Origin of the sequence: Kitasatospora sp. NPDC056273 (assembly GCF_042268845.1) — a bacterium.
In the GTDB taxonomy this organism is placed as follows: Bacteria; Actinomycetota; Actinomycetes; order Streptomycetales; family Streptomycetaceae; genus Kitasatospora.
Genome location: NZ_JBHJSJ010000012.1, coordinates 103317 through 160987, shown reverse-complemented (window position 1 = coordinate 160987; position 57671 = coordinate 103317). Strand labels below are relative to the sequence as shown.

General features: G+C 74.5%; 25 protein-coding genes and 1 pseudogene (1 of these 26 only partly in view). 18 read left to right on the top strand and 8 right to left on the bottom strand.

Annotated elements, in window-relative coordinates; all coding sequences use genetic code 11:
* Positions 1-644, top strand: the 3' portion of a protein-coding gene (locus ACFCY1_RS13810; RefSeq protein WP_375874670.1) for an SDR family NAD(P)-dependent oxidoreductase. It extends 133 nt beyond the left edge of the window; only the last 644 of its 777 coding nucleotides appear in the window; its start codon lies beyond the left edge, outside the window; its stop codon occupies positions 642-644.
* A 91-nt stretch (positions 645-735) separates the two neighbouring features.
* Positions 736-1890, top strand: coding sequence for a pyridoxal phosphate-dependent aminotransferase (locus ACFCY1_RS13805; RefSeq protein ID WP_375874669.1), 1155 nt, complete (start codon positions 736-738; stop codon positions 1888-1890).
* Between the two features lie 312 nt (positions 1891-2202).
* On the opposite strand, the gene ACFCY1_RS13800 is transcribed toward ACFCY1_RS13805, so the two are convergent.
* Positions 2203-4056 (bottom strand): RICIN domain-containing protein, encoded by a 1854-nt coding sequence (locus ACFCY1_RS13800; RefSeq protein ID WP_375874668.1) that lies wholly within the window; start codon positions 4054-4056, stop codon positions 2203-2205.
* A 258-nt stretch (positions 4057-4314) separates the two neighbouring features.
* On the opposite strand from ACFCY1_RS13800, the gene ACFCY1_RS13795 reads away from it, so the two are divergent.
* From ACFCY1_RS13795 to ACFCY1_RS13775, 5 genes are all read left to right on the top strand, one after another.
* A complete protein-coding gene (locus tag ACFCY1_RS13795) occupies positions 4315-4770 on the top strand; it encodes a hypothetical protein (protein WP_375874667.1) in 456 nt (151 codons plus the stop codon).
* Positions 4771-5010: 240 nt separating this feature from the next.
* On the top strand, positions 5011-5466 hold the full coding sequence (locus ACFCY1_RS13790; RefSeq protein ID WP_049651159.1) for a hypothetical protein: 456 nt from the start codon (positions 5011-5013) through the stop codon (positions 5464-5466).
* Positions 5467-5644: 178 nt separating this feature from the next.
* Positions 5645-5833 carry a hypothetical protein gene (locus tag ACFCY1_RS13785; RefSeq protein WP_375874666.1) on the top strand — a complete coding sequence of 63 codons (189 nt, stop codon included), beginning with the start codon at positions 5645-5647 and terminating at the stop codon, positions 5831-5833.
* Entirely contained in the window at positions 5830-8430 is a 2601-nt protein-coding gene (locus tag ACFCY1_RS13780; RefSeq protein ID WP_375874665.1) for an ABC transporter permease, read from the top strand. Before ACFCY1_RS13785 ends, ACFCY1_RS13780 begins: the two co-directional genes overlap by 4 nt.
* Positions 8431-8725: 295 nt before the next feature.
* Positions 8726-9877 (top strand): cytochrome P450, encoded by a 1152-nt coding sequence (locus ACFCY1_RS13775; RefSeq protein ID WP_375874664.1) that lies wholly within the window; start codon positions 8726-8728, stop codon positions 9875-9877.
* A 168-nt stretch (positions 9878-10045) separates the two neighbouring features.
* Here the strand turns inward: ACFCY1_RS13775 and ACFCY1_RS13770 are convergent, their stop codons facing one another.
* Entirely contained in the window at positions 10046-11230 is a 1185-nt protein-coding gene (locus tag ACFCY1_RS13770) for a macrolide family glycosyltransferase (protein WP_375874663.1), read from the bottom strand.
* Positions 11231-11671: 441 nt separating this feature from the next.
* Between ACFCY1_RS13770 and ACFCY1_RS13765 the strand changes: the two genes are divergently transcribed.
* Positions 11672-12706 carry a 3-oxoacyl-ACP synthase III family protein gene (locus ACFCY1_RS13765; protein ID WP_375874662.1) on the top strand — a complete coding sequence of 345 codons (1035 nt, stop codon included), beginning with the start codon at positions 11672-11674 and terminating at the stop codon, positions 12704-12706.
* 18 nt (positions 12707-12724) lie between these two features.
* Here the strand turns inward: ACFCY1_RS13765 and ACFCY1_RS13760 are convergent, their stop codons facing one another.
* The gene (locus ACFCY1_RS13760) at positions 12725-14008 is read right to left on the bottom strand and encodes an amidohydrolase family protein (RefSeq protein ID WP_375874661.1); all 1284 of its coding nucleotides are present in this window, start codon (positions 14006-14008) and stop codon (positions 12725-12727) included.
* 236 nt (positions 14009-14244) lie between these two features.
* Here ACFCY1_RS13760 and ACFCY1_RS13755 point away from each other — a divergent pair, with 236 nt between their 5' ends.
* Positions 14245-15309, top strand: a complete 1065-nt coding sequence (locus ACFCY1_RS13755; protein WP_375874660.1) for an alpha/beta fold hydrolase — start codon at positions 14245-14247, stop codon at positions 15307-15309.
* Here the strand turns inward: ACFCY1_RS13755 and ACFCY1_RS13750 are convergent.
* The 5 genes from ACFCY1_RS13750 to ACFCY1_RS13730 are packed head-to-tail and all read right to left on the bottom strand — an operon-like array spanning position 15299 to position 21819.
* The gene (locus ACFCY1_RS13750; protein ID WP_375874659.1) at positions 15299-16603 is read right to left on the bottom strand and encodes an NAD(P)/FAD-dependent oxidoreductase; all 1305 of its coding nucleotides are present in this window, start codon (positions 16601-16603) and stop codon (positions 15299-15301) included. The two genes, ACFCY1_RS13755 and ACFCY1_RS13750, sit on opposite strands and share 11 nt — an antisense overlap.
* Positions 16600-17391: an ABC transporter ATP-binding protein gene (locus ACFCY1_RS13745; protein WP_074005906.1), complete on the bottom strand. Its 792-nt coding sequence runs from the start codon at positions 17389-17391 to the stop codon at positions 16600-16602. Before ACFCY1_RS13745 ends, ACFCY1_RS13750 begins: the two co-directional genes overlap by 4 nt.
* A complete protein-coding gene (locus ACFCY1_RS13740) occupies positions 17388-19253 on the bottom strand; it encodes a dipeptide/oligopeptide/nickel ABC transporter permease/ATP-binding protein (RefSeq protein WP_375874658.1) in 1866 nt (621 codons plus the stop codon). The genes ACFCY1_RS13745 and ACFCY1_RS13740 overlap by 4 nt, the downstream gene beginning before the upstream one ends.
* A 2-nt stretch (positions 19254-19255) precedes the next feature.
* Positions 19256-20224 carry an ABC transporter permease gene (locus ACFCY1_RS13735; protein ID WP_375874657.1) on the bottom strand — a complete coding sequence of 323 codons (969 nt, stop codon included), beginning with the start codon at positions 20222-20224 and terminating at the stop codon, positions 19256-19258.
* An 11-nt stretch (positions 20225-20235) separates the two neighbouring features.
* Entirely contained in the window at positions 20236-21819 is a 1584-nt protein-coding gene (locus tag ACFCY1_RS13730; RefSeq protein WP_375874656.1) for an ABC transporter substrate-binding protein, read from the bottom strand.
* A gap of 225 nt (positions 21820-22044) precedes the next feature.
* Between ACFCY1_RS13730 and ACFCY1_RS13725 the strand changes: the two genes are divergently transcribed.
* The 9 genes and pseudogenes from ACFCY1_RS13725 to ACFCY1_RS13685 all read left to right on the top strand — a co-directional run.
* Positions 22045-23739 carry a DUF885 family protein gene (locus tag ACFCY1_RS13725; protein ID WP_375874655.1) on the top strand — a complete coding sequence of 565 codons (1695 nt, stop codon included), beginning with the start codon at positions 22045-22047 and terminating at the stop codon, positions 23737-23739.
* Positions 23740-24049: 310 nt separating this feature from the next.
* On the top strand, positions 24050-24385 hold the full coding sequence (locus ACFCY1_RS13720) for a DUF5132 domain-containing protein (protein ID WP_049651148.1): 336 nt from the start codon (positions 24050-24052) through the stop codon (positions 24383-24385).
* Positions 24386-24575: 190 nt separating this feature from the next.
* Positions 24576-26873, top strand: a complete 2298-nt coding sequence (locus ACFCY1_RS13715; protein ID WP_375874654.1) for an ATP-binding cassette domain-containing protein — start codon at positions 24576-24578, stop codon at positions 26871-26873.
* A 209-nt stretch (positions 26874-27082) separates the two neighbouring features.
* Positions 27083-51016 carry a non-ribosomal peptide synthase/polyketide synthase gene (locus ACFCY1_RS13710; protein ID WP_375874653.1) on the top strand — a complete coding sequence of 7978 codons (23934 nt, stop codon included), beginning with the start codon at positions 27083-27085 and terminating at the stop codon, positions 51014-51016.
* Between the two features lie 3 nt (positions 51017-51019).
* Positions 51020-51235: an MbtH family protein gene (locus ACFCY1_RS13705; RefSeq protein WP_117486204.1), complete on the top strand. Its 216-nt coding sequence runs from the start codon at positions 51020-51022 to the stop codon at positions 51233-51235.
* Positions 51236-51246: 11 nt separating this feature from the next.
* The gene (locus ACFCY1_RS13700) at positions 51247-52512 is read left to right on the top strand and encodes a cytochrome P450 (RefSeq protein ID WP_375874652.1); all 1266 of its coding nucleotides are present in this window, start codon (positions 51247-51249) and stop codon (positions 52510-52512) included.
* 49 nt (positions 52513-52561) lie between these two features.
* Positions 52562-53311: an SRPBCC domain-containing protein gene (locus ACFCY1_RS13695; protein ID WP_375874651.1), complete on the top strand. Its 750-nt coding sequence runs from the start codon at positions 52562-52564 to the stop codon at positions 53309-53311.
* 8 nt (positions 53312-53319) lie between these two features.
* A complete protein-coding gene (locus ACFCY1_RS13690) occupies positions 53320-53520 on the top strand; it encodes a hypothetical protein (protein WP_049649157.1) in 201 nt (66 codons plus the stop codon).
* 389 nt (positions 53521-53909) lie between these two features.
* A pseudogene (locus ACFCY1_RS13685) lies at positions 53910-57671 on the top strand (hypothetical protein); the annotation flags it as partial.

Below are 57671 nucleotides of genomic sequence, written 5' to 3'. Positions count from 1 at the left end.
GGCGCAGCAGCGAAGCAGCAGACGCGGTCGCCGGCAAACTGGCCGTCGACGGAGGATCCGCCGTCGGTGTCGGGCTGGACGTGACGCGGGAGGCAGAGGTCGAGGACGTCCTCTCCCGTGCGGTGCGCGAACACGGCGGACTCGACATCGTCGTCAACAACGCCGGCATCATCGACAGGTTCCCGGTCGAGGACTACCCGGCCGAGACCTGGCAGCGCGTCATCGACACCAACCTGACCGGCGCGTTCCTCGTGTCACGCGCCGCCGGGAGGGCCATGCTCCGGCAGGGCAGCGGAAAGATCGTCAACATCGCATCGGTCCTGGCCCAGAGCGGTGGCCGCAACGTCGTCGCCTACGCGGCGAGCAAGGGCGCGCTGGTACAGCTCACCCGGTCCTGTGCGGCGGAGTGGGCCGGGCGGGGCGTCCACGTGAACGCGATCGCCGCCGGCTACTTCGAGACGGACCTGACCGCCGGTCTGCGCACGGACGCGCAGCGCAGTGCGGGCCTGCTCACCCGGGTACCCGCCGGCCGTTGGGGCAGGCCCGAGGAGCTCGTCGGGACCGTGCTGTACCTGGCCTCGGAGGCGTCCAGCTACGTCCACGGAGCCGTCATCGAGGCGGACGGCGGATGGACCGCCGCATGAACAGTCACCGCATGAACAGTCAGCGCATGAACACCCACCGGGTGAACACCCACCGATCCCACGACCGGCCCGAACACGGGAGGAGGCACCGATGAAGCCGCACGCGCGGAGGCTCGACGGGTTCCGGCAGTCGACCATCAGGGCCATGACCGAGCGGTGCGTCGCCGTCGGCGGCATCAACCTCGGCCAGGGCCTGTCCCGCACGCCGCCTTCGGACGACCTGCTCGACCACGCGACCGCACACTTCGCGTCCGCCGACCACTCCTACAGCCCCGCCCACGGAGACGCCGTCCTCCGGCAGGCCGTCGCGCGGAAGCTGACGGAGTACAACGGAGTCCACGTCGACCCGGAGCACGGGGTGGTGGCCACCATCGGCGCCACCGGCGCGTACAACGCGGCGGTACTGGCCCACCTCGACCCGGGAGACGGCCTGCTCCTGCCCGAACCCTTCTACGGCTACCACCGCACCGTGGCGGAGATCCACGGGGTCGTTCCCCAGCCGGTCAGGACGGACGCCCCCGGGTTCCGGATCGACAGGGCGGCCCTGGAGGCGGCCACGACGGACCGCACCAGGGCGATCGTGCTGTGCACACCCGGCAATCCGTCGGGCCACCGGATGCCACCGGACGAGATCGAGGAGGTGGCGCGCTTCGCAGCGGACCGGGACCTGCTGGTGATCACCGACGAGATCTACGAGCACCTCTACTACGGGGACGAACCGCACCGCTCGCCGGCCTCGTTCGACCTGCTGCGCGACCGCACGATCACGGTCTCCGGCCTCTCCAAGACCTACAGCATCCCCGGATGGCGGCTCGGCTACGCCGCCGGACCCCCGGAGTTGATCGCGCCGTTGCGCATCGCCGCCGACGCGCTCTCGGTGTGCGCCCCCACCCCGCTGCAGCAGATCGCGGCACGGGCGTTCACCCTGCCGGACTCCTTCTACGCGCGGACGCGCCAGGACTACCGCCGCAAGCGCGACCGGATCGCCGCGGCGTTCCGTGACGCGGGCCTCGCGACCAACGACCCGGAAGGCGCCTACTACCTCCTGGTGGACGGGACTCCGCTGGGCGGCGACAGCGGCGAGGTCGCGGAGACGATCCTGAGTGCCGCCGGCATCGCCACCATCCCGGCCGACGCGTTCCATCTCGGGCCGGCCCCTTATCCCTACGTCCGCGCGTGCTTCGCCCTGACCGACGCCGACATCCTCCGCGTGGAGGAGCACCTCTCCGAGGTGAAGTGGCCCTGACCGGCGCGGTCTAGCAGGCCGGCCGCGGTGAGGCACCGGCGCCCGCCCGCCTCGCCGGCGGCCGGCCGACAGTCGCGAGCAGCACGGCCCAACCGGCCCGCCCGCGGCCGGGATTGGCGTACCTCTCCGCCCGCAGTACCGCGGACCCCGGCGTCCGGGCGGTACGCGACCGCTCTCCGGCGACCCCCTCCCTGTGGGCGGCCTGCCTCCACGCCGGCGCATGGCGAGCGCCCGTCGCGCCACGGCATCCGGGCCAGCCCGCGACACCCTGCTCGTGCCGGGAAGTCCCGTTCCCGGCCTCTGGAACGAGCTTCAGCGGCGTGAGCCGTAGCCCCAGTGGTGGTCCGGGTAGTCGCCGCACGGGTACTGCATCAGCGGGGCCTGCGGGGCGTTGCTGCCGTGGGAGACGGCGAGGCACTGGCGGCTGTTGCCGTTGACGAAGCGGATGCCGTGCGGCCACTTCTCGATCTTCCAGGCCTGCCCGGGGTTGTTCCGGCATGCCGACTGGACGACCTGGGCGGTGGCCTCGGTGCTGGAGTCCTGGACGGAGAGACAGAGGGCGCTGTTGTAGCTGACGATCCGGTAGTAGGTGTCGCCGTCGGCGTCCGTGTAGGCCTGCTGGGTCTGCCAGAAGTGGTCGGGGAAGTCCCCGCAGGGATACTGCTGGACCTGCGCGCCCTCCTCCCGGCTCCCGCCGGGCGTGGCGATGCACTGCAGGCTGTTGTTGTTCCTGATCGCCACCGATCCCGTCGGCGGGACGAGCGGGGTGCCGCCGAGGCGCCCCGGTGCCGGGAACGCGGACGCGGATGCGGACGCGGCGGCGGTGGGCGCCGGGGGCGGCGCGGGTCGGTCGCCCCCGGTCGAGGCCGGAGGGCCGGTGGCTTCCGACAGGGCACGGGGCGGCTCGCCGGGAACCGCCGGACCGGGCTGTGCCGCTGCGCTCCGAACCCCCGCCGCCGGAGCCGGCCCGCCGTCCGGTGGGGGTGCGGTCGACGCGGTGGCCGGACCGTCGCCGGGGGGCCGCGCCGACGGGCTGCCCGCCGGTGGGGCGGACGGTTCGGCGCTCGTGCCGGGCGTCGGCGCGGCGTCGGTACCGACCGCCAGGGGGAGCGCGCCGGAGGAGGCGGGCGCGGGGCTCAGCTGTACGCCCACCAGCACGCCCGCCAGGACCAGGGCACCGGCCAGGACCGCCGCCGCGCCGACGGCCGCGCCCGTCCTGACGGCCCGACGCCCCGGTGCCCCGGCGGGCTCGGTGGGGTAGAGCGGGTCGTCGAACGCCGGGCCCGGCGGGAAGAGGCCGGTCGGGCGATTGTCCGTGACCGGGACCAGCTCACCGCGGACAACCACGGCGGCGGTCGTCGCCGGGGCCATCCGGGCCACCTCCAGGTACCGGCCGGCCAGGGCCGTGCGTACCGCGAGGAGGTCCGTGTGCAGGCGCCGGAGCACGGGCAGGTGCGCCGGCACCCCGTCGGCCACCGCGGGCTCCGTACCCGGCTGTCGGCCACCGTCGGCCCCGGCCGGTGACTGCTCCTGGTCGACCAGGAGCCCCATGGCGCGTTGCTCCTGCTCCGCGGTCCGCCGTGCGTCGTACGCGCTCTCCCGGATGCGGCGCACCTCGTCCAGGCAGCGCGTCGCCTCCAGTAGCCGGGCCCGCCGCTGCCCCGCATCGCCCCCGCCGGGCGGCAGCGGCGCGACGGGGGCCGGCCCGTCCGCTCCGGCGGCGCCCAGTTCACCCCGTAGCTCGGCCACGATGGCGATCAGCACGCGGATCAGTTCCTCTGCCTCCGCCACGCCGGCCTCGGCCTGCCGTTGCGCCTGCCTGGCCAGATCCAGTGCCTGCCGCGCGTCCGACCGCCCTGCCGCGGGCGACGGGAGTCCCCTGGCCGCCAGCCCGGCCCGTTCGTGCAGCTGACCGGCCCGGGCCAGGAGCACCGCCTGGGCCCGAGGGTCCGTCACGCGGTCGTGGATCAGCTGCCGGAGCAGGTGCCACGGGATGTCCTTCTCCGCGGAGCGGTACTCGCTCCAGCTGGTCCTGCCGGCCGGGTACCGGCGCGCGAGTTCGCGGACGGTGAGCCCGGAGGTCACCTCCCGCACCAGCCCGGCCAGGTCGTTCGCCTGCTCGGTCTCGCCCTTGAACCGCCCCTGTGGGCGTCCGGCGCTCCCCATTCCCTGCCCCCTGCCGTGTCCGTGGTCAATCCGGGTTGTCCGCTGTTCACCTGGGCCGCGGCCGAGTCTTGTAGATGGACAATCAAATACGCCCGCACTGTGGGAACTCCACCGGGTCTTCGGACAACTTGTCGCGGCCTGCGACGGGAAGCCCAGGCCGGGACTTCCGGTGCCGGCGCCGGGGCCGCGCTGGGCCCGCGGCGGCGGTCACCCCGGGGCCCCGGCCCTCGGCAACCATCGCACTCGAAGGAGCTCTCGATGATCAGGAAGCGTCTCGCAACGGTCCTCGCGGCCACGGTCCTCGCCGGAGGCTTCGTCGGCCTCTCCGCCGGCGCGGCCCACGCCTACCCCCGGGTCAACAAGTGCGGGAGCGCGTACGACTTCAAGTGGAGCTGGGACATCACCGACAACTCCAGCGCGGCTCCGGTGGTCGGCTTCATCGACATCTACTACAACAGCGGGAACGGGTACAACTGTGCGATCGCCCGCGGGCGCGACGCGGCCGTCACCGGCCAGCACGAGATCTACGTCGCGATACGGCGCTCCGGAACGGACGGCTGGATCGACGACGGCGCCGGCAGCAACTACACCCAGTACGCGGGCCCGGTCTACGTGTACGCCAAGGGGTCCTGCATCGACTTCGTCGGTGGGCTGAAGTACAACGAGTTCACGGGGCAAGGGGCCTCCAGCTACAAAGCCCAGCACTGCGGCTGAACCCCTCCGGGCGGCAGGGCCCGTTCGAGCGGGCCGGCCGCCCCCTGACGGGGCGCCGGGGAGTCGGTACCACGGACCCCGAGCGCCGCGACCGGGCGGCCGACCGACGACAACGGGGGCGGTCGGCCGCCCGACGACCACCCGGCGGCGACGCGATCCAGCAACGCACCACCCGCCGCCGGAAGTTCCGCGCGGATCGCGGCAGCGGTCCGCGAACCCCGGCACTCGAAGGAGTTCTCGATGATCAGGAAGCGTCTCGCGACGGTCCTCGCGGCCACCGTCCTCGCCGGAGGCTTCGTCGGCCTCTCCGCCGGCGCGGCCCACGCCTCCGCCCGGGTCAACAAGTGCGGGAGCGCGTACGACTTCAAGCGGAGCTGGGAGATCAACGACATCCACAACGTGGCCGCGGTGGTCGGCTTCATCGACATCTACTACAACAGCGGAAACGGGTACAACTGCGCGATCGCCCGCGGGAACGACGCGGTCGTCAGCGGCCAGCACGAGATCTTCGTCGAGATACGGCGCTCCCGCGACAGCACCTGGATCAAGGACGGTGTCGGCAGCAACTACACCCAGTACGCGGGCCCGGTCTACGCGTACGCCAAGGGGGCCTGCATCGACTTCATCGGGGGGCTGAAGTACATCGAGTTCTCCGGCACCGGTGACACCGGCTACAGCTTCGAGCACTGCGGCTGAGCCGTGGCCGGGCGGCAAGGCCCGCTGGAGCCGGTCCGGCCCGCCCGAGGCCCGCGCGCGTGGGGTGGGGTTATCCCCACCCCACGCACGCCGGTCGCCACCATGGTTCGTACCCACCCGCCGTTCCTAGCCTGGACCCCGTCGCTGACGGACACGATCCACGAGGGATGGCAGCACCATGGCAGCCCGCCACCACCGCCCGGAGTACGAACCGCCCGAGCCTCACGCCCCCGCCCGCCCCGCGATCGGACCGCGCGCGGTGCGGCGCGGCCACGGGCGCGGCGTCGGGACGGTGCACGCGGTGCGCGGGGTCGACCTCGCGCCGGGCCGCGGCAGCTCCACCGCCCCGTCGGGGGCGGCGGCATGAGCAACGGACTCGCGCGCGCCTCCGTGCGCTTCCGGCCGCCTTCCTTCGCGGGGACCTTCGTCGCCCTGCTGTTCGGCGCGGCCGTCATCATGGGCTGCGGCACCCTGTTGCAGAGCGGCATCACCGCGAGCGTGCCCCCGGTGCGCTACGCGCAGGCGCCGGTCGTCGTCGCGGCCGGTCCGGACATCGGGATCGTCCGCAAGGTCAACAAGAAGGAGAAGGCCGTCGACCGGCCGGTGCCCGACCGGCCCCGGGTGGACGCGGCCCTGGCCCAGCGCATCGCCGCCCTGCCCGGTGTCGCGGCGGCCCGTCCCGACACCGCCTTCCCGATCCAACCGGGTCCGGCCGCACCCGGCCTGACCGGGCGCGGGTACGCGGCGCTCGGCATCGCCGGCGGCGCGGACACCCTGGTCGAGGGCCGCGCCCCCGGCCCGGACGAGGTGGTCCTGGACGCCGCCACCGCACGGGACGCCCGGCTGGCACCCGGCGCGAGCCTCACCCTGGTCGCGCCCGGCGGCAGCGGCACCTACCGGATCTCCGGCCTGGCCGCGCCGCAGAACGCCGGCCCGACGGCCTGGTTCGCCGACGCGGTGGCCGGGCAGCTCTCCGGTCACCCCGGCCGGGTGGACGCCATCGCCGTCCAGCCGAGCGAGGGCGTCGGCGCCAAGGACCTCGCCCGCCGGCTCCGCGAGGCCCTGCGCGACACCGCCGGCCCGCAGGCCTCCGGGGCGTCGCCCACCGGGATCAGGGTGGTCACCGGCGAGGACCGCGGCTCCGTCGAACAGCCTGGGCTCGGGCAGAGCCGGACGCTGCTGATCGCGATCGGCGGATCCTTCGGCGGCACCGCCACCATGACGGCCGTCTTCGTGGTGGTGTCCACCGTCGCCCTGGCCGTCGGTCAGCGGGCCCGCGAGTTCGCCCTGCTGCGCGCCGTCGGCGCGACCCCCCGCCAGATCCGCCGCACGGTCGCCACCGAGGCGATGCTGGTGGCACCCCTCGCCGGCCTGCTCGGCCTCGTCCCGGGCGTGGCGCTGGCCCGCTGGTGGTTCGACGGACTGGTCTCCCGCGGCGCCGTCCCCGAGGGCGTCGAACTGGACGTCGGAGCGGTCCCCGCGCTCGTCGCCGTCGCCACCTGCTCGCTGGCCGCGCTGGCCGCCGGCTACCTCGCCGCGCACCGTCCCTCCCGCCTGCGCCCCGGCCAGGCGCTCGGAGAGGCCTCGGTGCCGGCCGGCCGGGCGGGCGTGGTGCGGGCCCTCCTCGGTCTGGCGGCGGTCGTGGGCGGCGTCGTGCTGGCCGCCGTCGCCGCCGGCCTGAGCGGTGAGAACGCCGCCAACACCGCGCTCGGCGTGGTCATGTGCTTCCTGGTGGCCACCGCCCTGCTCGGCCCCTGGGTGGCCCGGGTCGCCGCCGGGGTGCTCGGCCTGCCGCTGCGGGCGGGCGCGGGCGGCACCGCCGGATCGCTGGCCGCCGACAACGCCCGGGCCGACGCCCGCCGGCTGACCTCCGCGATCACGCCCATCGTGATGGTCAGCGCCTTCTGCGGCACCATGCTGTTCATCCAGAGCAGCGTCGGGCACGCCACCGGCGAACAGCTGCGTGCCGGGGTCGTCGCCGACCACGTGCTCGGCTCCACCGGTCGCGGCCTGCCCGCCGCCACCGCCGAACGGGCCGCCGAGGTGCCCGGCGTCGAAGCCGCCGTGGGCGTGCTGCGCACCGGAGCCGTCTACCGCTCCGACGGGAAGCTCCGCTCCGCCAACGCCCTCGGCGTGTCCGGCGATGCGGCGAGGCTGCCCCGGGTCCTCGACCTGGGCGTGCGCAGCGGCTCGCTCGCCGACCTCGCCCGGGGCACGGACACCGTCGCCCTCGACGCGGCCCTCGCCGACAGGCTCGGCCACAGCGTCGGCGACCGCGCCTCCTTCTGGCTCGGCGACGGCACCCAGACACAGCTGACGGTCGTCGCCACCTACGAACGCGGCCTCGGCTTCGGGCAGTTGATCCTGCCCCGGGCCGCCGTCGCCGCACACGCCGCCGTCGCCTACGACAGCCAGGTGCTCGTCGCGGACGCACCCGGAGCCGACCGCGCGGACGTCGCCGCCCGGCTGGCGAAGCTCCCCGCCGAGGCCTCCACCACCGGGGCCGCCACGGTCGTCGGGCTCACGGTGGCCGACCGCGCCGGGTACGTCGCGCAGACCGACCGCAGGCGCGAGGCCGGCGACTGGGCGAACTCCGTGATGGCGGCCGTCCTCGGCGGCTTCGCCGCGATCACCGCCGCCAACACCCTGGTGATGACCGTCCTGGACCGCGGCCGCGAGGTGGCCCTGCTCCGCCTCACCGGCGCCACCCGCCGCCAGATACGCGGCATGATGCGCTGGGAGGCCCTGCTGGTGGCCGCGACCGGGCTGCTGCTCGGAAGCCTGATCGCCTGGATCACCCTGGTCCCGATCGCCCGGGGCCTCGCCGACGCCCCGCCGTACGTCCCGCCCGGCACCGCCCTGCCGCTGGCCGCCGCGGCCGTGGCCCTCTGCCTCGCCGCGACGGCCCTGCCGACCCGCGCCCTGCTGCGCTCCCGCCCGCTCGCGGCGAGCGGCCGGCGGTAGTCGGACAGGAGTAGGGGAACCGTCGGACCGGGGGCGGGACGCCCGGCCGTCTGCCGCCGGACGGGTGAACCCTGAGCGGGCCGGTTGGCGCCCCGGCTGCCGCTTCGCCACCATGACGTCCGCGAGCCACCGTGCCCGTCCGTCCGACGCCGACGGCGCGCGGTGACCCGCCCGAGAGCCGCCGGTGCCTGCCGACCGCACCGCAGCCATCCGACGATCCCAGGGGGAACCGTTGCCCCAGACCGAGAACCTCACAATCACTGTCCCCGGAGCACGGCTGGTCCCGATGCACCGCATGGAGCTGCCGTCCGTGGGGCCGCCGCGCCGTGAGCAGCTGCCGAACGGCACTCCGATCTGGCTGGTCACGCGCTACGACGACGTCCGCCGGGCCCTCGTGGACGCCCGGTTCAAGCGGTCGCTGCTGTTCGCCCCGGACGCGCCGCCGCTGAGTGACACGCCCAATCTGGGCAGCGACCGGGACTCGATGTTCCACAAGGACGGGATCGAGCACCACCGGATGCGCCGCGTCTTCCAACGGGCGTTCACCCCCGGCGCGATCGAGCGGTCGCGTCCGTGGGTGACCTCCGTGGTCGACCGGCTGCTGGACGACCTCGTGCGGCTCGGCGCCCCGGCCGATCTGGTCACCGGGTACACCAGGCCGCTGCCGAGCGAGGTGATCGCCAGGATGATGGACCTCCCCGGCGAGGACCTCGGACGCGTCCGGGACTGGACCGAGCTCGCCTTCGCCACCGCCGACCGCGACCCCGCCGAAGTCATCCGCGCGATGCGGGAGTTCACCGCGTACGTGGCCGGGCTGCTCGCCGGCCGCCGACGCGCACCCGGCGACGACCTGGTCAGCGCCATCGTCCGGGCCGCGGACCGCGAGGGTGAGGTGTCCGAGCGCCAACTGGTCAACCTCGTGTGCGGGTTGATGGTGGCCGGACACGAGACCAGCATGACCACGCTGGCCAACGCGGTGCTCTACCTGCTCGCCGAACGCCCCGACGCCTGGAGCCGCATCGGCTCGGACGAGGCGGCGGCCGCCCTGGCGGCGGAGCGGCTGCTGCACACCATCCCCCTGGGCGCCAACAGGGAACGCCCCGGAAGCCTCCTTCGTACCGCCGAGGAGGTCGAGCTGGGCGGCGTGACCATCGGCGCCGGCGACATCGTCGCGGCCGACCGCACCACCGCCAGCCGGGACCCCGGCGTTTTCCCACCCGATTCCCTCAGCCGGCTGTTCGACCCGCTGGAAGCCGGCACCCTGGCCTTCGGCGCCGGTCCCCACTTCTGCCCCGGCGCGTGGCTGGCCCGCCTCCAGATGCGGATCGCCCTCCACCGTCTCGCCGCCCGCCTGCCCGGCCTGCGCCTCACCCTGCCGACCACCGGGATCGAATGGCGGCTGGGCACCTCCACCCGCAGCCCCCTGCACCTGCCCGCCACCTGGTGACGAGCCGGACGGCACCGATGCTCCGGGACAGCCGTCCTCGTGAACGCCGGTGTCCCGGAGGCCAGGCGGTCGCCGTCGACGGAGACGGCGACGACCGGTCCACACAGCTCTTGACGATCACGTGGTGGCCGCACCCGCTTCCGGTGAGGGCGACGCAGGAGCGCAGAGTCACACGGAGTGCTGACGGAGGTACAGCTCGATCACATCGGCGCCGCGTGTGACTCCACCGCTTCGCAGGATGGCTTGGCGCATTCCCGCAAGGCTGACGCGTACTGCCGGGTCTGAGGCGACCCTGTCGATCGCCGCCCGCAGTGCCTCGGCGCTCACCATGTCGGCGTCCAGGCATTCGCCGAGCCCGAGTTCCCCCAGGCGCCCGGCGTTGGCAGCCTGCTCGGGTGTCCGCGGGACGGCGACGAGGCCGACCTCGTAATGCAGCGCCTCCATAACGGAGTTCATTCCGGCGTGCGATACGAAGGCGGTGGCATGGCGGAGTACCGCCAGTTGCGGGAACCGCGACCGGACGTCCACCCGGCTCGGGATGGCGCCGAGTACGGCAGCATCCGTATCGCCCACGGTCATCGCCAGCTGCCAGGGCCCGTCGGCGATGGCGTCGATGCAGGCGCGGTAGAACTCCGGGCGACCGTTGAAGACGGTGCCCAGTGAGACATACAGCAGTGGCGCGTCGGGGTCGGGCGGCGACCAGTGCTCGGTCTGCTCGCGACTGCCCATCGAGGGGCCGACGAAGTGAAAACGTTCGTCGAAGCTGTCAGCGGCCGGCTGGAACTCTCGCGGGACGAACACGAGGTTGAGCCCGTCCGCCATCGTCATGGTGTCGGCGACACCGAGCGGGACGCCGTACTCGGTGGAGAAGGCCTCACAGTCAGCGGCGAGCAAGGCCATCGCCGGATCGCCGGTGTCGAGCCCTGCGGTCAACTGCCGGTCCAGTGAGTACGCCTCGTTCGAGGCGAGGTGAGGGAAGCACTGCACGGCGGGGATCCCCAGCCTCCTGGCGATGGTCCGGGCAGGCCAGTTCGTCGTGTCGTAACAGATTGCGTCCACCGGCTCCGAGGCACAGTACTTCTGCAACACCGGGTAGGTCGCGCGCATTGCCGCGAAGTAGTGGCGTAACCAGCCGGCCACGGCCTCTGGGCCGATCTTCGATGGTGGTGTGAACGGCTCCAGCGGCGGCAGTTCCAACCAGCGTGCGCCGGCACTGGTGACCGCGGCGGCGTGGCCTGCTCCGGTGGCGTAGTCCACCTGGTGCCCGCGCCGTACGAGTTCCTCGACCAACGGCACCATTGGATTGATGTGTCCATGCCCGGCTAGGGTCATGAAGAGTAACTTCTTCGGCACGGGGACACCCTGGCAGCACCAGCGCCGCAACGCCATCGAGATTCGCGACTCGCCGCAGCCACCGGCGGCGATGATGCCCGGGCCGCCGTCGAGCCCCGCAGTTCGACGTCCTCACCGCCGACGACCCCCGGTGCACCATTGGATCGGTCATCCGCGCTCTTTTCGTACGACTTTTCGGAGTGGACGGTCAATTGTGAGAGCGGCGTATTCCTTTTTCCTGCGCGGATCCATTCCAGGAAGCCGGTCGATAGCACATCACGGCGACTGGATGTCAATTGGTCGGCGGCTTCGTCACGCTTACGGATTACCACGAGACATCTGGCCCCGATGTTTCATGGAACGATGCGACGGTACTGAAAAATGACGGACCGGCAGGGGAAGGAAAAGAACCATGGGAGCCTCTCGCGGCGGACCGATCGAATCCGGGCGGAGCACCCTGCTGTGACCGTCACCGTGGAGCAGACGCTGCACCACCAGACCGGCGCCGGCCTGCCCGTGCCGTTCGCCGTCGCCGGGACGGGGGTGCACCTGCCGCCGGCCGTCGTCACCAACCAGGAGCTCACCCGCACCCTGGACACCAGCGACGAGTGGATCACCAGCCGCACCGGTATCCGTGAGCGCCGGCGGCTGGCCCCGGACCTGGCGACCTCCGACATGTGCGTCGCCGCGGCCCACCCGGCCCTGGAGGCCGCCGGGGTCGGGCCTGCCCAGCTGGACGCGGTCATCGTCGCCTCCTACACCGGGGACCAGCCGCTCCTGTCGACCGCGTTGATCGTCAAGGACGCCCTTGGCGCCCACCGCGCCCTGTCCCTGGACGTCACCCAGGCGGCCTGTGCCTCCGGCGTCCAGGCCGTGCTGATCGCCGCCCACCTCCTGCAGAACCCCTCCATCAGCACCGTCCTGCTGCTCGCGGCCGACTGCGCCTCCAGGGTCACCGATCCGACCGACCGCACCGCCGGGGTGTTCTTCGGAGACGCCGCGGCGGCCGTGGTGCTCACCCGCACCGACGAGGCCGGAGCGGGCCTGCTCTCCTACGACCTGGGCTCCCAGCTCTCCTACGGCGTCCAGATCCCCGCCGGGGGATCCCGGCTGCCCACCACGGCGGCCACCGTCGCCGCCGGGGAGCACTATCTGCGGATGGACGGCCGCGCCGTCTGGAACACCGCCACCGCCCGCCTGCCCGAGAGCATCGCGAGCGCCGCGCACCGGGCCGGTGTGCCGGTCGACCGGATCCGGTACTTCTTCCTGCACCAGGCCAACCTGAACATCCTCACCGAGACCATGACCGCCCTGGGCGTTCCCCGCGAGCGCGTCCCCGTCACGGTCGACCGACTGGGCAACACCGGGTCGGCCGGGCTGTTCACCGCGCTCCACGCCACCGTGGCCGAAGGCGCCCTGCTCCCGGGGGACACCTATGTGCTGTCCGGGATCGGTGCGGGATTCCAGTGGGGAACCCTCTGCCTCCGGCACGCCTGACCGGCCACAGCGAGGGGGTCAACCGAGTTCGTTCCTGTGGACGACGCCGTCCTTGACGATCAGTCGCAGGTTCCGTTCGGGGTCGGCGAGCACGGACAGGTCGGTGGTCGGGTCGCCGTCGACGACCAGGAGGTCGGCCCAGGCGCCCGGCGCGATGACGCCGAGCGGTGCGGCACGGTAGGGGTCCCGGCGGCCGGACAGGCGGAACAGCTCGGCGTTGCCGGAGGTGGCCGTCCGCAGGGCCTCGACCGGGCCGAGGTGGCCGCCGAGCCGGACGAGCATCTCGTTCTGCCGGTGGGCCTTCCCGGGGTCGAAGACCAGGTCGGTGCCGAAGGCCAGCCGCACGCCGTGCCGCACCGCCCAGCCGATGGTGCGGGCGACGCCTTCGCAGACCTCGCGGTTCTTGCGGGCGCTGTCCGGCGAGGCGTAGTGGTGGTCGTCGACCTCGAACGGCTGGGTGCTCAGCCAGACGCCCTGCTCCGCGAGGTGGCGGACGGTGTCCTCGTCGAGGAGGTGCCCGTGTTCGACACAGCGCACCCCGGCCCGCACCGCGCGGCGGACGCCTTCGGAGGTGTAGACGTGCACGGTCACGTAGGTGCCCCAGTCGGAGGCCGCGGCGACGGCGGCCTCCAGCTCGGCCGGGGTGAACTGCAGGACGTCCAGCGGGTCGAACTCCGAGCTGACGCCGCCGCCGGCCATCAGCTTGATCTGGGTGGCGCCCTTCCTGAGCTGTTCGCGCACCGCGGCGAGCACCCGTTCCGGCCCGTCGGCCACCCGGGTGAACCCGAGCTGCTCGCTCCGGGCCGGCGGCCCGCCCAGGGCGGTGGGGGCGTCGTGGACCGTCCCGAAGTCCCCGTGGCCGGAGGTCTGGGAGACGGCCGCCTGGCTCGGGTAGATCCGCGGGCCCGGGAACAGCCCGCCGTCCAGCACCCGCCGCAGCGGTTCGGTGTCGCCGGCCATGTCCCGCACCGTGGTGAAGCCGCGCATCAGCATGGAGCGGGCCGCGGCCAGGGCCTGGTAGTAGACGGTGCCGGTCGGGGCGAGCTGGAGCTCCGCCATGGTGCCGCCGGCCGCGAACAGGTGGACGTGGGCGTCGGTGAGCCCGGGGATGAGGGTGCGGCCTCCGCCGTCGAGCACCGTCGCGCCACCCGGGGGACCGGACGGGAAGGGACGGCCCAGCACCACCTCTGAGATCCTGTCCCGCTCCACCCGGACGTACCCCGGCGCCGCCTCCGCTCCGGTCCCGTCGAAGACGCGCACGTTCGTCACCAGCAGCCCGGCACCCGCTCCGTCGACACCCATGCCGCCATCTTCGACCGGTCACGGAGCCGGGACCAGGGGGCCGGACGGATCGGGTCGGTCCGGCGGTGCCCGGCCGGCAGCCGACCGGCACGGCCCCGGGTGCGTCCGGGGCCCGGAATGCCGGACTGTGGGGGAGTTGATCAGGGTGAGGGCACGAGTGGGCGGGAAAGAGAAGGCCAGGGGGCAGTTGTCGGACGCGCTGCTGTCGCGGAGGGCCGATGCGACGGGACGGACGAATGGCGAACTCCCTGCTCGCAGTGGTGAGCCGGGACTGGATCGGGGCGCCGGTCGCGCTGGCGGTGGCGGCAGCGGGCGGTGGCCTCCTCGCGGTGGGGGCGGCCTGGTCGGTGGCGCTCGCTGGCCTGGCGCTGGCCGTCGGGGTGCTGCTGGCGGCCGGGGCCGTTCGGCACCTGGTGCTGGTGGCCCGGGAGGCGCGGGCGCATCCGCCGCCGGGGCGGTTGGTGGACGTGGGCGGTCACCGGATGCACGTCCTCGCCGAGGGCCGGGCCGGGGCGGGGCCGACGGTGGTCTGGATGCCCGGCGGGCACGCCCCCGGCGAGGACCTCCGGGAACTGCACACGATGCTGTCGGCCCAGGCCCGGTCGGTGCTGGTCGACCGCCCGGGGACGGGCTGGAGCGACGTCGGGCCGTTCCCCCGGACGACGGCGGCCGAGGCGGCGGAGCTGCCGGCGGCGCTGGAGGCGGCGGGGGAGCGGGCACCCTTCGTGTTCGTCGGCCACTCCTTCGGCGGGCTGCTGGTCGCGAACGTGGCCAGGCGCCGGCCGGACCTGGTGGCGGGGCTCGTCCTGCTGGACCCGACCCCCCTGGAGGTCATCGCCTTCGCGCCGCCCAACGGGCAGCTCGCGGCGCTGCGCCGGGGCGTCCTGCTGACGGCGGTGCGGCAGCTGTTCGGCGCGCACCGGGGCCCCGGCGGCCGGACCGGGCCGGGCTGCGCCGCCGCGTCGATCTTCGCCGAGCTGTCGCCGTCCGGGCTGGCACGGGTGGGCTGGGAGACCGTGGTGTACGACGGGGACCTCGGGGACCTGCCGCTGGTGCTGGTGGTACCGCGGGACCTGATCGGCGGCGAGGCGGTGCTGGCCGGTGCCCGGGACGCGGTCGAGGCCGAGCGGATCAGCCGCTTCTACCTCCGCAGCCGGGTCCGCTACCTGGCGGCGTCGACGGCGTCGAGGCTGGTGTACACACCGGCGGGGACGGGTCACGACTTCCCGCACGAGACGCCCGAGTTCGTGGTCGGCGTGGTCGGGGACCTGGTGCGCGAGCTGCCCGTGATCAGCCCATGACCGTCCGCGCGGAGTCCGTCCGGACCGGGCGGCGACGGGAGAAGGTGCCCAGGTCGACCACGGTGCCGGTGTGGTCGCAGCGGAAGTGCACCGGGTCGCCGTCGTGGTCGTGCCCGGCCTCGACGCGGTCGATCAGGGTGGCGAGGTAGCGGCCCACCAGCGGGGCGTTCTTGAACTGGTTGCCGCTGGTGCCCATCGCGACGTAGTAGCCGTCGAGGGCGGTGCGGTCGTAGATCGGGGTCCAGTCGTCGGCGACGTCGTACACGCCCGCCGCGCCGAGGGGCCGGTTGGGGACCCGGAGCGCGGGGAACCGGCGCGCCGCCCGGGTCACCTGGGTGCGGAAGCGCCGGGCGGTGGGGCGGGGATCGGCCCCGTCCGGGTCGTCGATCCACTCGTGCGGGTCGCAGTCCGGCTCGGTCCCGCCGACCAGGAGCTGCCCGCCCGGGGCCGTGCGGACGTAGGTGCCGACGTCGAGGTCGGCGACCAGCGGGAAGGGGTCGGCGGTCCGGACGTCCGGTGCGGGGACCTGGTGGACCTCCTCGCGCAGCGGACGCACACCGATCGTGAAGTCGGCGCCGACGCCCGCCAGCCGGTTGAGGCCGCCCGACCACGGGCCGGCGGCGTTGACCACGACCGGTGCGGCGATCCGCGAGCCGTCGGCCAGGCGGACGCCCGTGACCCGGTCCGCGTGCCGGTCGACGGCCACCACGGTGTGGTGGAGGAGGAGTCGGGCGCCCAGCCCGACCGCGGCGTCGGCGAGGTTCAGGGCGGCAAGCTGGGGGTCGTCGACGTATCCGGCGTCCGGGGTGAACAGGGCGCCGAGTTCGCCGGACGGGTCGGCGAAGAAGGCGTCGTCGTCCACCGGTTTCGGCGGCCAGTACCGTCCGGGGTCGATCCCGGGAAGGCGCTTGCGCAGCGTCGGGGCGTCCCACCGCTCGTACGGGACGCCGGCGCGCTCGAACAGGGCGGCGGTCTCGGAGGGTTCGACCTCGGGGGAGTCGAGCAGCACGGCGCCGGTGCGGTGGAAGGCGGCGAGCGGGCGGGGGCCGGTGAGCCGCAGGTGGTCGGGCCAGGACGTCCAGAGGTGCTGCGCCTCCCAGGCGGTGGCGACGCTCGCGAAGGTGGAGTAGTTGAAGCGGATGATCGCGCTGGAGGCGCTGGTGGACCCGTGGCCGACGGCGCCCGCCTTGTCCACGACGACCACCTGCCGCCCGGCGCGCGCGAGTTCGAGGGCGACGGCGGCGCCGATCACCCCGGCTCCGACGACCACGGCGTCCGGTCGAACGTCGGTCATGGCGGCCCCTCCCCGGGCGGCGGCGTGCGCAGGCTCGGCACGGCGGCGAGTAGCGTCCGAGTGTACGGGTGCCGAGGGGCGCGCAGGAGGGTTCCGGTGGGGGCGGTCTCGACGATCCGGCCGTGCCGCATGACCGCCACCGCGTCGGAGACGTGGCAGACCGCCGGCAGGTTGTGGCCGATGAACAGCATGGACAGGCCGAGGCGTTGCTGGAGTTCCCGGATCGTGTTGAGGACGGAGGCCTGCACCGAGACGTCGAGCGACGAGGTGATCTCGTCGGCGATCAGCAGGCCGGGTTCGACGGCCAGGGCGCGGGCGATGGCGACCCGTTGGCGCTGCCCGCCGGAGAGCCGGCGCGGCAGCCGGTCGGCGAGCCGCGGGTCCAGGCCGACGAGGCCGAGCAGTTCGGCGACGCGTTCGGCGCGTGCGGGCCGGTCGAGCCGGCGGAAGACGGTGGCCGCTTCGACGAGCGTCTGGCGGACCGTCATCCGCGGGTCGAGCGCGGTGTCCGGGTCCTGGAGGACGACCTGGACCAGGCGGCCGAGCCGGCGGCGGTCGCGGACGGTGCGGGTGCGGGCCTCCCGGCCGTCGAGCAGGACCCGGCCGGCGTGCACGGGGGTGAGGCCGACGATCGCGCGGGCCAGGCTCGACTTGCCGGAGCCGGACTCGCCCACGAGCCCGAGCGTCGTACCGGACGGGACCTCCAGCGAGACGCCGTCCACGGCGGTGACCGGGCCGCGCGGGCCGGGGTGGCGGACGGTGAGGCCGGTCACCTGGAGTTCGGTCATGACGCGGCCACCGTCTCCGGGTCCGCCGCCACCGGTACCGGGGACCAGCACGCGACCCGGTGGCCGGCGTCGAGGTCCTCCAGCGGCGGGGCCTGCTCGGCGCAGTGGTCCCGGCGGCGCGGGCAGCGGGGCTCGAACGCGCACCCCGGGGCGGGCAGCAGCGGGTCGGGCGGTGCGCCGTCGACGGTCCGCAGCGGCCGGTCGCGGTCGGCGGTGAGCTCCGGGACCGAGGCGACCAGGGCCCGGGTGTAGGGGTGCCGGGCGCCGTCGGCGAGGCGGTCGGCGGGCAGGGCCTCGACGATGGTGCCCGCGTACATCACCAGGACGCGCTCGCAGAACTCCCCGACGAGCGCGACGTCGTGGCTGATGAACAGGATGGCGGCGCCGGTGTCCCGCCGGATCTCGGACAGCAGCCCGGTGATCTGCCGCTGCACGGTGACGTCGAGCGCGGTGGTCGGCTCGTCGGCGATGATCAGGCCCGGACGCACCATCAGCCCGGAGGCGATCATCACGCGCTGGCGCTGGCCGCCGGAGAGCTGGTGGGGGCGGGAGCGCAGCAGCGCCGGGGAGAGGGCGACCCGGCGCAGCGCGTCGGCGGCCTCCGCGGCGGCCCGGGCACGGCTCGCGCCCCGGTGGGCCCGGACGGTCTCGGTGAGCTGGGTGGCGATCCGCAGGGACGGGTTGAGCGCCGAGGCCGGGTTCTGGAAGATCACCGCCAGGCCGGTCGCGAGGTGCCGGTCCCGTTCCTTCGGGGGCAGGGCGGCGAGGTCGGCCCCGAGCAGCCGCAGGGTGCGCCGGGGCGCCCGGGCACCGTACGGCAGCAGGTCGGCGACGGCGAGCGCGGTGAGCGACTTGCCCGACCCCGACTCGCCGACGAGCCCGACGGTCTCGCCAGGCCGCAGGGCGAGGCTGACGCCGCGCACCGGCCGGATCACGCCGTCAGGGGTGGGGAGTTCGACGTGGAGGTCCTCGACCTGGAGCACCAGGCCGTCCTCGGCGGGGCCGCTCGCGGCGGGCGTCGGTACGGGCGTGCGCGGCGCCGGGCCGCGCCGGGCGACGCTCCCGGCCAGGACCTCGCCGAGCAGTTGGAAGGTCAGGGCCGCGTAGAGGATGGCCAGACCGGGTGCGAGGGCGGGCAGCGGCTCGGCGTAGACGCGGTCGAGCCCCTGGTTGAGCAGCTGCCCCCAGTCGTAGCCGGGCGGTTGGACGCCCAGGCCGAGGAAGCTCAGCCCGGAGAGGGCGACCAGGGAGGTCCCCGCCGCCGTGGTGGTGGCCAGGAGCAGGGGCTCGGCGATGTTGGGCAGGACGTGCCGCCAGAGCAGCCGCAGGCGGCGCAGGCCGAGGACCCGGGCCGCGGCCAGGTGGTCGGTGCCCGCCACCCCGGCGGCGAGGGTCTGGGCGAGCCGGGCGAAGCCGGGGACGCCCGCGGCCGCGAGGGCCAGCATCGCCCCGGCGGCGCCCGCGCCGAACACGACCGCGAGGAACATCGCGACCAGGAGCGCCGGGAAGGCGAGCAGGAGGTTGACCAGTCCGGCGGTCAGCCGGCGGGCGCGCCGGCCGAGCACGGCGGTGGCGGCCCCGAGCAGGACCCCCGCGCTCGCGCCGAGCAGGACGGCCGCCAGCGCGAGCAGCAGGGAGGGCCGGGTGGCCGCCAGGACCCGGGAGAGCAGGTCCCGGCCGAGGTTGTCGGTGCCGAACGGGTGCCCCGCGGACGGCCCCTGGAGCACCGCCGAGGGGTCCGGGCGCTCGGCCGCCGCGCCCCAGACCAGCGGTCCGGCCAGCGCGAGCAGGACGAGCGAGGCCAGCATGACGGCGGTGACCCAGGCCATGGGCGAGCGCCGGAGGCCGGACGGAAGGCTCATGGTCACATCTCCCTGATCGCCGAGCGGGGGTCGAGCACGGCGAGCAGCACGTCGACCAGGAGGCCGGCGAGCAGCACGGTGGTGCCCAGCACCAGCACCATCGCCTGGACCACCGGGTAGTCCTGGGCGACCACGGACTGCGCCATGGCGGAGCCGATGCCGGGCCAGGCGAAGACCTTCTCGACCAGCACGGTGCCGGCGATCAGGCCGGGCAGCAGGCTTCCGGCGACGGTGAGCGCGGCGGTGGCCGTGTTCGGTGCCGCGTGCCGCAGGTAGTACCGCGCGGGGGACAGCCGTTTGCTTCGGGCGGTGCGCAGGTAGTCCTCGTCCAGCACCTTCAGCGCCTCCACCCGGACGATGCGCAGCAGGACGGCGGTGGGCGCGAGGGAGAGGGCGAGGACCGGCAGGACGAAGGACTCGACGCCCGCCGCACCGGCCACCGGCAGGAGTTGGAGGCCGACGGCCAGCAGCGCGGTGAGTCCGGCGGCCAGGACGAAGTCCGGGACCCCGGTCAGGCCGGCGGTGACGGCGGTGAACGCCAGCTCGGTGCGCGGGCGGCGGCCGTCGCGGGTGCGGACGGCGGCGAGCAGGCCGCCGGGCAGGGCGACGGCGAGGGTGGCCAGGAAGGCCAGCCCGGCGATCTCCAGGGTGGCCGGCAGCCGGGTGCGGACCAGCTCCGCGACCGGTGTCCCGGTGGTCAGCGAGGTGCCGAGGTCGCCGTGCAGGAGGCCGCCGAGGTAGTGCCGGTACTGGGACGGGAACGGCGCGTCGAGCCCGAGGCTGTGTCTGCGGGCGGCGACCAGGGCGGGGGCGGCGTCGACGCCGAGCGCGGCGCGGACCGGGTCGCCGGGGACGAGGCGGATCATCGCGAACGAGGCGGTGAGGACGACCGCGAGGGAGAGGAGCAGCCGGACGGTGCGGCGGCCGAGGAACACGGTCCAGGGGTGCCGCAGCAGTCGGGGTACGGACATGGTGGCCCCGGTCACTGGTGGAGGCGGATGCTGGTGGGGACGAGCTGGCCGCCGAAGGTGGTGGTGAAGGTGGTGCGGTATCCGTACACGCCGCTGCGGCCGTCGGCGATCGGCAGGGCGTCGGCCGCGCGGAAGAGCGCGGCGGCGGCCCGGTTCCAGGTGCCGCAGCCCGTCGTGTCGGTCTCCCGGAGGGCCTGGGCGACCAGGGCGTCGTACTCGGGGTTGCGCACGCCCGCGAAGTTGAGGCCCTGGGCGGGGGTGGGGCCGGAGAAGAAGGGGATGAAGCCGACCGGCAGCGCGAAGCCCGGCGAGGTGCCGACCACCACGTCGAAGTCGGCGCTCTGGTACATGGCGTTGACGAGGGCGGGCAGGCTCTCGCTGACCAGGTCGACCCGCGCGCCGAGCGCCGTCCACTGCCGGGCCATCAGCTCGGCGACGGAGGTGAGGGTCGGGCCGAGGTCGGGGCTGGTGATCAGGCGGAGCCGCAGCGCCCGGCCGTCCTTGGTGAGCGGGCCGCCGGGGGAGCGGGTCCAGCCGGCCGCGCGCAGGGCCTCGGCGCCGTCCTGGGCGGGCAGGTTGGCGTCGGCGAGGTCGGCGTGGCAGACGGCGCCCGGGGCGCCGAGGTCGCCGGCGGGGCGGCCGGTGCCGCCGACGGCGACGTTGGCGAGCCCCTGGCGGTCGAGGGCGGAGACCAGGGCGCGGCGCAGCGCCGGGTCGGCGAGGGCCCGGCCGGGGCGCTGGTTGAAGAAGGTCAGCCCGACCACGGTGGCCACGTCGGTGACGGCCAGGCCGTGGCCGGTGAGCCGGGCGCGGTCGGGACCGTTCACGTTCGCGATGTCGACGCCCCCGGTGAGCAGCAGGTTCGCCGCCGTGGAGGCCTGGGGGACGACGGAGATGACGATGCGCGCGGGGAGGCCGGGCTCAGCGGTGCTCGCCCCGGCCGGTCCCCAGGTGTAGCCGTCGCGGACGGTGAACTCGTAGGGCCCGCCGGGGGTGTAGCGGGTGAGCACGTAGGGGCCGGTGCCCTGGGTGGTGCGGGCCAGCGACCGGGGGTGGTCGAGGCCGGCCGGGCAGACGATCGGCAGCAGGCCGATGCTGCGGGTGAGGAACGGGAAGGGGGCGGTGGTGGTCGCGGACACCGTGCCGGTCGTGTCGTCGGCGGTGGCGGTGAACGGGACGTTCGGCAGGACGGTCTGGGCGCCGGCGAGCTGGTTGGCCGGGTCGCCCGCGTAGCTGAGGGCCCGGGCGACGGCGGAGGCGGTGAGGGGTGTGCCGTCGGAGCAGGTGACGCCCGGGCGGAGGGTGAAGTCGGCGGTGGTGGCGGTGGCCTGCCAGGACGTGGCCAGGCCGGTGACCAGGGTGCCGTCGGGGGCGACGTTCACCAGGGAGTCGTAGGCATAGCGGGCCTGGGAGGCGCCGAAGGTGGAGTACGGGTCGAAGCTCGGGGTCTCGCCGGCCGCCGCGATCCGGACGGTCCCGCGGTCCACCAGGGGGGTGCTCGTCGAGGACGTGGCAGTGCTGCCGCAGCCGCTGAGCGCGAGGGCGGCAGCGGTCAGGGTGGCCGCGAGGGCGGCCGGCGGGGGGCGACGGAGCATGGCGTCATGGTGCCACCGGGCCTTGGCGATGGCGAGTCAACTCACCTGGGGGAAAGGCGTGTTCGATTCAAGGGGCGCAGTGCTCCCGCCTTGTGGGGAGCGGTGGGCGCCGGGGCGCGGGGCTCGGCGGCGGCGTGCCCCTGGTTCACTCTTTCGAGGGGTGTCGGGGCCTGTAGGCCGTCGGCCGGGTGACCTGGCGGTCCGTCGTCGCCACACTGTGTCGACATGACGACGAACGAGCCGGGCCGTGAGGTCGGCCACCTGGCGGACCGCTACTGGGAGTTCCTGCTGGAGCGGGAGCCGTTGCTGCGGGTCCGCCAGGGGCTCCCGGTCGACTCGCTGCCGGGGGCGTCGCTCGCCGCGTCCGAGGAGCGGGAGCGGTTCGCGGCCGGCGTGCTGGAGCGGATGCGGCCGCTCGACGGCGCGGAGCTGTCCGGCGCCGATGCCGACACCGCGGCCGTCCTCGTGGCGCTGGCGGAACAGGAGTTGCGCGCCCACCGGTGGTACTGGCTGACGCCCGCCGCCACGCCGTACCGGCTCTTCCCGCTGTCGCTGTACGTCGATGCCGTCCTGGGCGACTTCCGCTTCGCCGAACCAGCCGACGGTGAACGGTACGTGGCGCTGGTGCACGACCTCGCGCGGGTGGTCGGCTCGATCGGTGACAAGGTGGCCGGCCAGGCCGCGCGCGGTTTCCGGGTGCCGGCGCCGGCCCTGGCCGGGGTGCGGGCCACGGTCGAGGGCCTGCGGTCCTCCGCCGGGCGCCGGGTCACGGTGGCGGACGACCGGCTCGGTGGGCTCGGGCCGGCCGGGCGCGGACGCCTCCGGGACGGTGTCCGGCGGCTGGTGGAAGCCGAGTTGGCGCCGGCCTTCGACCGGCTGCTCGGGTGCGTCGACGACCCGGCGTACCCGGGAGGGGCGCCGCAGGACGTCGGGTGGGCGCACTACGAGGGCGGCGAGGAGGCCTACCGGGACTTCGTCCGGACCCACACCGGGAGCGACACCGGGCCCGAGCGGCTGCACGAACTCGGCCGCGACCAGTGCCGCGAACTGGCCGAGCGGATGCGGGAGGTGCGCGCGGCCCTCGGCTTCCACGGCACCGAGGCCGGGTTCCACGAGCGGCTGCGGACCGAGTCCCGGTTGTACGCCCGGACGCCCGAGGAGGTCGAGGCCCGGTTCCGCGGCCACCTCGACCGGCTGGAGCCGCGGCTGCCGCAGTGGTTCGCCACCTTGCCGGCCGCGCCGTACGGGCTGGCCCGGTTGGATCCGGCGCTGGAGCCGGGGATGACCTTCGGGTACTACGAGGCCCCGACCGCGGCCAGTGCGGTCGGGCGCTACCGCTACAACGGCTCGGACCTGGACCGGCGGTCCCTGATCGGCTCGGCCTCCCTGATCTACCACGAGCTGGCGCCCGGGCACCACTTCCACCTCGCCCGGCAGGCGGAGGACGCCGCGCTGCCGCGACTGCGCCGCGAGGCGGTGGAGTTCGGCGCGTTCAACGAGGGCTGGGCCGAGTACGCGGCGGGGCTCGGCTGGGAGATGGGCCTCTACGAGGACCCGTGGGACGCGTACGGGCGTCTCGCGCAGGAGCGGTTCACCGCGCAGCGGCTGGTCGTCGACACCGGGCTCAACCTCGGGACGATGGACCTGGCGGGGGCGCGGGACTTCATGCGCGCCAACTCCACGGAGGAGGACGGCCAGATCGCCTCGGACCTGCTGCGGTACTCGACGGACCTGCCGGGGCAGGCGCTCTCCTACCGCGCGGGCTACCTGGAGTTCGTCCGGCTGCGGGCGGAGGCGGAGGCCGGGCGGGGCGCCGGGTTCGACGTGCGGGCCTTCCACGAGGCGGTGCTGGGAGGTGGCGCGCTGCCGTTCGCCGCCCTGCGCCGGAGGGTGACGCGGGAACTGAAAGGTCGCGACTGATCGATAAATAATATTATCTGATCAATTGATTGGCGTACATACCAGCGTTCGTTCTGGGTTATGTTCGGATTGCACTCGCACGAGTGAATCCCCTTGGGAGTGTTTGGTTTTGGTGAGCTCGACTCGACTACGGTGACGGAGGATCGGGCGGTGGACCCCATCGGCGAGGAGTTTCGGTTCCGCGGGAAATCCGCGACGGGAACCGGTCATCCCGCGAGACGGGTACTTCCGTCCGTCCTACTGTGGGCGCTCCGGATTCCGAAGCGCCCGGGTCCCCTGTCATTCGTCTGCGTAGAGAGATGGGAACACCATGCCGCCCGTAGTTCCGCCGTTCCTGATCGGTCTCGTTGTCGCGCCGCTGGCCAAGCGCCTCCTCAAGCCACTGGTGCGCGGTGTCGTCAAGACGTCCGTCGGCATCGTCATGGAGGTGAAGAAGGCCGCCCACGAGGCCGGCGAGAACATCCACGACCTCGCGGCCGAGGTGGCCGCCGACATGGTGGCGGCCCAGGTCACCTCCGGTGAGGGTCACCGCGCCGCCGAGGACGCGGCCCCGGTCGAGGAGAACGCCGGGGCGACCACCCCGGGCGACGCCGAGGCGAGGGCCCCGAAGATCCGCGCGACCGCCGGTGCCGGCAAGGCGCACTGACGCATCGTCATATCCTGACCCGCCGCCTGGACGCACCGCGCGACCGAGTTCGCGCGCCGCGTCCACGCGGTGGCCGGCCGACGGCCTCCCGGCCGCGTCGTCCGCCCGTTCAGAATTCCGCTCCGTCGCAGTGTTCCGTCATGCCCGATGGCGGATCGCTCGCGACCTCTGCAAACAGGTGATCGTACACATGCCATCTCTGCTGGGTGCCGCGGCCGGATTCCGCTCCGTGGATCCGGACGTGAGCCCGCGCTCGGTCATTCCGGGCCGCCAGCGCTGGGACGTCAAGCTGGTCCTCGGACGGCCGAGGACGGCCGAAGTCCTCACGGCGGCTCTGCGTCGCGTCCCCGGGATCACCGAGGCGCAGGCGAACCCGGTCACCGGTGGGGTCCTCGTCCGGCACGAGCCGCGGCTGCCCGCCGCGGACGTCGGCCGGATCCTGCGCCGGGTGGTCGCCCGGGTCGCGGAGGGTCCGGTCAGGACCGCCCCGCCGGCGGCGGCCCGGCCCGCCGCCGGACCGGGGGCGCGGCCGGACCGCGTTCCCGTCCTGCGCCCCGTCCTCGCCGTGGGCGGCGGGGCGGCGGCCGGCCTCGCGCTGATCCGCGGGTCGGCGCTGAGCAGGCAGCTGGTGGCACTCGGCGGGGTCGCCGTCGCGACGGTCGCCGTCGTCCGGACGGCATGGCGTCGAGCGGTCGAGCGGACCAGGGAGCTGTCCGGGTCCGGCAGCGGCCGGCATCCGCTGCGGGAGGTCGTCGGGCCGCACCGCCGGCGCCTCTACCGGGCCTCCGCGCTCTCGGTCGCCTGCCAGGTCTCGGAGATGGCGCTCGGCACCTTCCTCGGCTGGACCGCCCTGGTCCTCATCAAGGGCGAGGCCGCGCCGCTGGTCCGCTTCGGGCTGACCACCGCCACCGCCCAACTCTGGGGCCTGGCAGGGCTGGTGACCGTCGCCTGTGCCGCCGTGGCAGGCCTCTCGTACGCCTCGAACCTCCAGTGGCGCGGGCTCGGCCAGGACATCGAGCACGACTGGCGCAGCCGCACCTACGCCCATGTGCAGCACCTCGAACTGGGGCAGCTGGAAGGCGAGCGGACCAGCCGGATCGCCGGCGTGCTCACCGACGACGTCCGGCAGCTGGGCAGCTTCTTCGCCACCTCGGCCAACGACGTGCTGCAACTGGGCACCAGCCTGGCCCTGTTGGTGCCGGCGTTCCTGCTGCTGGCCCCGCAGATCGCCTGGATCGCGTTCCTGCCGATCCCGGTCATCGCCTGGCTGTCGCTCCGCTACCAGGACAGGGCCGCGACCGACTACGCCGTCTCCGGCGAGCGCCGGGCCAGGCTGCACAGCCAGCTGGTGAACACCCTGGAGGCCGGCGCCACGGTCAAGAGCTTCTGCACCGAGGACTACGAGGCCGAGCGCATCGACCGGCTCAGCGGGGAAGCCCAGGAGAGCAACCGGCAGACCGACCGGGGCACGATCCGGCACGCCGAGGTCGTCCGGGTCTGCACGACGAGTTCGATGGCCGGCACCCTGCTGCTCGGCGGCCGCTCGGTGCTCGACGGCACCCTGCGGTTCGAGGTGTTCAGCCCGCTGATCGGGCTGCCGCAGATGGTGATGCTGCGGATGAACCGGCTCGGCGGCATCGTCGACCAGTACCAGCGCACGCTCGCCGCCTACGACCGGGTCCACCGGCTGGAGGCCCTGCCCGTCGAGACCGAGGGCACCGGGGGAGCGCTCGACGTCGAGACGGTGAAGGGCGAGATCGTCCTCGACGGCGTGACCTTCGCCTACCCCGGACGGCCGCCGGTCCTGGAGGACCTCTCGCTGACCATCCCCGCCGGGCAGGTCACCGCCCTCGTCGGCGCCACCGGCTCCGGCAAGACCACCGTCGCCAAGCTGCTGATGCGCTTCCAGGACGCGGAGTCCGGCAGCGTGCTGCTCGACGGGCGGGACGTGCGCGACCTGCGCCGGCGCGACCTGCGCCACGCGATCGGGTTCGTCGCCCAGGACGCCTTCCTCTTCGACGGCACCATCGCCGACAACATCCGCTACGGCAGTTTCGGCGCCTCGGACGAGGCCCTGGTGGAGGCGGCCACGATGGCCGAGGCCCACACCTTCATCGCGACGCTGCCGGACGGCTACGACACGGTGATCGGCGAACGCGGCGCCGCCCTCTCCGGCGGCCAGCGGCAGCGGATCGCCCTGGCCCGCGCGATCCTCAAGGACGCGCCGGTCGTCGTCCTCGACGAGGCCACCTCGGCCGTCGACAACGAGACCGAGGCCGCCATCCAGCGCACGCTCCGGGCCTTCTCGGCCGACCGTACGATGGTCGTGATCGCCCACCGGCTCTCCACCGTCCGCCACGCGGACCGGATCTACGTCATGGACAAGGGCGGCGTCGTGGCCGAACAGGGCACCCACGCCGAACTCCTCGCCCGGCACGGACTCTACGCATCCCTCTGGCGACTCCAGGCCGGCGAACTCGCCGCCTGAGCGCACCAGGCCGCTCCGCTCGCCGACAGCGTGATGCCACCGACCAGGCAGCTCCGCTCGCCGACAGCGTGATGCCACCGACCAGGCCGCTCCGCTCGCCGACAGCGTGATGCCACCCACCAGGCCGCTCCGCCCGCCGACAGCGTGACGCCACCGCAGTCGGCGCGTCCTGCGCGCCTGCCCGCCCACACTCTTCCGGAGGTCTTCCCATGTCCCGTCGCGACGGCGACGTCCTTCCCCTGACCGGGGCCCAGCGCGAGATCTGGCTCGCCGAACAGCGCTCCCGGACACCGATCCCCGGCTACCGCGTCGGCGAGTGCCTGGAGATCCACGGGCCGGTCGACGCCGGGCTGTTCGAGACGGCGCTGCGCCGGGTGGTCGACGAGGTCGACGCCCTGCACGTGACCTTCGTCGACGAGGGCGAGGGCCCGCGCCAGGTCCTCCGCGAGACCTGGGACTGGGCGCCGGCCCACCTGGACCTCAGCGGGGAGCCCGAGCCCCGTGCGGCGGCCCTGGAGTGGATGGAGCGGGACCTGCTGCGCCCGCTGGACCTCGCGCGCGACCCGCTGTTCGGGCACGCGCTGGTCAAGCTGTCGCCGACCGAGTACCTCTGGTACCTGAACTACCACCACGTGGTGCTGGACGCGATCAGCAGCTCCATGGTCCGCGGGCGGGTCGGCGAGGTGTACTCGGCGCTGGCCGACGGCGGCCCGGTGCCGCCGTCCCCGTTCGGCCCGCTGCGGGACCTGGTCGACAGCGACGCCGCCTACCGCGCGTCGGCGGACTTCACCGCCGACCGCGACTACTGGACGGAACGCTTCGCCGACCGGCCGGAACCGACCCGGCTGACCCGCACGGCCCCGACCGACCCGGACCGCGCGCTGCGGCTGGCCGAGGAGCGGGAACTGCGGCGCCCGGACGCGCTGCGCGCCGCGGCGGCGAGGACCGGCGTCCGCTGGTCCCGCCTGGTGGTCGCGGCGGCGGCGCTCTACGCGCACCGGCTGACCGGAACGCGGGACGTGGTGCTCGCCCTCCCCGTCACGGCCCGCCGGTCCGCCGACCGCGACCTGACGGCGGTACCCGGCACGATGTCCAACGTGGTGCCCCTGCGGCTGACCGTACGACCGGACATGCCGTGGGGCGACCTCGTCGCCCAGGCGGCGCGGGAGGTCGAGGCGGCCGTCGCGCACGAGCGGTACCGGAGCGAGGACCTGCTGCGGGACCTCGGGGCCCCCGGCAGCATCGGGACGGCGTTCCCGCTGATCGTCAACATCATGGCGTTCAACTCCCGGCCGACCTTCGCCGGGCACCCCGCCTCCGTGCACCACTTCGTGTCGGGGTCGACCAGCGACCTGGCCGTCTGGGTGTTCGACTACCGGGACGGCAACCCGCCGCTGCTCAGGCTGCACGGCTCGCCCGAGGCGTACGGCGCGGACGACCTCGCCGCCCACCAGCAGCGGCTGATCGCCCTGCTCGACGCCGTCGCGGACTGCGACCCGGACGAGCCGCTGGCCCGGATCGACCTGCTCACCGCCGAGGAGCACCGCGAGGTGGCGGCCCTCGGCACCGGGCCGACGGCGGAACTCCCGGCCGAGACCCTGCCGGAGCTGTTCCGCAAGCACGCGCGGGCCACGCCGGACGCCGTCGCGGTGGTGGGGCCGGAAGCGTCGCTGACGTACGGGGAGCTGGACGCGCGGGCGAACCGGCTGGCGCACGCGCTGATCGCGCGGGGCGCGGGGCCGGAGCGGCTGGTGGCGGTGGCGCTGCCGAGGTCGGCCGAGCTGGTCGTGGCGATCCTCGCGGTGCTGAAGACCGGCGCGGCCTACGTCCCGGTCGATCCCGAGTACCCGGCCGCCCGGATCGCCCACCTGCTCGACGACGTCCGCCCGGCCCTGGTGGTGACCGACACCCTCAGCGCGGGGCGGCTGCCGGGGGAGGGCTCCGTCGACCGGCTGGTCCTCGACGACCCGGCGACGGCCGACCTGGTGAACGGCCAGTCGCCGGCCGACCCGATGGCGGCCGTCGACCCGGGCCACCCGGCGTACGTCATCCACACCTCCGGCTCCACCGGCCGGCCCAAGGGCGTGGCGCCGACCCACGGCGGCCTGCTCAACCTGCTCACCGACCTCCGGCAGGTCCACCTCCCGCCAGTGACGGGTGACCGGCCGCGGCGGCGGGTGGCCCTGACCACGTCGGTGTCCTTCGACGCCTCGTGGAACCAGTTGCTCGCCCTGTTCGCGGGCCACGAGCTGCACGTCCTGGACCACGAGACCTGGACCGATCCCGACGCCTTCGTCGGCTACGCGGCGCGCCACGGGCTGGACTACGTCGAAGCCACCCCGTCCTACCTCCAGGTCCTGGTCGCCCACGGGCTCCTGGGCGACGGGAACCGGCGCCCGGCGCTGGTCGCGGCCGGCGGCGAGGCCGTCCCGGAGCGGCTGTGGGCGGAACTGCGGGCGGCGGACGGGGTGTCCTGCCTCAACCTCTACGGACCGTCCGAGTGCACCGTCAACCCGGTGGTCGCCTCCGTGGGGTCGAGCCCGCTCCCGGTCATCGGCCGGCCCGCCACCAACGTCCGGCTCCACGTGCTCGACGGCGCCCTGCGGCCGCTGCCGGTCGGCACGCCCGGCGAGCTGTACATCGCCGGGCCCGGCCTGGCCCGCGGCTACCTGAACCGGCCGGGCCTCACCGCCGGACGGTTCGTCGCCGATCCGTACGGTCCGGCCGGCTCGCGCATGTACCGCACCGGCGACCTGGTGCGCTGGAACGCCGAGGGGCAGCTGGAGTTCCTCGGGCGCACCGACGACCAGGTCAAGGTCCGCGGCTTCCGGGTGGAGCTCGGCGAGGTCGAGGCCGTCCTCGCCGAGCACCCGCTGGTCGCCGGGGCCGCCGCCGTGGTGCGCACCGAGGACGAGCCCCGGCTGGTCGCCTACGCCGTCGCCGAGCCCGGCGCCACGGTCACCGACACCGCCCTGCGCGAACACCTCCGGGAGCGGCTGCCCAAGCACATGGTGCCCTCGGCCTTCGTGCTGCTGGACGCCCTGCCCCTGACGCCGAACGGGAAGCTCGACCGGCGGGCCCTCCCCGCGCCCGACCGGCAGCCCGCCGACCGGGGCCGAGCCCCGCGCACCGCGACCGAGCAGCTGCTCGCCGGGCTGTTCGCCGAGGTGCTCGGCGTACCGGAGGCCGGCGCCGACGACGACTTCTTCGACCTCGGCGGGCACTCCCTGCTGGCCACCCGGCTGGTCGCCCGGGCCCGGTCGGTGCTGGGCGTGGAGCTGGGGCTGCGCGACCTGTTCGACGCGCCGACGGTAGCGGGACTGGCCGCGGCGGTGGACGTCGCGGGCCGGGCCCGCCCGGCGCTGGGGCGGCGCGAGCGGCCCGCGGCCGTCCCGCTGTCCTTCGCGCAGCGCCGGCTGTGGTTCCTGCACCGCATGGAGGGCCCGAGCGCCACGTACAACATCCCGCTGGCGCTGCGGCTCGGCGGAACCCTCGACCAGCGGGCCCTGGACGCCGCCCTGGCGGACCTGGTCGAGCGGCACGAGAGCCTGCGCACCGTCTTCCCGGTGGTCGACGGCGTGCCGTGCCAGCGGGTCCTGGAGGCCGACGAGGCCCGGCCGCGGCTGCGGGTGACCGAGGCCGGCGGGCGCGAGCTGCCGGACCTGCTGGGAGAGGCGGCGCGGTACGGCTTCGAGCTCGCCGAGGAGCCGCCGCTGCGCGCCGAGCTCTTCCGGCTCGGCGCCGAGGAGTACGTGCTGCTGCTGGTCGTGCACCACATCGCCGGTGACGGCTGGTCGGCGGGGCCGCTCCTGCGGGACCTGCGGACCGCCTACGCGGCCCGTACCGGGGGCGCGAAGCCGCAGTGGTCGCCACTGCCCGTCCAGTACGCCGACTACGCCCTCTGGCAGCGGGAACTGCTCGGTGACGGCGCCGACCCGGACAGCCTGCTCAGCGGCCAGCTCGCCTACTGGCGGGAGCGGTTGGCGGACCTGCCCGAGCAGGTGGAGCTGCCCTTCGACCGGCCCCGCCCGGCGGTGATGTCCTACCGGGGCGCCCACCTGCCGGTGCGGATCGACGCTGAGCTGCACCAGGGCCTGCGCGACCTCGCCCGGGACGGCGGCGCCAGCCTCTTCATGGTGCTCCAGGCCGGACTGGCCGCCCTCCTGGGCAAGCTCGGCGCCGGCACCGACGTCCCGATCGGCACCCCGATCGCCGGCCGCACCGACGAGGCCCTGGACGACCTGGTCGGCTTCTTCGTCAACACCCTGGTGCTGCGCACCGACCTCTCCGGAGACCCGTCCTTCACCGAACTGCTGGGCCGGGTGCGCTCCGACGCGTTGGCCGCGTACGCCCACCAGGACGTGCCGTTCGAGCACCTGGTGGAGGCGCTGAACCCGACCCGCACCCTGGCGCACCACCCGCTGTTCCAGACCATGCTCGCCCTGCAGAACGCGCCGCTCGACACCGTCGACCTGTCCGGACTGCGGGTGACGACCGACCTGGTGCACACCGGGACGGCCAAGTGCGACCTGACCTTCATCCTGGCCGAACAGCCCGAGGGCCTCTCGGGCGTCCTGGAGTACAGCACCGACCTGTTCGACGAGGCCACCGCGGCGGGCATCGTCGACCGGTGGCTGCGGCTGCTGCGCGCCGTCGTCGCCGACCCGGGCCGACGGATCGGCCGAGTGGACGTGCTGTCCGCCGACGAGCTCCGCGCGCTGCTCCCGGCCCGTACCGAGGAGGCCGCGCCGGAAGGCAGTCTGACCGCGCTCTTCGAGCGGCAGGTCCGGACCGACCCGGCCGCCGTGGCCCTCACGGACGGTGAAGCAACCTTCTCCTACGGCGAGTTGAATGCCAGGGCCAACCGGCTCGCGCACGCGCTCATCGAGCGGGGCGTGGGCCCGGAGCAGCTGGTGGCCCTGGCCCTGCCGCGCTCGGCGGAGCTGGTCGTGGCCGTCCTCGCGGTGCTCAAGGCCGGCGGCGCCTACGTGCCGGTGGACCCGACGTACCCGGCGGCCCGGATCTCCTACCTGCTCCAGGACACCCGGCCCGCGCTGCTCGTCACCACGAGCGCTGTCGGCGAGCTGCCGGGGGCGGACCACCTGGACCGGCTGCTGCTGGACTCCGCCGACCTGGACGGGCGGCCGGACGCCGACCCGGGGGTCGCCGTCGGTCCCGGCCACGCCGCCTACGTCATCCACACCTCCGGCTCCACCGGCAACCCCAAGGGCGTGGTGGTCCCGCACCGCAACGTGGTGCGCCTGTTCCGGACGACGGAGGAGCTGTTCGGCTTCACCGCCGACGACGTCTGGACGCTCTTCCACTCCTACGCCTTCGACTTCTCCGTCTGGGAGCTGTGGGGCCCGCTGCTGCACGGCGGCCGCCTCGTGGTCGTGGACCACGAGACCAGCCGCTCGCCCGGCCGGTTCCTGGAACTCCTCGCCCGCGAGCGGGTGACCGTCCTCAACCAGACGCCGTCCGCCTTCTACCAGCTGATGCAGGCGGACGCCGAGCAGCCGCGTGAACTCGCCCTGCGCACCGTCGTGTTCGGCGGCGAGGCGCTGGAGCACGGCCGGCTGGCGAGCTGGTACGAGCGGCACCCGGAGGACGCGCCGCGGCTGGTCAACATGTACGGCATCACCGAGACCACCGTGCACGTCACGTACGCCGCGCTCGACCCCGCCGGCACCGGCGCCGGCGGGATCGGCGCGGCCCTCCCGGACCTGCGGACGTACGTGCTCGACGACGGCCTGCGGCCGGTGGCCCCGGGCGTGCCCGGCGAGCTGTACGTCGCGGGCCCCGGCCTGGCGCGCGGCTACCTGAACCGGTCCGGCCTCACCGCCGGACGGTTCGTCGCGGACCCGTTCGGACCGGCCGGATCGCGGATGTACCGCAGCGGTGACGTGGTGCGCCGGGCCGCCGACGGCGGCCTGAGCTATGTCGGCCGGGCCGACCAGCAGGTGAAGGTGCGCGGCTTCCGGATCGAGCTCGGCGAGATCGAGGCGGCGCTGGCCGCGCACCCCGGCGTCGGCCAGGTCGCCGTCCTCGCCCGGCAGGACCGTGCCGACGACACCCGGCTGGTCGCCTACCTGGTCCCGGCACCGGGCGCCGAACCGCGCCCGGCCGAGCTGCGCGAGCACCTCTCCGAGCGGCTGCCGGAGCACATGGTGCCCTCGGCGTTCGTCGAGCTGGACGCGCTGCCGCTGACCGCCAACGGCAAGCTGGACCACCGGGCCCTGCCCGCCCCCGACCTCGCCCCGGCGTCGGCCGGCCGCGCCCCGCGCACCCCGCAGGAGCAGGTGCTCTGCGAGCTGTTCGCCGAGGTCCTGGGCGTGGCGTCGGCCGGCGTCGAGGACGGTTTCTTCGACCTCGGCGGGCACTCCCTGCTCGCCACCCGCCTGGCCGCCCGGATCCGCGCGACGCTCGGCGTGGAGATGCCGCTGCGCACCCTGTTCGAGGCGCCGACCCCGGCCGCCCTGGCCGCCGCCCTGGTGGCGGCCGGACCGGCGCAGACCGCCCTGGTGCGGCGCGAGCGCCCCGAGGCGGTCCCGCTGTCCTTCGCGCAGCGGCGGCTCTGGTTCCTGCACCAGCTGGAGGGCGCCGGCGCGAACTACCACATCGCCCTGGCCTGGCGGCTGTCCGGGGAGCTGGACCGGCGGGCCCTGGAGGCCGCTCTCGCGGACGTGGTCGGACGGCACGAGAGCCTGCGGACCGTCTTCCCGGCCGTCGACGGCGTCCCGCACCAGCGGGTGCTGGACGTCGTGGCGGCCCGCCCGCGGCTGCTCGTGAGCCGGACCACGGAGGCCGGGCTGTCCACCCTGATGGCGGCGGCGAAGGACCGGCCGTTCGACCTGGCGGCCGACGCGCCGCTGCGGGTCGAGCTGTTCGAACTGGCGCCGGACGAGCACGTGTTCCAGCTGGTGCTCCACCACATCGCGGGTGACGGCTGGTCGCTGGGCCCGCTCACGCAGGACCTGACCGCCGCCTACGCGGCGCGCTGCCGCGGCGGGGCACCGCGGTGGGAGGGCCTGCCGGTCCAGTACGCCGACTACACCCTGTGGCAGCACGAGCTGCTCGGCGACTCCACCGACCCGGACAGTCCGTTCGCCCGCCAGGCGGCCTACTGGACACGGCAGTTGGCCGGCCTCCCGGAGCGGATCCAGCTGCCCGCCGACCGGCCCCGCCCTGCCGTCGCCTCGCACCGGGGCGGCTTCGTGCACGCCGGACTGGACGCCGAACTGCACCGTGCGCTGCGCGCGCTCGCCCGCGAGCACGGCACCAGTCTCTTCATGGTCCTCCAGGCCGGCCTGGCGGCGCTGTTGGGCAAGCTCGGCGCGGGCGACGACATCCCGGTCGGCAGCCCGGTCGCCGGCCGGACCGACCAGGCGCTGGACGAGCTGGTCGGCTACTTCGTCAACACCCTGGTCTTCCGCACCGACACCTCGGGCGATCCGACCTTCGCCGAACTGCTGGACCGGGTCCGGGACACCTCGCTGGCCGGGTACGCCCACCAGGACCTGCCGTTCGAGCACCTGGTCGAGGCCCTCAACCCGGTGCGCTCGCTGGCGCACCACCCGCTGTTCCAGGTCATGCTGGTGCTGCAGAACGCGCCCCGGGCCGACTTCGCGCCGCCCGGGCTGAACGTCGACGACATGCCGTTGACGACGACCACCGCCAAGCTCGACCTGATCTTCACCCTGTCCGAGCGGCAGGCGCCGGACGGTTCCCCGGAGGGGATCGACGGGCTCGTCGAGTACGCCGGCGACCTCTACGACCCGGCCACCGTCGAGACGATGTTCGGGCGCCTGGAGCGGCTGCTCCGCGCCGTGGTCGCCGACCCGCGGCGGCGGCTCAGCCGGTACGGCCTGCTCTCCTCCGAGGAGCACGGCGACCTGGCGGCCCTGGGCACCGGACCGGAGGTGGAGCTCCCGGCCGCGAGCGTGCCGGAGCTGTTCCGGGCGCAGGTGCGGGCGACGCCGGACCAGGTGGCGCTGGTGAGCGGGGACGTCTCGCTGACGTACGAGGAGCTGGACGCGCGGGCGAACCGGCTGGCGCACGCCCTGATCGCCCGGGGCGCGGGGCCGGAGCGCCTGGTGGCGGTCGCCCTGCCGAGGTCGGCCGACCTGGTCGTGGCGATCCTCGCCGTGCTGCGGACCGGGGCGGCCTACGTCCCGGTCGATCCCGAGTACCCGGCCGCGCGGATAGGGCACATGCTGGACGACGCAGGCCCGGTCCTGGTGGTGACCGACGCCCGGACCCGGGACGGGCTGCCGGAGGCCGGTCCGGCCGGGTGGCTGGTGCTCGACGACCCGGCGACGGCCGCCCTGGTGGCCGGCTGCCCGGCGACGGACCCGCTGGTCGCCATCGACCCGGGGCACCCGGCCTACGTGATCTACACCTCCGGTTCCACCGGCAGGCCCAAGGGCGTGCTGTCGACCCACGGCGGCCTGCTCAACCTCTTCGTCAGCCAGCGTCCGCTGCTGTTCCCCCGGGGGACGAAGGAGCGGCTGCGCATCGGGCTGACCACCTCGGTGTCGTTCGACGCCTCCTGCGACCAGCTGTCCAGCCTGTACGCGGGCCACGAACTGCACGTCCTGGACGAGGCGACCTGGTCCGACCCGGACGCCTTCGTCGACTACGTCAGGCGCGCCGGGCTGGACTACGTCAACGCCACCCCGTCCTACCTGCACGAGCTCGTCGCCCGGGGGCTCCTGGACGACCCGGAGCGCCGCCCCGCGGTGGTCTCGATGGGCGGGGAGGCCGTTCCGGACCGGCTGTGGGAGCGGCTGCGGGCCGTCGAGGGCGTGTCCTGCCTGAACTACTACGGGCCGTCCGAATGCACGGTGGACGCCGTCGTCGCACCGCTGGGATCGAGTCCGCGCCCGGTGATCGGCCGGCCGCTCGGGGGCCTCCGGCTGTACGTCCTCGACAGCACGCTGCGCCCGGTGCCCGCGGGCGTGGCGGGTGAGCTGTACCTCGCCGGGGCGGGCCTGGCCCGCGGCTACCTGAACCGGCCGGGCCTCACCGCCGGCCGCTTCGTGGCGGACCCGTTCGGTCCGACCGGCACGCGCATGTACCGCACCGGCGACCTGGTCCGCTGGGGCGCCGACCGGAACATGGAGTTCCTCGGCCGGACCGACGACCAGGTCAAGGTGCGCGGCTTCCGGATCGAACTCGGCGAGGTCGAGGCGGCGTTGGCGGAACACCCGCAGGTCGCCCAGGTCGCCGTGACGGTCCGGGAGGACCGGGCCGGGGACGCGCGGCTGGTCGCCTACCCGGTGGCCGTCACCGGGGCGGAACTCCGGCCGGAGGAGCTGCGGGCGCACCTGCGCGAGCGACTGCCGGAGTACATGGTCCCGACCGCCTTCGTGCCCCTGGGGAGCCTGCCGCTGACCGCCACCGGCAAGCTGGACCGGCGCGCGCTGCCCGCACCCGTCCACACCGCGCCGACGACCGGCCGCGCGCCGCGCACCCCGCAGGAGCAGGTCCTCGCCGAGCTGTTCGCCGAGGTGCTGGGCGTGGCCGAGGTCGGGGCCGACGACGACTTCTTCGACCTCGGCGGGCACTCCCTGCTCGCCACCCGGCTGGTCGCCCGGGCGCGGGCCGCCCTCGGGGTGGAACTGGAGCTGCGCGCCCTCTTCGAGACGCCGACGGTGGCCGGGCTGGCCGCCGGCCTCGGCGGGGCCGGCCGGGCCCGGCTCGCCCTGGAACGGGTGGAGCGGCCCGCGCTGGTGCCGCTGTCGTCCGCCCAGCGGAGGCTGTGGTTCCTGCGCCAGCTGGAGGGCGCCGACTCCGTCTACAACATGCCGCTCGCATGGCGGCTCTCGGGACCGCTGGACCTGGCGGCGCTGGAGGCGGCGCTGGGCGACGTCAGTGCCCGGCACGAGACCCTGCGCACCGTCTTCCCGGCCGTGGACGGGGTTCCGCACCAGCAGGTGCTGCCCGCCGGAGCGGCACGCCCGACGCTGTCGGTCACCCCGGTCGACGAACCGGCCCTGCCGGAACGGCTGGCGGCGGCAGCGGCGCGCGGATTCGACCTCGCGGCCGAACCGCCGCTGCGCGCCGAGGTGTTCGGGCTCTCGGCGGAGGAGCACGTGCTGCTCCTGGTGATCCACCACATCGCCGGTGACGGCTGGTCGCTGGGCCCGCTGGCGGCCGACCTGGCCACCGCGTACGCGGCCCGCCGCCGGGGCGAGGAGCCGCGGTGGGCGCCGCTGCCCGTGCAGTACGCCGACTACACGCTCTGGCAGCGCGACCTGCTCGGCGACGCGGCGGACCCGGACAGCCTGTTCGCCCGCCAGGCGGACCACTGGACGCGGACACTGGCCGGCCTGCCGGAGCAGCTCCGGCTCCCCGCCGACCGCCACCGCCCCGCGACCCCCTCCTACGCCGGCGGACACCTCGACGTCGAACTGGACGCCGAACTGCACGCCGGACTGGTCCGGCTGGGCCGGGAGCACGGCGCCAGCGTCTACATGGTGCTGCAGGCCGCCCTGGCCTCGCTGCTGGACAAGCTCGGCGCGGGCGACGACATCCCGGTCGGCAGCCTGATCGCCGGCCGGACCGACCAGGCGCTGGACGACCTGGTCGGCTTCTTCGTCAACACCCTGGTGCTGCGCACCGACACCAGCGGCGACCCGACCTTCGCCGAGCTGCTGGCCCGGGTCCGGGAGGGCGCGCTCGGCGCGTACGCCCACCAGGACCTGCCGTTCGAGCACGTCGTCGAGGCCCTCAACCCGGCCCGGTCGCTCGCCCGGCAGCCGCTGTTCCAGGTGCTGCTCGCGCTGCAGAACGTGCCCCGCACCGAGTTCGCGCTGGACGGTCTGGACTCCGAGATCCTCCTGGTGCGCACGCCCACCGCGATGTTCGACCTCGGCTTCCACCTGCTGGAGCACGGCGGCACCGGCGGGCCGGCCGAGGGCATCGTCGGGCGGGTCGAGTACAGCACCGACCTGTTCGACCACGCCACGGTGGAGACGCTGCTCGCCCGGTGGCTGCGGCTGCTGGCGGCGGTGGTCGCCCAGCCGGACCGGCCGCTGAGCCGGATCGACGTCCTCACCGCCGAGGAACGGCACGAGCTGCTGGTCGCCCGCAACGACACCGCCCGCCCGGTGACCGTCGAGAGCCTGCCCGCCCTGTTCGAGTCCTGGGCCCGGGCGACCCCGGAGGCCCCGGCCGTGGTGTTCGAGTCCACCGTGCTCACGTACGGCGAGCTGAACGCCCGGGCCAACCGGCTGGCGCACGCGCTGATCGCGCGGGGCGTCGGGCCGGAGCAGACCGTCGCCCTGCGGCTGCCGCGCTCGGCCGAGCTGGTGGTCGCCGTCCTCGCGGTCCTCAAGACGGGCGCGGCGTACCTGCCGGTCGACCCGGACTACCCGGCCGCCCGCATCGCGTACATGCTGGAGGACGCCCGGCCGACCGTCGTGCTCGACGACCCCGCGGCCGTCACACCGGACGGGGACCACCCGGAGACCGACCCCGTCGTCACCGTGGACGCACGGCACCCGGCCTACGTCATCTACACCTCGGGCTCCACCGGCCGGCCCAAGGCCGTGGTGATGCCCGCCGCCGGGCTGCTGAACCTGCTGGCCTGGCACCACGAGGCCGTCGGCGGCGAACCCGGCACGCGCACCGCGCAGTTCACCGCGATCAGCTTCGACGTCTCGGTACAGGAGGTGCTCTCCGCGCTGCTGTACGGCAAGACCCTGGTGGTGCCGACGGAGGAGCAGCGCCGCAGCGCCGAGCTGTTCGCCCACTGGCTGGACCGGCACGGGGTCGAGGAGCTGTTCGCGCCCAACCTGGTGGTCGAGGCGCTCGCCGAGGCCGCCGAGGAGGCCGGGCTGGAGCTGCCGCACCTGCGGCTGGTCGCCCAGGCCGGTGAGGCGATGCGCCTGAGCGGTGCGGTGCGCCGCTTCCAGGGCCGTCGGCCCGGCCGGGTGCTGCACAACCACTACGGCCCCGCCGAGACCCATGTGATCACCGCCTACCCGTTGCCGGCCGACCCGGCGGACTGCCCGCTGCCGGTGCCGATCGGCCGCCCGATCGCCAACTGCCGCGTCTACGTGCTGGATTCGGCCCTGCGTCCGGTCGCCCCCGGGGTGCTGGGCGAGCTGTACCTGGCCGGGGCGGGTCTGGCCCGGGGCTACCTGAACCGGCCCGGGCTCACCGCCGGACGCTTCGTCGCCGACCCGTACGGTCCGGCGGGCAGCCGGATGTACCGCACCGGCGACCTGGTCCGCTGGCGGGCCGACGGGGAGCTCGAGTTCGCCGGCCGGGTCGACCACCAGGTGAAGGTGCGCGGCTTCCGGGTCGAACCGGGCGAGATCGAGGCCGAGCTGACCGCCCACCCGGGCGTCGCCCAGGTCGCGGTGCTCGCCCGCGAGGACCGGATCGTCGCGTACGTCGTCCCGTCGGCCGGGAGCGGGGCGACCGCGGCGGCGCTGACGGCGTACCTGCGCGGCCGGGTGCCGGACTACCTGGTGCCGTCCGCGTTCATGCTGCTCGACGCGCTGCCGCTGACGCCGAACGGGAAGCTGGACCGGGCGGCGCTGCCCGCGCCCGAGGCCACGGCCAGGGAGACGGGCCGGGCGCCGCGGACGCCGCAGGAGCAGATCCTGTGCGAGCTGTTCGCCGAGGTGCTGGGCCTGGCCCGGGTCGGGGTCGACGAGGACTTCTTCGCGCTGGGCGGGCACTCGCTGCTCGCCACCCGGCTGGTATCCCGGGTCCGGGCGACCCTCGGGGTCGAGCTGGAGCTGCGCAGCCTGTTCCGGACCCCGACAGCCGCCGGGCTGGCCGCCGGGCTGCACGACGCCGGCACCGCGCGGCAGGCGCTGGTGCCCAGGCCGCGCCGGGAGGAACCGCTGCCGCTGTCCTTCGCCCAGCGCCGGCTCTGGTTCCTCCAGCAGTTCGGGGCGCCCAGCGCCACGTACCACATGCCGCTGGCCCTGCGGCTGTCCGGCCGCCTCGACCGGGCCGCGCTGAGCGCCGCGCTCGCCGATGTGGTGGCCCGGCACGAGACGCTGCGCACGGTGTTCCCGCAGACCGCCGGAATCCCGTTCCAGCGCGTGCTGGACAGCACCGAGGCCGCCGTCCCGCTGACCGTCCGAGCGGCCGGCGAGGCGGAGGTGCCCGCGCTGCTGCGCGAGGCCGCGGTGCGCGGCTTCGACCTGACCTCGGAAGTGCCGCTGCGGGCCGAGCTGTTCGCGGTCGCGCCGGAGGAGCATGTGCTGATGCTGGTCATGCACCACATCGTCGGGGACGGCTGGTCGATGGGCCCGCTGGCCCGCGACCTGGCCACCGCCTACACCACCCGCCAGGGCGGCGGGGCGCCGGACTGGCCGCCGCTGCCGGTGACGTACGGCGACTACACCCTGTGGCAGCACGAGATCCTCGGCGACGAGCACGACGCCGACAGCCTGTTCGCCCGCCAGGTCGCCTACTGGAAGGAGGCGCTGGCCGGGCTGCCCGAGCAGCTCCCGCTGCCCGCGGACCGGTCGCGCCCGGCCGCCATGTCGTACGGCGGCGACCTGCTGGACGTCCGGCTCGACGCCGAACTGCACGCGGCACTGGTGGAGTTGGCGCGACGCTCGGGTGCGACCCTGTTCATGGTGCTGCAGGCCGCGCTGGCGGCGCTGTACACGCGGCTCGGCGCGGGCACGGACATCCCGATCGGCTCGCCGATCGCGGGCCGGACCGACGAGGCGCTCGACGAGCTGGTCGGGTTCTTCATCAACACCCTGGTGCTGCGGACGGACACCAGCGGCGATCCGAGCTTCACCGAACTGCTCGGCCGGGTCCGGGAGACGGCGCTGTCGGCGTACGCGCACCAGGAGGTGCCCTTCGAGCACCTGGTGGAGGCGCTGAACCCGTCCCGCTCGCTCTCCCACCACCCGCTGTACCAGACCGGGCTGGTCGTGCAGAACGCGCCGGGCGGCGACTTCGAGCTGCCGGGCGTCCGGGTCTCCGGGGTGAACGTTCTCACCGGGACCGCGCGGCTCGACCTGACCTTCGGGTTCGCGGAGGAGCACGGGCCCGACGGCGCGCCGGCCGGGCTCAGCGGTGCGGTGGAGTACAGCACCGACCTGTTCGACCGCTCGACGGTCGAGGACCTGGTCGCCCGCTGGACCAGGCTGCTGGCCGCGGTGGCCGCCGCGCCCGAGCGGCCGATCGGCGGGATCGACCTGCTGTCGGCCGAGGAGCGGCGCGAGCTGCTGCCCGCCGTCGACGGCGGGGCGGCCGGGGCGAGCCTGCCGGCGCTGTTCGCGGCGCGGGTGGCGGCGGCGCCGGACGCGGTCGCGCTGGTCTGCGGCGAGGCCGAGTTGACGTACCGGGAGCTGAACGCCCGGGCGAACCGGTTCGCTCACGCGCTGATCGCCCGGGGCGTGGGCCCTGAGCGGCTGGTGGCGGTGGCCCTGCCGCGCTCGGTGGAGTCGGTGGTGGCGGTCCTCGGTGTGCTGAAGGCCGGAGCGGCGTACCTGCCGGTGGACCCGGCGTACCCGCGGGCGCGGATCGACTTCATGCTGGCGGACGCCCGGCCGGTGCTGGTGGTCGACGACCCCGCGATGGTGGCCGAGGGCGACGGGCCGGAGAGCGACCCGGAGGTCGTTCTCGACGTCCGGAATCCGGCGTACGTGATCTACACCTCGGGTTCGACCGGCCGTCCCAAGGGCGTCGTGGTCAGCCACGGCGGTGTGGCGGGCCTGGCGGCGGCGCAGGTCGAGCGCCTCGGCGTCGGGCCGGGCAGCAGGGTGCTGCAGTTCGCCTCGCCCAGCTTCGACGCGTCGTTCTGGGACGTCTGCAGCGCCCTGCTCAGCGGCGCCGCCCTCGTCCTGGCCTCGGCCGAGGCCCCGCTGGAGTCGCTGACGGACCGCCGGCTCGGCGTCACCCATGTGACCCTGCCGCCCTCGGCCCTGGCGGCCGTGGACGGCGCCGAGGTCACGGCCGGCACCCTGGTGGTGGCGGGGGAGGCGTGCCCGCCGGAGCTGGTGGCGCGGTGGGCGCCGGGCCGTCGGATGATCAACGCGTACGGCCCGACCGAGACCACGGTCTGCGCGACGATGAGCGACCCGCTGGCGCCGGGAGCGGGTGCGCCGCCGATCGGCCGTGCGGTCGCGGGCTTCCGGGTCTACGTGCTGGACGACCGGCTGCGCCTGGTGCCGCCGGGTGTGCAGGGGGAGTTGTACGTCGCCGGTGCGGGTCTGGCGCGCGGTTACCTGGACCGGCCGGGGCTGACGGCGGGCCGGTTCGTGGCCTGCCCGTTCGAGCCGGGGGAGCGGATGTACCGCACCGGAGACCTGGTGCTTCGGCGCGCCGACGGTGAGCTGGAGTACGTCGGCCGCGCCGACGACCAGGTGAAGGTCCGCGGCTTCCGGATCGAACTCGGCGAGATCGAGGCGGCCCTGGCCGGGCACCCCGTCGTCGCGCAGTCGGCGGTCCTGGCCCGGGACGAGCGCCTCGTCGGCTATGTGGTTCCGAGGCCCGGCGCTTCCGCCCGTCCGGCGGAGCTGGCGGCGCACCTGCGCGAGCGCCTGCCGGACTACCTGGTCCCGTCCGCGTTCGTGCTGCTGGAGGCGCTGCCGCTGACGCCGAACGGGAAGCTGGACCGGGCGGCGCTACCCGCGCCCGAGGCCACGGCCAGGGAGACGGGCCGGGCGCCGCGCACGCCGCAGGAGCAGATCCTGTGCGAGCTGTTCGCCGAGGTGCTGGGCCGGGCCCAGGTCGGGGTCGACGAGGACTTCTTCGACCTCGGCGGGCACTCCCTGCTCGCCACCCGGCTGGCCGCCAGGGTGCGCTCGGTGCTCGGCGTGGAGCTGGGGCTGCGCACGCTGTTCCAGACGTCCACGGTGGCGGGTCTGGCGGGGGCGCTGGCCGAGGCAGGCAGTGCACGCCCGACGCTGGCCGTACGGGAGCGGCCGGAGGCCGTACCGCTGTCCTTCGCCCAGCGCCGGCTCTGGTTCCTGCACCGGATGGACGGCGCGGCCGCGACGTACCACATCCCGCTGGCGCTCCAGCTGACCGGGACGCTCGACCGGGCGGCGCTGGACGAGGCGCTGGCCGACGTGGCGGCCCGGCACGAGAGCCTGCGGACGGTCTTCCCGGAGGTGGACGGCGTCCCGTGCCAGCGGGTCCTGGACCCGGCCGAGGCCCGGCCCCGGGCCGGGCTGACCGAGGTCCCGCAGGACGAACTGCACGGCCGGCTCGCCGAGTTCGCCCGGCGGCCCTTCGACCTGGCGGCGGAGCCGCCGCTGCGGGCGGAGCTGTTCGCGGTCGCGCCGGACGAGCACGTGCTGTTGCTGGTGATGCACCACATCGCCGGTGACGGCTGGTCCACCGGCCCGCTGGCCCGCGACCTCGCCGAGGCGTACGCCGCCCGGAGCACGGGCCGCGCACCCGGTTGGTCGGACCTGCCGGTGCAGTACGCCGACTACACGCTCTGGCAGCGCGACCTGCTCGGCGACGCCGCCGACCCGCAGAGCCGGTTCGCCGAGCAGCTCGACTACTGGAAGCGCCAGCTGTCCGACCTGCCGGAGCTGCTCCAGCTGCCCGCCGACCGGCCGCGGCCGGCCGTCGCCGGCTGGCACGGGGACCACGTCGGCCTGGAGCTGAGCCCTGAACTGCACGCCGCGCTGACCGAGTTGGCGAGGAACACCGGCACCAGCCTGTTCATGGTGCTGCAGGCGGCGCTGGCGGCGCTGTACACCCGGCTCGGCGCGGGCACGGACATCCCGATCGGTTCGCCGATCGCGGGCCGGACCGACGAGGCACTGGACGAGCTGGTCGGGTTCTTCGTGAACACGCTGGTGCTGCGGACGGACACCAGTGGTGATCCGAGCTTCGCCGAACTGCTCGGGCGGGTGCGGGAGGCGGCGCTGTCGGCGTACGCCCACCAGGACGTGCCGTTCGAGCACCTGGTGGAGGTGCTGAACCCGTCCCGGTCGCTGTCGCACCACCCGCTGTTCCAGACCATCCTGGCCGTGCAGAACGCCCCGATGGGCCGGTTCTCGCTGCCGGGCCTGGAGGTGGCCACCTACGCGGTGGCCACCGGAACGGCCAAGTTCGACCTCGGGGTGAGCCTCGTCGAGCAGTTCGGTCCGGACGGGAGCCCGGCCGGGATCGTCGGCGCGGCGGAGTACGCCACCGACCTGTTCGACCGCTCGACGGTCGAGGCCCTGGTACGGCGCTGGACGCTCCTGCTGGAGGCCGTCACCGCCGACCCGGACCGGTCGATCGGCGCGGTTGACCTCCTCGACGGCGAGGAGCGGCACCGGCTGCTGGAGCGCGGCAACGCGACCGCCCGCGAGGTGGCCGCGGTTCCGGTGCCGCAGGCCTTCGCGGCGCAGGTGGCGGCGACGCCGGACGCGGTCGCCCTCGTCCGGGGCGACGTCGAGCTGACGTACCGTCAATTGAACGCCCGGGCCAATCGGTTCGCGCACTCGCTGATCTCCCAGGGGGTGGGCCCGGAGCAGCTGGTGGCGGTGGCGCTGCCGCGCTCGGTGGAAGCCGTGGTCGCCGTCCTGGGCGTGCTGAAGGCCGGGGCGGCGTACCTGCCGGTGGATCCGGCGTACCCGCGGGCGCGGATCGACTTCATGCTGGCGGACGCCCGCCCGGCGCTGCTGGTCGACGACCCCGCCATGGTGGCCGGGGGCGACGGGCCGGAGACCGACCCGGAGGTCGCCCTCGACGTCCGGCACCCGGCGTACGTGATCTACACCTCGGGTTCGACCGGTCGGCCCAAGGGCGTCGTGGTGAGCCACGCCGGGGTGGCGAGCCTGGTCGCGGCCCAGATCGAGCGGTTCGCGATCGAACCCGGCAGCCGGGTGCTGCAGTTCGCCTCGCCGAGCTTCGACGCCTCGGTGTCGGAGATCTACACCGCCCTGCTGCGCGGTGCGGCCCTGGTGCTGCCCCCGGCGGGGGACCCGGTCGCGGCGCTGGCCGACCCGGGCCTCGCGGTCACCCATGTGACCGTGCCGCCGTCCGTCCTGGCCGCCGTGCCGGAGGGTTCGGTGGCGGTGTCGACGCTGGTGGTGGCGGGGGAGGCGTGCCCGCCGGAGCTGGTGGCGCGCTGGGCGCCGGGCCGGCGGATGATCAACGCGTACGGCCCGACCGAGACCACGGTCTGCGCGACCATGAGCGACCCGCTGACGGCGGGAGCGGGCGTGCCGCCGATCGGCCGGCCGATCGCCAACGCCCGGGTGTACGTGCTGGACGACCGGCTGCGGCCGGTGCCGCCCGGTGTGCCCGGCGAGCTGTACGTCGCGGGCGCGGGTCTGGCGCGGGGCTACCTGGACCGCCCGGGGCTGACGGCGGGCCGGTTCGTGGCCTGCCCGTTCGAGCCGGGCGCCCGGATGTACCGCACCGGCGACCTGGTCCGCTGGCTCGGTGACGAGCAGCTGGAATACGTCGGCCGGGCCGACGAGCAGGTGAAGGTGCGCGGCTTCCGGGTCGAGCCCGGCGAGGTCGAGGCGGCCCTGGCCGCACACCCCGCCGTCGCGCAGTCGGCGGTCCTGGCCCAGGACGACCGGCTCATCGGCTACGTCGTCCCCCGCCAGGAGGAGGCCCGCGACAGCGCCCTGGAAGCGGACCACGTGGGCGAGTGGCAGGACATCTACGACGCCCTGCCGATCGTTCCCGAGGACGCCGGCTTCGGCCAGAACTTCGTGGGCTGGAACAGCAGTTACGACGCCAGCCCGATCCCGGTCGAGCAGATGCGGGAGTGGCGGGACGCCACGGTGGCGCGCATCCTGGCCCTGCGCCCCCGCCGGGTGCTGGAGGTCGGCGTCGGTACCGGCCTGCTGCTCTCGCAGGTCGCACCGCACTGCGAGACGTACTTCGCGACCGACTTCTCCGCCACCGCGATCGACGCGCTGGCCGCCCAGGTGGCCGGCCAGGAGGAGCTGGCCGGCCGGGTCGTCCTGCAGACCCGCCCGGCACACGACACCGACGGGCTCCCGGCCGGGGAGTTCGACACCATCGTGATCAACTCGGTGGTGCAGTACTTCCCGTCCGCCGAGTACCTCGTGGACGTGATCGGGAAGTTGATGGGGCTGCTCGCCCCCGGCGGCGCGCTCTTCGTCGGCGACGTCCGCAACCTGCGGCTGCTGCGCCCGCTGGCCACCGCCGTCCAGCTCCACCGGGTCGGCGAAGGTGCGGACCTCACGTCGGTGCGCCGCACGGTGGAGCAGGCCCTGCGGGTGGAGAAGGAGCTCCTGGTCGACCCGGACTTCTTCACCGCCCTGCGGGAGCACGGTACGGACATCGGCACGGCGGTCGTCGAGGTCAAGCGCGGCCGCCACCACAACGAGCTGACCCGCTACCGCTACGACGTCACGCTGCACAAGCCGCCGGTCACCCCGACGGCCCCGGAGCGGTCCGTCGAACTGGCCTGGGGCCGGCAGGTCGCCGGATCGGCCGAACTGCGCGAGCTGCTCGCCCAGTCGCCCCTCGGAGCGCTGCGGATCACCGGGGTGCCGAACCGCCGGGTGGCGCAGGAGGCCGCACTGGCCCGGGCGGTGCAGGACGGCGACGGCTCGCTCGCCGAGCTGCTGGAACGCCTGCATGCCCCGGAGGACGCCGACCTGCCCGACCCGGAGGACTTCCACGCCCTCGGCTCGGAGTTCGGCCGCTCGACGGCCGTCACCTGGTCGGCCACCGCGGCGGACGCCGTGGACGTCGTCTTCACCGACCCCCGGGCGCTCCACGGCTCCCCGGTCGAGGCGTACCGGCCGGCCCGGGCCACGGGTGCGCCGCTGTCCTCGCTGACCAACCGCCCGACCGGAAACCGGGGCACCAGCGCCCTCCTGGGTGAACTCCGCGACTGGCTGCGGGACCGGCTGCCCGACTACCTGGTCCCCTCGGCGTTCGTGGCGCTGGAGGCGCTGCCCCTGACGGCCAACGGCAAGCTCGACCGCCGTGCTCTGCCCGCCCCCGACCTCGGCCCGGTCGCGGTCGGACGGGCGCCGCGCACCCCGCAGGAGCAGCTCCTCGCCGAGCTGTTCGCCGAGGTGCTGGGCCTGCCCGCGGTCGGCGTCGACGACGGCTTCTTCGACCTGGGCGGGCACTCCCTGCTGGCGACCCGCCTGGCCTCCCGGGTCCGGGCGACCCTCGGCGCGGAGCTGGAGGTCCGGACGCTGTTCGAGACCCCCACCGTGGCCGGGCTGGCCGCCCGCCTGGACGGCTCCGGAGCGGCGCGGCCCGCACTGACCGCCCAGGCCCGCCCCGACCGGGTGCCGCTCTCCTTCGCCCAGCGCCGTCTCTGGTTCCTGCACCGGATGGACGGGCCGAGCGCCACCTACAACATGCCGCTCGCGCTCAGCCTGACCGGCGAGCTGGACCGCCCGGCCCTGCACGCCGCGCTCGCGGACGTGGTGGCCCGGCACGAGAGCCTGCGGACGGTGTTCCGCGAGACGGACGGCGTGCCGTACCAGGTCGTGCTGAGCGCCGAGCAGGCGCGCCCCGCACTGCCGGTGGTGGAGATCGACGAGAGCGCCCTGGCCGGGCGCCTGGCGGAGACGGCCGGGTGCGGCTTCGACCTGGCCGCGGAGCCGCCGGTCCGGGCGGAGCTGTACGCGCTCGCCCCCGACCGGCACGCCCTGCTGGTCGTGGTGCACCACATCGCCGCCGACGGCTGGTCGATGGGCCCGCTCTCCGGTGACCTCGCCGCGGCCTACGCGGCCCGCTGCCGCGGCGAGGCCCCGCGGTGGTCCCCACTGCCGGTGCAGTACGCCGACTACAGCGCCTGGCAGCGCGACCTGCTCGGCGACGCCGCCGACCCGGACAGCCTGTTCGCCCGGCAACTGGCCTACTGGAAGGAGGAGCTGGCCGGCGTCCCGCAGCAACTTCAGCTGCCCGCCGACCGGCCGCGGCCGCCGGTGGCCTCCCAGCGCGGCGACGGGGTCGCGGTCCGGCTCGACGCCGAACTGCACCAGGCCCTGCGGGACCTGGCCGCCGCGCGCGGCGCCAGCATGTTCATGGTGCTCCAGGCCGGACTCGCGGCCCTGCTCACCCGGCTCGGCGCCGGCACGGATATCCCGGTCGGCAGCCCGATCGCCGGCCGGACCGACCAGGCGCTGGACGAGCTGGTGGGGTTCTTCGTCAACACCCTGGTGCTGCGCACCGACACCGGCGGTGACCCGTCCTTCGCCGAACTGCTCGGCCGGGTCCGGCAGAAGGCGCTCGGCGCGTACGACCACCAGGACGTGCCGTTCGAGTACCTGGTCGAGGTGGTCAACCCCGCGCGGTCGCTGGCCCACCACCCGCTGTTCCAGATCATGCTGGCCCTGCAGAACGCGCCGGTCGGCGAGTTCGCGCTGCCGGGGCTGGAGACCGGCCACCTGGCGGCGCCGACCGGCACCTCCCGGGTCGACCTGACCTTCAGCCTGGCCGAGCGGTTCGGCCCGGACGGCGCCCCCGACGGCCTGGTCGGCGCGGTGGAGTACGCCACCGACCTGTTCGACGCGCCCACCGTGGAGCTGCTGTTCGAGCGTCTGGCCCGGCTGCTGCGCGCGGCGGTCGCCGACCCGGACCGGCCGATCAGCCGGATCGACATCATGCCCGCCGAGGAGCGCCGCCGACTGCTCGCCGGGTCCACCGGCGTCGCGGCCGAGCTGCCCCGGGCCGCGGTGCCGGAGCTGTTCGCCCGCCAGGTGCGGGCCACCCCGGAGGCGGTCGCGGTCGTCGCGGGCGGCACCGAGCTGACCTACGCGCAGCTCGACCAGCGGGCCGCCCGCCTGGCGCGGGCGCTGATCCGCCAGGGCGTACGGCCGGAGACACCGGTCGCGGTCATGCTGGACCGCTCGGCGGAGCTGGTCGTGGCGATCCTGGCGATCATCAAGGCCGGCGGCGCCTACGTGCCGCTGGACCCGCGCTTCCCCTCCTCCCGGGTCGACCTGATCCTGCGGGAGAGCGGGGCCGCCCTGGTGCTCACCCGGGAGGTGCTCACCGCACTGGAGCGGTCCGCGGCCGCCGATCCGTCCGACGTCGAAGTCCCCTGTGTGCCGGAGCAGTTGGCGTACATCATGTACACCTCCGGCTCGACCGGCCGGCCGAAGGGCGTGGCCGTCACCCACCGCGACGTGGTGGGCCTCGCGCTCACCCCCGAGTGGCGGGGCGGCGGACACGCGCGGGTGCTGATGCACTCCCCGACGGCCTTCGACCTCTCCACCTACGAGCTGTGGGTGCCGCTGCTCAACGGCGGCCGGGTCGTGGTGGCGCCGCCGGAGCAGCTCGACCTCGACCTGCTCCAGCACACCATCACCGCGCACGGGGTGACCGGACTGTGGCTCACGGCCGGACTGTTCCGCCTGGTCGCCGAGGAGCGCCCGGGCCTGCTCGCCGGAGTCCGCGAGGTGTGGACCGGCGGCGACGTGGTCTCCCCGGCCGCCGTCGCCCGGGTGCGGGAGGCCTGCCCCGGCATCGAGGTGGTCAACGGCTACGGGCCCACCGAGGCCACCACCCTGGCCACCCGGCACCCCGTGGACGACCTCCCCGAACACGCCGCGACCGTGCCGATCGGCCGGCCGATGGCGAACATGCGCGCCTACGTGCTCGACGAGCGGCTGCGCCCGGCGCCGACCGGCATGGTCGGCGAGCTGTACCTCGCGGGGACGGGCGTGGCCCGCGGCTACCTCGGGCGGGCCGGCCTGACGGCGGAGCGCTTCACCGCCGACCCGTACGGGCCGTCCGGCAGCCGGATGTACCGCACCGGCGACCTCGCCTCCTGGCGGACCGACGGCACGCTGGACTTCGCCGGACGCGCCGACCACCAGGTCAAGCTGCGCGGCCTGCGGATCGAGCCCGGCGAGATCGAGGCCGTCCTGGCGGGCTGCCCGGGCGTCGCCCAGGCGGCCGTCGTCGCCCGCGAGGACCGGCCGGGGGACAAGCGGCTGGTCGCCTACCTGGTGCCCGCCCCGGAGGGGGCGCCCGAGGCGGGCGAGCTGTCCGGCCGGCTGCGCCGCGACCTGCCCGACTACATGGTGCCGGCGGCGTTCGTCACCGTGGACGCGCTGCCGCTGACCGCCAACGGCAAGCTCGACCGGGCCGCCCTGCCCGCCCCCGAGTACGGGTCCTCGACCGCCGGGCGCGGCCCCCGGACGCCGCAGGAGCAGCTGCTGTGCGGCCTCGTCGCCGAGGTGCTCGGCCGGGAGCAGGTGGGCATCGACGACAACTTCTTCGACCTGGGCGGGCACTCGCTGCTGGCCGCCCGGCTGGCCTCCCGGGTCCGCGAGACCCTCGGCCTGGAGTTGGGCCTGCGGATGCTCTTCGAGGCGCCGACCGTGGCCGGTCTCACCGAGCGCCTGCTCATGGACGACCCCGAGGACGCGTTGGACGTGGTGCTGCCGCTGCGCTCGACCGGGACCGGGACGCCGCTGTTCTGCGTCCACCCCGGCGGCGGCATCAGCTGGTCGTACAGCGGCCTGCTGAACCACCTCGGCCCGCAGCACCCGGTCTACGCCATCCAGGCGCGCGGCCTCGGCCGGCCCGAACCCCTGCCGACGTCCTACGAGGAGATGGCGGCGGACTACGCCGACCAGATCCAGAAGATCCAGCCGGAGGGCCCGTACCTGCTGCTCGGCTGGTCCGCCGGCGGGCTGATCGCCCACGCGCTCGCCTGCGAGCTGCAGTCGCGCGGCGAACGGACCGCACTGCTGGCGATCCTCGACGCCTACCCGGTGAAGGAGGTGCGGTTCGAGGTGGCTCCGGTGCCCACCGTGCGGGACGTGCTCGTCGGCGTGCTCGACGTCGACCCGGACGAGCTGGGCGACCGGGAGATCACCTACGCCGAGGTCGCCGAGGTGCTGAATCGCCGGGGCAGCGCGCTGGCCGGCCTGACCGAGCGGCAGGTCGAGGTGATCGTCGAGATCATGATCAACAACTCGAAGCTGGCGGTCGACTTCGTCCCCGGCGACTTCGACGGGGACCTGCTGCTGTTCAACTCCACGATCGACCGCGCCGAGGACAACGCCGGGCCCGAGACCTGGCGCCCCTACGTCACCGGCCGGATCGAGTCCCACGAGATCACCACCCGGCACGACCGGATGACCCAGGCCGGCTCGCTGGCCCAGATCGGACCGGTCCTGGCCGCCAGGATCACCGAGGCCGTCGGTGACACCGACGGCACCACCACCCTTTCCCACCAGGAGGACTGACCCATGACCAACCCCTTCGACGACCAGGACGGCACCTTCCTCGTGCTCGTCAACGACGAGAACCAGCACTCGCTCTGGCCGCAGTTCGCGGACGTCCCCGAGGGCTGGACCGTCGTCCACGGCCCCGACACCAACGCCGCCTGCCTGGAGTACGTCGAGAAGTCCTGGACCGACATGCGGCCCAGGAGCCTCGCCGACGCCATGGACACCCGGAAGTAGCGCGGCCCGTAGTGAACCCGACCGACACCACGGACGAGGCCCGCCCCGCGGCGGGCCTCGCCCCGGCCCACGACCCCGTCCCGTCCCACGACTTCGCCGCGGACCTGCTCACCCCCGAGGCCCGGCGGGACCCGTACCCCCTCTACGCCCGCATGCGGCGCGAGAGCCCCGTCCACCGCAGCGACCAGGGCATCTGGTACCTCACCCGGTACGCCGACATCGAGGCGGCCCTGGGCGACCTGCGGCTGTCCAACGACCGCGACCGGATGACCCGGGCCTACAGCGCGCTCGGCGGCGACCTGAAGGCCCTGAGCCGGCTCACCGACCGGCTCGGCCGGGTGATGACCAACACCGATCCGCCGGACCACAGCCGGCTGCGCAAGCTGGCCAACCGGGCCTTCACCGCCCGCCGGGTCGAAGCGCTGCGCGACGGCGTCCAGGGCATCGTCGACCGCCTCGTCGACGAGGCGGTCGCGGCCGGGCGGAGCATGGACCTGATCGAGGCCGTCGCCGCCCCGCTGCCGATGTCCGTCGTCTGCGAGCTCTTCGGCATCCCGGAGGAGGACCGGCCGCGGGTCAAGGGCTGGTTCCGCCGCTTCGGCCGGCTCACCGAGGACATCGACAAGTCCGAGGCGGCGATCGACCAGTACGAGGAGTACCTGTCCGGGCTCATCCGGCAGCGCCGGCGCGCGCCGGGCGACGACCTGATCAGCGCCCTGGTCGCCACCCAGGCGCAGGACGAGCGGCTCACCGACTCCGAACTGCTGTCCACCTGCTTCGTCCTGATCACCGCCGGCGACGAGACCACCGCCAACCTGATCAACAACGGCGTGCTGGCCCTGCTGCGCCACCCGGACCAACTGGCCCGGCTGCGCGCGGATCCGGGTCTGATCCGCGGCGCCGTCGAGGAGCTCGCCCGCTACGACACGGTGACCCAGGCGATCGTCCGGGTCGTCGCGGAGGACCTGGAGATCGGCGGACGGACGCTGCGCGAGGGCGAACTGGCGTACCTGTTCCTCGCCGCGGCCAACCGCGACCCGGACCGCTTCGAGGACCCCGACCGGCTCGACCTCACCCGCCCCGGCAACCGGCACCTGACCTTCGGCCACGGCCCGCACTTCTGCCTCGGCGGCCCGCTGGCCAAGCTCCAGGCCGAGGTGGCGATCGGCACGCTGGTGCGCCGGCTGCCCGGGCTTCGGCTGGCCGACGAGGCGGCGCTGGACTGGCGGCCCAACCCGCTGCAACGGCGGCTGAGCGCCCTCCCGGTCACCTACTGACCATGAACGACGACCACTGACCATGAACGACGACGAAGGAGTACCGACCATGGCCCGAGAGTTCGAGGTCCGCCGGGAACAGGACCTGCCCGCCACGCCCGAACAGGTCTGGGACGCGGTCGCCACCGGCGCCGGCAACCTCGGCTGGCTGTATCCGATGGAGGTCGAGCCGCGCGTCGGCGGGAAGGCCAGCCGGGGCGACTCCACCGTCGTGGCGTGGGAGCCGCCGCGGCAGTTCGCCGTCCGGGCGACCCAGGACGGCGGGTTCTCCAACACGCTCAGCTACCACATCGAGCCCGCCGACGGCGGAACGAGCCACCTGCGGATGGGCATCCACTGGGTGCACACGGGCGTCGTCGACGAGGCCTGGATGTGGGACGCCAAGTCGGACGCGGCCGAGAAGCACGTCGACTTCTACCAGCACGGCCTCGCCGAGTACCTGCGGCACTTCGCCGGCCGCCCCGCCGTCTACGTCAGGGCCCCGCGCCCCGAACCCACCGCCGACCCGGCCGACTTCGCCGCCCTGCGGCTGCGCCTCGGCCTCGCCGCCGACGCGGCCGTCGGCGACCGCCTGCGGATCGACGTCCCCGGTGCGGACGGCGGCCCGGAGGAGGTGGTCGTGGACTGGCTCAGCCCCGACTTCGTCGGCCTGCGCGGCCCGGACGCGCTCTACCGGTTCTTCAACGGCAGCACCTGGAACGTGCCGATCTGGCTCGGCCACCACCTGTTCGCCGAGGACGCCGACGAGCAGCGGGCCACCGCGGCGTGGACCGCCTGGCTCAACGACACCCAAGCCTAGGAACCCCGATGGAAACCTCCACCAGGACACTGCTCTTCGCCGCCGAACTCGTCGAGGAGAACGGCACGTACACGCTCCTCGTCGAGGACGTACGAACCGGCAGCGTCGAGACCACCCCGGTCCCCAAGGCCATGGTCGACAAGCTCCCGACCTTCCTCTCGGCGCTCGCCGCCAAGCTCAACCCTCCGGCGCCGCGCCGCCGTTGGTAGCCCTTCCCGCACCGTGAGGCCGGTGCCGTCCGGGAGCCGCCGCTCCCGGACGGCACCGGCCTCGCCGCGTCCGGCGGCGCTCAACGGCCGGACCGCCCTCGCCGGCGCGGGTGGGGGCCGACTCCGCTCGACGCGGTTAGTTCATATGACGATGCGTCAACAGGCGTGGCACTGGCCCGGGTCGAGGTCGTCACGGTCGGTCGCACCCCGTGAAGGGGGCGCGCGACGGGCGTCGAGCGCGGTGGTCGGACCGTTCGTGTGGGCCGCCGGGATGACCTCCCCAGCGTGCCGGACCGACCCGGATGGTGGAGACGGCATAGTCGTCCCGTCGCCCAATGGCGTGTTCACTCCGTCATCCAGAGTCCTGTGCACACCCTGGAGAGTCCTCGATGCCCAAAGTCAGACGTCGCCGGGGCCTGGCCCCGGCCTTCGGGGTGCGGGGCAGTACCGTCCCGGCTCGTCCGTCGAACCGTGCCGCGTCGAAGCGGCGCGGCTGGTCCGGAGCGCTGGCAGCGGTGCTGACGCTGGCACCGCTGTCGCTCGTCCCGCTGATGGCCGCCCCCGCCGCGCACGCCGCCCAGGCCTGCCCGCCCGACCCGGGCTACACCGACTGCCTCGCCTTCACCCACACCGGTGGCGGCCAGGACTTCACCGTTCCCCCCGGTGTCACCTCCGTCCGGGCGAAGGCCTGGGGCGCGGGCGCGGCCGCCGAAGCCGACAGCCCCGCGGGAACGGCCGCCGCCGACCACCGGAGCCGACCGGGGGCCGCCGGCGCCTTCGCGACCGCACTGCTGGACGTGACGCCGGGGCAGCGGCTGACGGTGGTGCCCGGCCAGGGCGGGCGGGCGCACTCCGAGGACCCGAGCTCCCCGGCGGCCCGGACGGCCCTCGGCGGCGGCGCCTCCAGCGTCCTGGCCGACGAGCCGCACGCCTCGGCCCGCACCCTGCTGGCGGCCGACGGCGGTACCTCCCCGAGCGCGGGCGGCGCGGCCGTCGGCTCCGGGGGCGGCGACGTTCCGGCGGGCCTGGTCTCCCACCTGACCGAGCGCCAGTACGTCGCCGGGGCCGGCTTCGGCGGCTTCGCTCACCCCGCCGCCCCGGTGAAGCCCGGCGACCGCGACGGACATGACGGACGTGACGGACGTGACGGCGGCAACGGCCTCGTGGTGCTGGAGTGGCAGGCCCCGGACGCCGCCTCGGCGAAGGCCGCCCCCGTCCAGGGCAACGCCTCGCAGGCCCCGTCCCCCTCGTCGTCCGCCGCGAGCGCCCCAGCGTCCCCGCTGGCCGCACCGGCCGCGCCGTCCGCTGAGAGCGTCCCCCCGTCGGGCACGGCCCCGGCCGGCCACGCGCCCCGGGCACCCGGCCCCCCCTTGGACTGCAGCGGCAACACGATCTACGCCGTCCAGCGCGGCTCCTCGGGCGCCGGTACGGGCACCCTGCTGGCCTTGGCCTCCGGCACCGTCGGCGGCGCCAACGTGACCGCCACGACGGTGAGCACGCTCCCCGCCGGGTCCGGCTTCACGAACGCCCTCGGCATCACGGACGGCGGCACCGCCGCCTACGTGGTCGACCAGACGCCGGCCGTCAGCGGGTCCGTCAACGTGTACGGCTACAACGCGGCCACCGGCGCCTGGACCGTCTACACCGGATCCGCCGGTCCCACCAGCGACTCCTTCGTCGCCGGCGCGGTGAACCCGGTCAACGGCATCTACTACTACGCCAGCTTCGAGCCCGGTACCGCGACCACGCCCGGCGTGGCCACCCTCTACGGGTTCAACACCACCACCAACACCGCGATCCCCGGCGTGATCGGCACGTTCGACCTGCCGGTCACCGGCACCTCCGGCCCCAACGGCGACATCACCTTCGACGCGGGCGGCAACCTCTACATCCTCTCCTCCGTCGGCACCGACGCCGCCATCGGCCGGGTCTCCGCACCGATCCCCACCACGGGGTCGGCCACCGGTGTGCCGCTGACCAGCACGACGCTGAGCACCCTGGACAACCCGACGGACAGGTCCTTCAACGGGGCGGCCTTCGACAACGTCGGCAACCTCTACATCGAGTTCACCTCGGGGACCACCACCTACCTGGAGCGGCTCAACCCGAACACCGGCGCGGTCACGGCCGGTCCCACGCCGTACACCAACAACGCCTTCCTCTCCGTGGACCTCGGCGCCTGCTCCACCAACCCGACCCTGACCCTGCAGAAGGACATCGTCGGCCGCTTCGCCGAGTCGACCACGTCCAACGACCAGTTCACCCTGGAGATCACCGGCGGTGGCGTCACTCAGGGCAACACCGCCACCACGACCGGCACCAGCACGGGCGTCCAGTCGCCCCCGGCCGGCCCGGTCATCGCGCTGTCCGGCACCACCTACACCCTCACCGAGACGGCGGCCTCCGGAAGCCTCTCCGACTACACCACCACCTACGACTGCGTCGACACGGCCAACGGCAACGCCCCGATCACCTCGGGCAGCGGGGTGACCACCTTCAACCTGCCGTTCCCGGCGACGGTGGAGGACAAGAACAGCCCGATGGTGCTCTGCACCTTCACGAACACCCCGGTCCCGGTGACGCCCGCGCTCACCATCGTGAAGTCGGCGTCGCCGACGACGGTTTCGGCGGTCGGTCAGGTCGTGGACTACAGCTTCCTGGTGACGAACACCGGGAACGTGACGCTGACGGACGTGACGGTGAACGAGACGGCGTTCTCCGGTTCCGGGGGGCCGCTCGTGGCGGCCTGTCCGCCGGGTGCGGCCTCGCTCGCCCCCGGTGCGTCGGTCACCTGCACGGCGAGCTACACGGTCACCCAGGCGGACATCGACCGAGGGAAGGTCACCAACACGGCGACGGCGACGGGTACGCCGCCGTCCGGCCCGCCGGTCACCTCCCCGCCGTCCACCGTGACCGTCACGGCCACCGCCAACCCGGCCCTCACCATCGTCAAGTCGGTCGACGCGACGGATCTGACGGCGGCGGGCCAGGTGCTGCACTACATGTACCTGGTGACGAACACCGGGAACGTGACGCTGACGAACGTCACCGTGAACGAGACGGCGTTCTCCGGTTCCGGGACGCCGCCGGTGGTGAGCTGCCCGCCTGCTGCGGCCTCGCTCGCCCCCGGGGCGTCGGTGACCTGCACGGCCGCCTACACGGTCACCCAGGCGGACATCGACCGAGGGAAGATCACCAACACGGCGACGGCGACGGGCACTCCGCCGTCCGGCCCGCCGGTCACCTCCCCGCCGTCCTCGACCAGCGTCCCGAACACCCCCGAGCCGGCCCTCACGATCGTGAAGTCGGCGTCGCCGACGACGGTTTCGGCGGTCGGTCAGGTCGTGGACTACAGCTTCCTGGTGACGAACACCGGGAACGTGACGCTGACGAATGTCACCGTGAACGAGACGGCGTTCTCCGGTTCCGGGACGCCGCCGGTGGTGAGCTGCCCGCCTGCTGCGGCCTCGCTCGCCCCCGGCACGTCGGTCACCTGCACGGCCAGCTACACGGTCACCCAGAGCGACCTGCAGAGCGGCAAGATCACCGACACGGCGACGGCGACGGGTACTCCGCCGTCCGGCCCGCCGGTCACCTCCCCGCCGTCCACCGTGACCGTCACGGTCACGCCCGCACCGGCGCTCACCGTCGCCAAGTCGGTGGACGCGACGGCGCTGACCGGGGTGGGCCAGGTGCTGCACTACGCGTACCTGGTGACGAACACCGGGAACGTGACGCTGACGGACGTGACGGTGAACGAGACGGCGTTCTCGGGCGCCGGGACGCCGCCGGTGGTGACCTGCCCGCCCGCTGCGGCCTCGCTCGCCCCCGGTGCGTCGGTCACCTGCACGGCCGAGTACACCGTGACGCAGGCGGACCTCAACGCGGGCAGCATCACCAACACCGCGACGGCGACCGGTACTCCGCCGTCCGGCCCGCCGGTCACCTCCCCGCCGTCCTCGACCACCGTCCCGAACACCCCTGAGCCGGCGCTCACCATCGCGAAGTCGGCGTCCCCGACGACGGTTTCGGCGGTCGGACAGACGGTCGACTACACGTACCTGGTGACGAACACCGGGAACGTGACGCTGACGGACGTGACGGTGAACGAGACGGCGTTCTCGGGCGCCGGGACGCCGCCGGTGGTGACC

Excerpts from the sequence above, each read along its gene's own strand:
- ACFCY1_RS13790 (WP_049651159.1), top strand. The coding sequence starts at position 5,011 with ATGATCAGGAAGCGTCTCGCGACGGTCCTCGCGGCCACCGTCCTCGCC.
- ACFCY1_RS13690 (WP_049649157.1), top strand. The coding sequence starts at position 53,320 with ATGGAAACCTCCACCAGGACACTGCTCTTCGCCGCCGAACTCGTCGAG.
- ACFCY1_RS13750 (WP_375874659.1), bottom strand. The coding sequence starts at position 16,603 with ATGACCGACGTTCGACCGGACGCCGTGGTCGTCGGAGCCGGGGTGATC.
- ACFCY1_RS13795 (WP_375874667.1), top strand. The coding sequence starts at position 4,315 with ATGATCAGGAAGCGTCTCGCAACGGTCCTCGCGGCCACGGTCCTCGCC.
- ACFCY1_RS13785 (WP_375874666.1), top strand. The coding sequence starts at position 5,645 with ATGGCAGCCCGCCACCACCGCCCGGAGTACGAACCGCCCGAGCCTCAC.
- ACFCY1_RS13710 (WP_375874653.1), top strand. The coding sequence starts at position 27,083 with ATGTCCCGTCGCGACGGCGACGTCCTTCCCCTGACCGGGGCCCAGCGC.
- ACFCY1_RS13705 (WP_117486204.1), top strand. The coding sequence starts at position 51,020 with ATGACCAACCCCTTCGACGACCAGGACGGCACCTTCCTCGTGCTCGTC.
- ACFCY1_RS13755 (WP_375874660.1), top strand. The coding sequence starts at position 14,245 with ATGGCGAACTCCCTGCTCGCAGTGGTGAGCCGGGACTGGATCGGGGCG.
- ACFCY1_RS13735 (WP_375874657.1), bottom strand. The coding sequence starts at position 20,224 with ATGTCCGTACCCCGACTGCTGCGGCACCCCTGGACCGTGTTCCTCGGC.
- ACFCY1_RS13715 (WP_375874654.1), top strand. The coding sequence starts at position 24,576 with ATGCCATCTCTGCTGGGTGCCGCGGCCGGATTCCGCTCCGTGGATCCG.
- ACFCY1_RS13760 (WP_375874661.1), bottom strand. The coding sequence starts at position 14,008 with ATGGGTGTCGACGGAGCGGGTGCCGGGCTGCTGGTGACGAACGTGCGC.
- ACFCY1_RS13730 (WP_375874656.1), bottom strand. The coding sequence starts at position 21,819 with ATGCTCCGTCGCCCCCCGCCGGCCGCCCTCGCGGCCACCCTGACCGCT.
- ACFCY1_RS13745 (WP_074005906.1), bottom strand. The coding sequence starts at position 17,391 with ATGACCGAACTCCAGGTGACCGGCCTCACCGTCCGCCACCCCGGCCCG.
- ACFCY1_RS13695 (WP_375874651.1), top strand. The coding sequence starts at position 52,562 with ATGGCCCGAGAGTTCGAGGTCCGCCGGGAACAGGACCTGCCCGCCACG.
- ACFCY1_RS13720 (WP_049651148.1), top strand. The coding sequence starts at position 24,050 with ATGCCGCCCGTAGTTCCGCCGTTCCTGATCGGTCTCGTTGTCGCGCCG.
- ACFCY1_RS13805 (WP_375874669.1), top strand. The coding sequence starts at position 736 with ATGAAGCCGCACGCGCGGAGGCTCGACGGGTTCCGGCAGTCGACCATC.
- ACFCY1_RS13780 (WP_375874665.1), top strand. The coding sequence starts at position 5,830 with ATGAGCAACGGACTCGCGCGCGCCTCCGTGCGCTTCCGGCCGCCTTCC.
- ACFCY1_RS13740 (WP_375874658.1), bottom strand. The coding sequence starts at position 19,253 with ATGAGCCTTCCGTCCGGCCTCCGGCGCTCGCCCATGGCCTGGGTCACC.
- ACFCY1_RS13800 (WP_375874668.1), bottom strand. The coding sequence starts at position 4,056 with ATGGGGAGCGCCGGACGCCCACAGGGGCGGTTCAAGGGCGAGACCGAG.
- ACFCY1_RS13725 (WP_375874655.1), top strand. The coding sequence starts at position 22,045 with ATGACGACGAACGAGCCGGGCCGTGAGGTCGGCCACCTGGCGGACCGC.
- ACFCY1_RS13775 (WP_375874664.1), top strand. The coding sequence starts at position 8,726 with ATGGAGCTGCCGTCCGTGGGGCCGCCGCGCCGTGAGCAGCTGCCGAAC.